The organism is Sphingomonas xinjiangensis (assembly GCF_014199255.1).
Classification (GTDB): Bacteria; Pseudomonadota; Alphaproteobacteria; order Sphingomonadales; family Sphingomonadaceae; genus Sphingomonas; species Sphingomonas xinjiangensis.
In genome coordinates this window covers 450,028-503,114 of the sequence record NZ_JACIJF010000001.1, presented here as the reverse complement: position 1 = coordinate 503,114, position 53,087 = coordinate 450,028, and the positions used below count along the sequence as shown (strand labels likewise).

Genomic DNA, 53,087 nt, shown 5'->3' with positions numbered 1-53,087 from the left:
ATTGCTCAGGTGGAGCAGCTCGCATGACCGGCACCAAGCGCCGCGCACTGGTCGAATACGACGACAAGCGGCTGCGCGACCGGCTGCACTGGACGGTGCGGACGTGGGGCCAAGGTGTCGGCGGATATGCCGCAGCAACCGGCAAGATCGCCAGCTGGAACGACAGCCAAGAGCGCGCTGAGGCAACGGCACAGGTCTGGATCGAGCGCGGGATCTACCCGGCGCACCAGACTGACGCCGACCGCGCAGCCGTGATGATGCGGAGGGCGGCATGAACCCGGTGCACATCCTGTTCGCCGTGGCGCTGGTCACTGCGATCTACGCGATGGTGAGCGAAATCCGTGCGGCCAACACCCGCCTCGCCACCACTGGCTCAAGTCCGTCCGCCCCGCGTGCGGAAGCGCATTTCAATGAGGAGATTGGTCGTGGGTGAGCATACCCCTGGGCCGTGGGTCCTGAACCCTTTCAGCGCGCAGGTGGACTGCGACAAGCCCTCCAAGCTGGGCGGGCTTCTGCCGATCGCGCAGATGCTTTGGCCGACCGACGAACGCAGCGAAGAAGAGACAGAAGCCAACGCCCAGCTGATCGCCGCCGCGCCTACGATGGCTGCTTTTATTCAGAAGCGGGCGGACGAGGGCGACCTAGACGCTATCCAGATCATGGAGGCGATCCATGGGAACGCCTAAAGGCACAAAGCCGTGGAATGCAGGCACTTCGCGAGGGTGGACCGACAAGCGCGGATACCGTTGGCTTTACGTTGAGGAAAACGGCCGGAAGGTCGCGCGCAGGGAACATCGCGTCGTTATGGAGCGGCACCTTGGCCGCAAGCTTGAGCCATGGGAGCTGGTCCATCACCTGAATGAGGACAAAGCGGACAACCGCATTGAGAACCTCGCGGTCCAGACTTTCGGCGAGCACACGGTTGAGCACCACACCGGAGGCAGGAAAAGCGAGGATGCCCGCCGTAGCATGGAAGCCTTTGCTTTGCTTCGTGAGGAGTTGAACCGCGAGCGTCTCGTAAAGGCGGAGTTGCTGGAAGCGCTGACGTGGGCGGTCGATCACTTCGACGGCAACACCCGCTGCAACGCTGAGCAGGAAACGAACTGTATCGAAATCTGCCGCGCCGCCATCGCCAAAGCGACAGGTGCAGCATGAGCCTAGGTTCATTCACCACCGAACTCTGCTGGGAAGATGCAGACGGCAACGAAGTCGAGGCGTCGGTTCGCGTGCTCTACAGCCGCCACAACGCCTATCCGGAAACCTTGGAAGATATCGGCTGTGAAGCTGCGGTCGAGATCATCAGCATCACGCCTGCTGATCCGACCATCCGCGTGCCTGAGCGCTTCGAAACCGACGACGACCTGATGGCCGAGTGCATGGCCGATTGGGCTGCCGAGAAGATCGACGCCGCTGAATGGCGCGCCCAGTGCCGCCGCGATGATCTGCTGATGGAGCGGTTCTGATGACCTACGACTTCGCCCACCCCTGGGATTCCGTCACGCCGCTCTCCTGCCGCGCTGTCAGCATGGACAACCGGCTGTTCCGCATCTTCGCCAAGCCTGACGACGAGTGGACGGCTGAGGACCGAGCTTATGTCGACGCCAAGGAGCGTGCGGCTGAGGGGGAGGGGCTGTGAACGCGCCCGCATCTTTCACCGACGCCCAGTTCCGCGCTTCTGTCGTCGGCGCCGGCGAGGTGTCCGCGCTGTTCGGCGTGAACCCCTGGCTGACCGAGTTCGAGCTTTGGCACCGCAAAACCGGCGACGTCGGCGTGCCCGAGTTCAACGCGCTGCGCCCTGATGGGACGCCAGAGAACGAGCGGATCTACTGCGGCGTCAAGCTCGAGCCCGTCATCATCGAAATGGCGAAGGAGCGCTGGGGCTACACCGCCCGCGAACAGGTCAAGCACCTCACCAACGGCAACGGCCTTGGCGGGCACCCTGATCGACGCGTGATCTGCCCCGACCGCGGCCCCGGCATCCTTGAGGTGAAGATGGTCGATTGGCTCGAGCGCAAGAAGTGGGGCGACGAGCCGCCGACGCACTACCTGATCCAGAACCAGACATACCAGGGGCTGGACGGCGTGAGCTGGGGTGACGTGATCGTGCTGGTGGGCGGTAACTCGCTCGAGCGTCACCAGTACGATTTCCGGCCGAAGCTTTACGCCGAGGTGCAGCGCCGCGTTGCCGATTTCTGGCAGTCGGTTCGCGACGGCAATGCGCCGAAGCCGGATTACAGCCGCGACGGTGACACGCTGGTCGAAGTGCTGGGCACGCCGACTGACGAGCTGGCGGACCTGCGCGACAACCTCGAGGCCGAGCAAGCCGCCATGGAGTGGACCGAAGCTCGAGCGCGCCGGTTCGCCGCTGAGGCTGACGAAGCCACCGCCAAAGCCCGCCTGATCGAGATGGTGGGCACCGCCGGCGCGGCGCTCCTGCCGTCGTTCCGGGTGTCCTGCAACATGACCAAGGGCTCGAGCGGGACCCTCATCACCGACGCCATGGTCGGCACCACGATCAACGCCCGCAAGGGCTACCGCCGCTTCGACATCAAAGAGAGGAACGCATAATGGCCACCCAGCTAGCCACCCGGGATAACAGCCCCGTCGCCGTCATCCGCCAGAACCTCAACGCGATGGCGCCATCGTTCAAAGCTGCCCTTCCGGCGCACATTACGGTCGAGAAGTTCACCCGCGTCGCCATGACTGCGGTTCAGAACAACCCTGACCTGCAGAATGCCGACCGCAACAGCCTATTCGGCGCGATCGTGCGCTTGGCACAGGATGGATTGCTGCCCGACGGGCGGGAAGCTGCGATCGTGATGTTCGGGAAACAGGCCCAAGCCATGCCGATGATCGCCGGCGTGCTGAAGAAGATCCGCCAGTCGGGTGACGTGGCGTATGTCTCAGCGCAGATCGTCTACAGCAACGATCGGTTCAAGTGGACCCTCGGCTTTGACGAGAACGTCGAGCATGAGCCGGCACCGCTCGATCAAGAGCCTGGCGAAGCTGTCGCCGCATATGCCGTCGCAGTGCTGAAGGACGGTAGCCGCTTGCTCGAGGTGATGCGCAAAAGCGAAATCGAGAAGGTCCGCAACGTCAGCCGCGCTAAGGGTAATGGCCCTTGGGTGCAGTGGTGGGGGGAGATGGCCCGCAAGACCGTCATGCGCCGCCTGTCCAAGCGCCTGCCAATGTCCACGGACATAGAGGACCAGTTTGAACGCGACGAAACCCTCAAGACCATCGGCCAAGATACCGGCCCTTCCGAGGTTCACGAGATCAAGCTCGCTAGCCGTCTCGACGCCATCGAAGCGCAGATCGAGGACGAACCCCAAACCGGCCGCGCCGAAGAGGACCACGGCGACCAGCACGACGGGGCCGAGCGCATCACGGACGACCTCTTGAGCCAGCACGAAGGGAAGTGAGCATGAAGCAGGAACAGATCGACGCCATCAACGAGCTCTGCACCGACGTCTTCAAGGGCAACGTCGAGGCGGGTTGGTACACCGACATCACCACAGGTCTCCCGCGCGACCGCAACATCGGTGAGCTGCTGATGCTGATCGTCAGCGAGATCGCCGAGGGCATGGAAGGCCATCGGAAGAATCTGCAGGACGACAAGCTGCCGCATCGCTCGATGCTGGAAGTCGAGCTCGCCGACGCCTGCATCCGCATCTTCGACCTGGCCGGCTACCGCGGCTTGGACCTTGGCGGCGCCATCGCTGAAAAGCGCGCCTTCAACGCGACCCGGGCCGACCACAAGATCGAGAACCGGCTTGCGGACGGCGGCAAGGCTTACTGAACAAGCCCGCTCACACCGAGCGAGGCCGGGGCGGGCGGTTCACTCCCTTGCTGCCCGCCGTCACCGCAACCCGAGGAAAAGACGAGAGACATGCAACCCGAGATCAAGAAGCAGCTTATGCACGCGCCGGAGCGTCTTTCGGACCTTCATGGGGACGATCGGCGCCGGGCACTGTTCGCGCGCGCTGACCAGGCAACCCGCAACTGGCTGGCTACCCGTCAGCCTCGGTCGCTGCTTAGCTGGCTGTTCGCAGCATGAGCGACACCGGAGCAATGGGCGAGCGGGAGCCGATCGAGCGCGTCATGCTCGCTGCATGGCTGGGCGTCGAACCGCATCAGCTTCCTGAGAACATGCGGGCGCACACCTGTGCCGACACCATGGAGCGCTGGAAGAAAGTGGGTGAGGCTGCTGTTGAGTTTGCCCGCCTCGCCCATTCCGACGAGACGGCGGGGATGGAGATTGGCGAGCCGGTTAGCGAGTTCATCGCTCGGGAAACGGAAAAGCTGGTGGAGGCTTTGCGCGAGATCGCGGAAGCGCACCTTGGCGATCAACCCGCTGCGTCAGGCGGCAGTGAATACGATTGGGCAGTACGTCACATAGCCCGCATTCGTGGGATCGCCCGCACCGCCCTCGCATCGGGAGCATCGAGCAATGTCGGCTGATCGCGAACGCCCTATGAACGAGCATCCCTGCTATGGGATATTTTCTACCTCACCGGACAAGCGGTCGCATCGGCACTGGTTTGAGAATGGCCGTCTTATGCCGACTTGCCAGCGGTGCGGCACTCCGATTGACGAGAAGCACAAGGAAGTTGGCCCGGTTTCGTGGGAGCCGCCGCGTCTTGTCGAACGCTTTACCAAACCCGCAATGTCGGGTGATCCGAAGGGGCTGCGGGAGGCGGCGATAGTCTGCGGCTATTGCCGGGCTGAGTTTCCCGACAACATCGCGTATCACATTCACGCTGTTTCGATGCACGACGCCCGCATTCCAGCGGATCGGCAGCGCAAGGTGATCCTGCACCTGACCAAAGACCTCACCCCCGCCACGACGCCAGCGGAGGGGGAAGAACCAACCGTAACGCTTCTACCGTCCGAGTTCAGTCGGATCATGACCGAGAACGCTGCTGCCCGCTCCACCCCCGGCGCGGGTATCAGCGAGGCGCGGGAGCGTATTGCGCGGGAGGTACTGGCGAAGATCGTAGAGGCCGACGACGCCGTCAGCGGTGCGCGACCGACTAGTCCGCTCGGCAAGACCACGGCCTATTACATCCGGGACGGCCAAGGGACGAGCGTCACGGCTTGGCAGGCCATCCGTGCCATGCTCGATTTCGCCACAACCCCCGCGCTGTCCGAGCCGGAGCAGAGGGGTGGGGACAGCAAAGCGCTGGCAGAAGCCCGCAAGCGCCTAGCGACGACACGAGCATGCCTCGACTGCAACGCCGATGACGTGCGGCGGTGGATGGATACCGTCGCCTTTCTGGAGGAGTTCGCCTGATGCTAGTTAAACTAGGCGCGCTGATCGTCGGCCATGCGCTTGCAGACTACCCGCTCCAAGGTGATTTCCTCGCCAAGGCGAAGAACCGCACCACGCCTATTCCCGGTGTGCCATGGTGGCAGGCTCTTGGGGCTCATGCGATCATTCATGGCGGCATCGTTGGCTATGTGACCAAGCGTCCGTTGCTCGGCGTCGCTGAAACGGTCGTGCACGCGGTCACGGATGATCTGAAGTGCCGGGGGAAGCTAACCTACAATCAGGATCAGGCGATCCACACGGCATGCAAGGTGCTGTGGGCCATGCTCGCCGCCAAGCCCGTTCCTGCTGAGGGAGGGGAGTAATGGCCACTGAACCGCGAGACGCGCTGGAGGCTGAGGCGCGGGAGGTGGCAAAGGGGCTCACCTCGCAATGCAAGGCCGCGCTGACATGGCCCAAACCGGGTGACGACGGAGGTGTGCGCATCCAGTGCCGAACTCTCTATCCCGCCACCATCAGCGCGCTTGAGCGTCGGAAACTGGTGCAGTTCAACTGCCTAACAAAGCTCGGTCTCGCAGTCCGTTCGCACCTGCTTGCCGCTCTCTCCGCCGCAGCGCCGGGGAAGGAGGGGTAGGATGGGAGCGCTTGAGAGGATCAGCGTGCTTCCCGATTGGCCGGCGCGCATGACGGCGCCGATCGCCGCGGCTTACATGGGGGTATCGGAAGGTACGTTCCTGGCCCGGTTTGGCGCGTTCGGCGTCAAAGAGGGCTCGAACAAGCTTTGGGCGAAGGCGCAGCTGGACCGGTTGATTGCCAAGCAGTTTGCACTTCCGCAGGCTCGCGGCGCGGCTGCCGAGAGGGATGATTCGTGGGACGATGTACGGTGAACAAGAAGCACGTCCAGCAGAAGGGGGCGTACTTCTATTTCCGCCGCAAGCTGGGCGGGAAGGACCAGTACATCCGCATCCCCGCGCCTTGGGAGCCTGAGTTCGATGCCGTTTACGAGCGGCTGTGCAGCGAGAGCGAACCGAAGTCGGCACCAAAGCCTGGGTCGATTGCCGCTCTGGTGCTGGCGTATCGCAAGAGCCCCGATTTCCTGACCGAGATTGGTGACAACACGCGCGGCAACCGAGTGCGGTACCTCGACTATCTGGTAGAGCACTACGGCGACAAGACGGTTTCCGGGCTCAAGACCTCGCACGTCTACCGCATCCGTGACATTCTCTCCGAAACCCCCGGCACTGCGAATGCGACGGTGTCGACACTGAAGATCCTCATGGACTTCGCCATCCGCCGGGATATGCGCGAGACCAACCCCGCGGCCGGCGTGAAGCGGCTCGACCTGGGAGAATATGAGCCATGGCCGGCTGATCTGCTTCGCGTCTGCATGGAGCAGGCAACGCCGATGACCCGCTTGGCGATCGCTACCGGGCTATGCTCGGGCCAGCGCGTCTCCGACTGCATCCGCATGCAATATGGCTGGATCAACGACGGGATCATGCAGCTCCGCAACAAGAAGATGAAGGCGGATGTGGCAATCCCGATGCACTCGTTCTGGCTGGACGAGCTCGCGCGGCTGCCGCGGCGATCGGTGACGCTGCTCTATGAGCGCACAGGAGCTCCGTTCAAAACGACTGGGGCCATACAGTCCCGCCTCCGTGCGCTGATGAAGCTACCAGCGGTTCGCGAGATACATGCCGACCTAGTGGCTCGCGAGCTGATCGAAGAGGACCAGCGGTTTAGTTTCCACGGGTTGCGCAAGAACGCATGCTGCTACCTTTTGGAGCTCGGGCTTTCCGACACCGAAGTCGGTTCGATCCTGGGCATGAGCACGGAAATGGTCCGCCACTATGGCAAGCGGACTCGGGCGCTGATGGTCGCGCGCGGTGCAGCCGAACGCGTGACAGGTGGGAAAATCATGCCGATGCCGGTGGGAAAACCGGTGCGGGCGTAGTATAAGAAATGGCGGATTTCTGCCGCTGGTGACCCCTACGAGAATCGAACTCGTGTTTTCGCCGTGAGAGGGCGACGTCCTAACCGCTAGACGAAGGGGCCATGTTGCATGGCGGAAGCGGGCCATTAAGCGGCTGCGGCGCTGGCGTCAACCCGTTGCGGCGTTTCGCCGCAAGCACAGCCAATCTCGCGTGGCGGTCCGCTTCTGCAGCACCAACCTTTCCGGCGCGAGCAGTTTCAATGCGGGTACGACCTCTGCGGCGCCTTCTGCTGGAGTCGGAGATGGCGACGTTCTTGTATACGCGGAAACGCTTGGTCGATCCTCGGGATGCGCCGCCGAGTTGCTGCAAGTCTACGCTAAAAATCAGTAATTTAGACGCAAGCCTCAGTTCGGCTTTTGAAGTTGCGTCAGCCGGTGACGGGGAGGCGTAGACTGCCGTCGGGTTCGTAGTTGAGTTCGCTATAGGCGAGCACGGTGTCGAGTGAGAGCGCGCCATAGAGGTGGGGGAATAAAGCACCACCGCGCGAGGGCTCCCACCTGACTGCTTCGACTTGCGCGTCGAGATCCACGGCGACCAGCCACAGGTCGGACTGGCCGGCGAAGTGCTTGGTGATCGTCTCATCCAGCTGCTCGGCAGTGGAGAGGTGAATATAGCCATCCTGGAGATCGACCGGCGCGCCCTGGAAGACGCGTTCGTGTTCAAGCGTGATCATCTGATCGGCGGTGAGCACCTTGTAGGCGATCTTGTCGGGCATCGGCATTCCCATCGTGTCCGCCACCCCCGCTTTCGCGGGGATGGCAGCGTTATGTGCTTACTGGCCGTCCGCCGGGCCTTCAGCCACGTCGTCCGCGGTGTTGGCGTCGGGCGTGGGCTCGGCGGCGACAGCGCCATCGGCCAGGTTAACTTCGGCCTCCTCCTCGCTCTCCTCAATCCGGGCGGCCGAGACGACATGTTCGTCCTTGGCGACGCGGAAGAGGATCACGCCCTGGGTGTTGCGCCCGGTGACGCGCACCGATCCCACGGTGGTACGGATCAGCTTTGCTTGGTCGGTGACCAGCATCAGCTGCTCACCATTATGCGCCGGGAAGCTCGCCACCACCGGACCGTTACGGTCGGAGCTGACGATGTTGGTGATACCCTGGCCACCCCGATTGGTGCGGCGATATTCGTAGGCCGAGGTGCGCTTGCCATAGCCGTTCGCAGTGACGGTGAGGACGAATTCCTCCGCCGCTTCGAATTCGGCCATGCGCTCTGGGCTGAGCGTCATCTCGCGCTCGCCTTCCTTCCAGGGCGCGGCCTTTAAGTAATCCTCACGCTCCTGCGGGGTGGCAGCGAAGCCGCGCAGCACCGACAGCGAAATCACCTCGTCGCCCTCAGCAAGGCGCGCGCCGCGCACACCGGTCGAATCGCGGCTCTGGAACTCACGCACGTCAGTCGCGGCGAAGCGAATCGCCTTGCCCTGCTTGGTCGCGAGCAGCACGTCATTGTCCTCGGTCAGCAGCGATACGCCGATCAGGCGGTCGTCCGATCCTTCTTCGAACTTCATCGCGATCTTGCCCGAGCTGCGGATGTTCGCGAACGAATCCATTGAGTTGCGGCGGACATTGCCTTTCGCGGTGGCGAACATGACGTGGAGATCCCCCCAGGTCGCTTCATCCTCCGGCAGCGGCAGCACGGTCGAGATCACTTCGCCATTGGCGAGCGGCAGCAGGTTGACCATCGGCCGGCCGCGGGTGGCGGGCCCGCCTTCCGGCAGGCGCCAGACCTTCATGCGATAGACTTTGCCGTGGTTCGAGAAGAACAGCACCGGCGTATGGGTGGAGGTGACGAACAGGTTCGTGACCGCGTCGGCGTCCTTGGTCGCCATGCCGGCACGGCCCTTGCCGCCCTTGGCCTGCGCGCGGAAGGTATCGAGCGGGGTACGCTTGATATAGCCCTCCATGGTCACCGTGACGACCATGTCCTCGCGCTCGATCAGGTCCTCGTCCTCGATCCCGTCGGCGGCGCCCGCGATCTCGGTTCGCCGCGGCGTCGCATAGGCATCTCGAACGGCGGTGAGTTCCTCGACGATGACTTCGTAAAGCTTGGCGCGATTGGCCAGAATCTCGAGCAGTTCGGCAATCGTCTCGGCCAGCTTGGCGAGCTCTTCGCCGATCTCGTCGCGGCCCAGCGCGGTGAGGCGGTGGAGGCGGAGGTCCAGGATCGCGCGGACCTGCACGTCGGACAGGCGATAGCTGTCACCGGTAACCTCCGTGTCGATCGCTTCGACCAGGCGGATATAAGGGGCGATCTCTGCGATCGGCCAATCGCGGGTGAGCAGCCGGTCGCGGGCGACGGCTGGGCTCGGTGACGAGCGGATGATTTTCACCACTTCGTCGAGGTTGGTGACGGCGATCACCAAGCCCAGCAAGATGTGCGCGCGGTCGCGGGCCTTGGCCAGCTCGAACTTCGAGCGGCGGGTGATGACCTCCTCGCGGAACTTGACGAAGGCCTCGATGATCTCGCGCAGATTGAGCAGTTCGGGTCGGCCGCCGCGGATTGCGAGCATGTTGGCGGGGAAGCTGGATTGCGCTGGCGTGTTGCGCCACAGCTGGTTGAGCACAACTTCGGGCGTGGCGTCGCGCTTCAGGTCGATGACGATGCGCACGCCCTCGCGCGAGGATTCGTCGCGGATGTCGCTGACCCCCTCGATCCGCTTCTCCTTGGCGGCCTCGGCGATCTTCTCGACCAGGGCGTTCTTGCCCTGCTGGTACGGGATCTCGGTCAGCACGATCGAGCGACGTTCGCCCCGCTGCTCGGTCGTGTGGCGGCTGCGCACAATGATGGAGCCGCGGCCGGTCTGATAGGCCGAGCGGCAGCCCGCGCGGCCCAGGATGATCGCGCCAGTGGGGAAATCGGGGCCGGGAACGATCTCGATCAGTTCCTCGGTCGTGATCGCGCCATTGGCGATGTACGCCAGGCATGCGTCGATCACTTCGCCCAAATTGTGCGGCGGGATGTTCGTCGCCATGCCGACCGCGATGCCGCCGGCGCCATTGACCAGCAGATTGGGATAGCGTGCGGGGAGGACCGTCGGCTCGCTTTCGGAGCCGTCATAATTGTCCTGGAAGTCGACCGTATCCTTGTCGATATCGTCGAGCAGCGCGGATGCGACCCGGGCGAGCCGCGCCTCAGTGTAGCGCATCGCCGCGGGCGGATCGGGATCCATGGATCCGAAGTTGCCCTGACCATCGATCAGCGGCACCCGCATCGCCCAATCCTGAGCCATGCGCGCCATCGCGTCGTAGATCGAGCTGTCGCCGTGCGGGTGATACTTACCCATCACGTCGCCGACCAGGCGGGCCGACTTGCGATAGGCGCGGCCGGCTACATAGCCGCCTTCCTGCGCGGCGTAGAGGATGCGGCGGTGCACCGGCTTCAGGCCGTCGCGGACGTCGGGAAGCGCACGCGCCACGATGACGCTCATCGCGTAATCGAGGTACGAGGTCTTCATCTCGTCGACGATCGAAATGGGCGTGATGTCGGAAGGGTCGGCGAGCACAGTCGCGTCGGTCAAAGGATGGTGCTTTCGGGTTTTTGTTACGTCTGAGTTGCTCTAGCCGCCCCGATACCTCCTGCCAACCCTGCGCGCCCGCGCGTGCGCGCGCGGAAGAGTGGAGCAAGGATGCGGGCCGATTGAACCAACGCGTTCAAAGGCTGTTCATGCTGCGATTGTCATCTCGCGATGCATGTGCGTCGCTTGAACGGGGTCGAACGGTTAACTAGAGACCATGTCGAACCCGTCCGCGTTCCCCCACGAGGAGAGTATTACATGACGTTCGTTTCGAAGCTCGCGATGGCCGCCGCGCTGACGCTGGGCACTTCCGCACTGGGCGTGTCGCCCGCTCTTGCGCAGAAGAAGAACGACAAGCAGCCCGCGATCAAGGTCAGCGACGAATTCCGCACCCCCGCCGCTGCCGCACAGGCCGCCGTGGACGCCAAGAATTTCGCCGCCGCCGAGCCGAGCATCGTGGCCGCCGAAGCCGCGGCCAAGAGCGATACCGAAAAGTATTTCGCCGCCGTGCTGCGGCTTCAGCTGGAGACCTCGCGCAACAACGTGAACGGCCAGATCGCGGCGCTTCAGGTGCTGTCGAGCAACCCAACCACGCCGGCGGAGAATGCCAAGCTTTATCAGCAGCGCTTCTATTACCTTCAGGGCGCAGCGGCTGCGAACAGCAAGAAGAACGCCGAAGCGATCCAGTATCTTACCAAGGCGCGTGAGGCCGGATCGAAGGCGGAGGATATCTCCATCCTGCTCGCCAATGCCTATGGCGCCACCGGCAAGAATGCCGAAGCGGTTGCCGAAGTTGAAAAGGCGATGGCCGCGAGCAAGGCAGCCGGACGCAAGCCGCCGGTGGAGTGGTACCGCTTCGCGATCCCCAAGGTGAACGCGCTGGGTGACCGCGCACAGACCGCGCAGTGGATGACGCGCTACATCCAGGAATATCCCACGGTGCAGAACTGGCGTTGGGTAGTCCAGGTGACTCGCCAGGGCACGCCCGCCGCCAACGACAAGGTCGAGAAGCTCGACCTGTATCGCCTGATGCGCTCCACCAATGCGCTGGCTGATCGCGGTGACTATGCCGATTACGCCTATCAGGCACAGACCAGCGGCCTGCCCTGGGAAGCCGTGGCGGTGATCGATGAGGGCCGTAAGAACGGGAAGATTCCGGCGGGCGATTCCGACACGGGCCGGATCTACACCGCGTCTCAAGCTGCCGCGAAGGCGGAAGGTTCGCTCGACCGCCAGATCGCGACTGCCAAGACCGGCACGCAGACGGCCAATCTGGCCGACGCATTCCTGGCTTCGGGCAACAATGCCAAGGCGCTGGAGCTGTATGACCAAGCGCTGCAGCGCGGCGGCGCCAAGGCCGACGAAGTGAACCTGCATCGCGGTATCGCGCTGCAGCGGCTGGGCCGTAAGGACGAGGCGCGTACGGCCTTCCAGGCTGTCCCGGCAACCGGATCCTATGGCAATCTGGCGCTGCTCTGGGCGACCTCGGTCGATTTCCCGCCGCTTGGTGCGTAAGCGGTAGCGGCGAACAACAGGAAGGGGCGGCGTCGAAAGACGCCGCCTTTTTCGTTTACATTTCGGGGACGGGAACGCCGGGTAGCGACTTGGCGGTGCGGATCGTCAGCGACGTCTTCACATGCTCGACATTGGGGGCCGTGGTCAGCTGCGTCGTCAGGATCTGCTGAAAGCTTTGAAGGTCGGGCGCGACGATCTTCAGGATGAAATCGATCTCGCCATTCAGCATATGGCATTCGCGTACTTCGGGAATTTCAGCAACGCGTTGCTCAAAGGCGCGCAGATCGGTGTCGGCCTGGCTCTTGAGGCTGACCATCGCGAACACCGTCAGGTTGTATCCCAGGGCCGCTGGGTCTAAGGCGGCGTGGTATCCGCTGATCGCACCTTGCTGTTCCAATGCCCGCACTCGGCGCAGGCAGGGCGGCGCCGTGAGGCCCACGCGCTCGGCCAATTCGACGTTCGTCATCCGGCCATTCTCCTGTAGAAGGGCCAAAATTCGAACGTCGATGTCGTCAAATCGCATTGTAGTGCAACTCCGGATCAAATATTTGCTTTCGCCGCCACTTAGCTATAAGAATATTACAAATCAACGCAATTGTCCCACAATGCGACGTCCCGATTTGATCTGTTTGATGCCGGAGCTATGCCGGTTAACAAGTCGTTAGTGCGTTGTTCCTGGCGCCAGCGAAGGTAGAAGCGAAGCGTGCGTTTCGACGACACTCTTGAAACAGTGCTTGCCTCTGACTTGCAGTCCTCAGTGGGTGTGCAGTCGGCGTGGCGGCAACTCGTCGATCTGGTGGGTCGCCGCAGGGTGGCGCCCGCGCCGCGAGTGATGTCCGCGCTTCGCGAGCTTCAGAGCCGTGTTCCCGCGTCGGTCCGTGCCGCGAGCGCCCGCGCACTCGAATTCGCCGATCCTCCCGCGCCGCTCGTGCGCCTGTTCGCGCTGGACGGCGGGCAAGCGGCCGCGCCCATGCTGCGTTCGGCCCGACTGGAAGCCGATGCTTGGATTCAGCTACTGCCCGAACTCACTCCCGCCGGGCGCGCCATTCTACGCAATCGCCGCGATCTGAGCGCCGCAGTAGTCCGCGCGCTGGAAAGCTTCGGCTCGGTCGACTTTGTGCTGCCCGACAACAGCCTGCCCATGGAGGCGGCAACCGTATCGGCGCTGGACCAACCTGCGCGCGAGGGGGTGGCGGGGGCATCGGACCTGGAGCCTGGCACTTTTGAGATCGCCGAAGTCGTCGCGCGTATCGATGCCTTTTGGCGGCATCGCGAAGCCGAGCCCGCAGCGCCGATACCGGCGCAGCGCGTGGAGGCGTTCCGCTTCGAAACCGATGCGAAGGGCATCATCCGCTGGGTTGATGGCGTAAATCGCGGCGCGGTGATCGGCATCAGCCTGGATCCCGGCGCGGCGACGGGCGGGCTGCGCGTTGATGGCGTGGCGAGCGGCGCCTTTCGGCACCGCACGGCATTTTCGCATGCGCGGCTCAAGATCGAAGGTGAATCCGACGCCGCGGGTGACTGGCTGATCTCGGGCGTGCCGGTGTTCGACCAGAGCAGTGGGCGCTTCAATGGCTATCGCGGCACCGCGCGGCGGCCTCGCATGGACGAGCGCGCGGAACAGCCGCAGCCGGTCGCCGCGAACGCATCGGCGGACTCGCTGCGCCAGCTCGTGCATGAGCTGCGGACACCGACCAACGCTATTGCCGGCTTTGCCGAAATGATCGAGACGCAGATGTTGGGGCCCGTTTCCAGCGTGTATCGCGAGCGTGCGCATACGATCCGCACCCAGGCACGCGAACTGCTCGGCGCGATCGACGATCTCGACCTGGCGGCGCGCATCGACAGTGCGGCCCTCGCGCTTGTTCCCGGGCGGGTCGGGTTGCGGCCGATGCTAGAGTCGATCGCCGACGATCTTGCGCCACTGGCCGAGCTGCGCGGCGCGATGATCGCGCTACCGATTGACGATGCATCGGTAGTGGGCGACCGCCGTGCCGTTGAGCGTTTGTTGTCGCGGCTGCTGGCCACCTTGGTCTCCGCCAGCGCCAAAGGCGAGCGCATCGGCGTGTATGTGACGCGCGAGCATGAGGATCGCGTGGCGATCTCCATGGATCGTCCCCGCGCGCTGGCCGATTACCCGGGCGACTCGGTGCTCGGCATCGACGACGAACGCGACGACGCCACGCTGCTGGGCACGGGCTTTGCGCTTCGGCTCGCCCGCAATCTGGCGCGCGAACTTGGTGGATCGCTGGCGATCGGCAGCGACCGCTTGACACTGCGGCTCCCGCTTTCCGTGAATAGTCCCGTTAGCCAAGCGCATCTGAACTGACCGTGGAGGGGCGGGAGCTCCCACGCTACCGCGTGCCCGCGCCCGCAGCCGACGCCTTGCTGCGGTGGCCCGATGCGTTCGGCAGCCGATTCGCAGTGTTCGTGGATACCGAGGAAGAGTTCGACTGGGGCAGGCCGTTCAGCCGCGAGGCGAGGGCGACCACCCATGTTCGCGCGCTTCCCGAGGCGCATGCCTGGTTCGCGGGGCGTGGCGTGCCGTTAACCTATTTGGCCGATCATCCCGTCGCGACGTGCCCCCGGGCGGTGGAGACACTGCTTGCCCTGTTGCAAGACGGGCGCTCGGCGATCGGCACGCAGCTTCACCCCTGGGTCAACCCGCCCTTCAAAGAGACGGTGAACGGCTATAACAGCTTTGCCGGCAACCTCGCCGTCGAACTCGAAGCAGCCAAGTTGCGCACGCTGACCGACACGATCACGCACGCCTTTGGGGTGCGGCCGCGCATCTATCGCGCCGGCCGCTACGGCTTCGGCCCGAACTGCGCGGGGATCTTGTCGGGGCTGGGGTACCGCATCGATAGCTCGATGCGCTCCGGTTACGATTACAGTGGGGAAGGCGGCGCCGATTTTACGCAGGTGGGCAATCAGCCCTTCCGGCTTGCTCCCGGGCTGACCGAGCTGCCGCTCACCACCGTCTATACAGGGCGGCTACGCCGGGGCGGGGCAAGGCTGTACCAGCGCCTCGGCACGCTGCACCGGGGACGCGGCATCGCCTCGCGGCTGGGATTGCTGTCGCGGGTCGCGTTGACGCCGGAGGACATGCCAGTCGCCGAGGCCCTGGAGGCGATCCGCACGGCGGCGGGGGAGGGGCTGCGCTTCCTCCACTTCAGTTTCCACTCGCCCTCGCTCGAACCGGGGCACACCCCCTATGTGCGCGACGCGGCGGACCTGAAGCGCTTCTACCGCTGGTGGGGCGAGGTGCTGTCGGCGCTCGACCGCATCGGGGTGCGGCCGGCATCGCTGAGCGAAATCATCGAAGCGCTCGACATGGCTTGCGATCCGCGTGGCATCTCCGCTATCGCGCATGGCGCTGGGGGCCTGTAGCTCAACGGTTAGAGCTGGCCGCTCATAACGGCTAGGTTGCGGGTTCGAGTCCTGCCGGGCCCACCAGCGGCTTCAGAATTGGCGACTGTCGGGCAGTCAGTCGAAGAAGCGGGCTATCGTTGATGACGCGCGCGTCTTGGCAGGCCTGGCCTTACTTGGCTGCCGAGCAGTCGAGCTTGGCGCGCAGCACATCGGTTCCACTATCGTCAACAGCTTTGCAGCCGGTGGCTTGCACCACGGCGTCGAGCTGCTCGCTTCGAACGACCTGGTTCCAAACGACGAGCGGCTTTGGCGTTCTCACCTCGACCTTGTCGCCATTGACGATGACGCGGTATTCGGAGCCGCGCACTTCGACCGAGTGAACCGCCTTCTTGTCGCTACCGGCGGTCGCGATCAGCGCGATGCTGGCAAGACTTGCTGTGGATAGTCCGAACGCCATCATCATCTCCTGCCCGCAGCAGCGCCCGGCATGATTGGAGCTTCAGAGAACGCCCAAACGCAGAAGCGTAACCATGCCGATGCAATTGAGGTCGCTTCGGACCAGCGCTTGCGAGAGCTGGTCGGGGAGACAGGATTCGAACCTGCGACATCCTGCTCCCAAAGCAGGCGCGCTACCAGACTGCGCCACTCCCCGACGCCCGGTGCGCTTAGGCGCTCTTGCCCCGGGGCACAAGCCGTCATGCGCGTGCAAAAACGTGCACTCGCAGCGTTCTCATCCCCATCCCCCGCGCGCACAACGAAAAAGGGCGCCCCGTACGGGGCGCCCTTCCACGATCATCATTCCGGCCCAAAGGCCAGAAGCGATTACTGAGCGTTCGCCTCGAGCGCATCAGCCGAGTTCTCTTCGACGTCAGCTGCGTTCTCAAGAACGTTCTCGACAGTCGCGTTCGCGGTGTTGTCGGCGGCTTCTTCGTAGATCGCTGCGTTTGCTTCGTGGTTCTCGATCGCCGCTTCGGTTGCGGTGTTCTCGGTGCCGCCGCTGCAGGCTGCCAGCGACATCAAGCCGGCGGTTGCGGCGACGAGGAGGATCTTCTTCATAGGGTGCGTCCCTTCGACTAAAACGTTTCGCCCCCGGCTCAAACGTCGGTGCGAAGCCCGTCAAATAGCGGTTGCGCCTGCTCAGTCAATCGCAAATGAGACACACTCAGCCTCAACTCGCCGCATTTTCGCCTGGATTAAGGCGAGAATGCGGCGAGTTTTGGTGGCCCTCAGTTCAGTGATTTACAGCGGCGACCGGTCCGATATCCTCGGGCGCGTTCGCCACGACCGCCAGCATCGCGGTCCAGGCTGCCACATTCTGCCGCAGTTGCGCGGGATCGATCTTGTCCAGCGTGTCATCTGGCGTGTGGTGGTAGTCGAAGTAGCGCAAGCCCGATTGTTCCAGATCGATGGCAGGCACCCCGAGCGCGAGAACGGGTCCGACATCAGTGCCGCCATGCGCCTTTTCGCTGCCTTGCGAGATGCCGAGCGGAGCAAGGGCCGCCGCCAGCCGGCCGCTGATCGACTCCGCGCCTGCCGGCAGGTTGGTGGTGAACTTCCACACCCGGTCCGCGCCGAAATCGGATTCGGTGGCGAGCACATGGCGCTCACGGGCATGCGCCTTGGCATAGGCCTCGCCGCCGAAGCCTCCCACTTCCTCGGCTCCGAACCAGACGACGCGGATCGTCCGCCGCGGCTGCCCGGCGTCCATGATCCGCTTGGCCGCGGCGGCGGTGATCGCCACGCCGGACGCGTCGTCGATCGCGCCGGTACCCAGGTCCCAGCTATCGAGATGGCCGCCGATCAGCACCACGCCGGCCGACGGGTCGCTGCCCGGCACATCGGCGATGACATTGCCCGATTCGGCCTCACCCTTGAACTGCGGGGTCACGAGCAGGCGCAGCTTGACCGGGCCGCGCTTCAGCAACCGCTCTAGCTGTTCAGCATCGGGCACGGAGAGCGCGGCCGCAGCGACCGGCTTAACATCCTTGGGCCAGCTGGTGACGCCGGTATGCGGATTGCGGTGATAGTCGGTGCCGATCGAGCGGATCAGCACCGCGGCTGCGCCCTTGCTCGCGGCGAGCGATGGCCCCTGGCGGCGGACGATGCCGCTTGATCCATATTGTGAGCCGTCCTGCGTCGCGGTCATCGCGTGACTGATAAAGGCGATCTTCCCCTTAAGGCTGCCGTTCGGTGCCGCCTGGAGATCGGCAAAGGTCGGGAAATAGACGACCTCGGCTTCCACGCCGCGCGGGCCGGTCGAGCCCGAATTGCCCAATGCTGTCACCGCCAGCTTCTGGGCCGATGCGCCGACCACTTCGGCGGTCTCATCGCCGCGCACCCACACGGGCATGCGGAAGGTCTCGACATGGACGTTCTTGAAGCCAAGCGCAGTCAGGCGCTCCACCGACCAGTCTCGCGCGCGTTTCTCGGCTTCGGTGGCGGCCAGGCGCTGGCCCACTTCGGTAGTCAGCCCTTCGGTCAGGTCCCAGGCCAGCGTGTCGTTCTTGAGCGCATCGTCGCGCAGCGCGGCGACCTGCTCGGCGGTTTGCGCCAGCGTGGGGAAGGGAAGGGCGAGGGCGGCGGCTGCCGCAAGCAGGATGCGCTTGGTCATGCCGCGATTGCTAACCGGCTCTGGAACAATTGCAATGGGCCGGAGCGCACCGCCAAGCGCTCGCGTTGCCAAGGCGGCGGGGGATCGCTACATCGCATCTGAATTTCCCGCATCCAGAACTTCCCAACGGAGACCGCATCGTGGCCGCCCAATACGCCTTCGTCATGAAGGACATGACCAAGACCTTCCCCGGCGCCCCCAAGCCGGTGCTGAGCAACATCAACCTGCAATTCTATCAGGGCGCAAAGATCGGCATCGTCGGCCCCAACGGCGCCGGCAAGTCGACGCTGATGAAGATCATGGCGGGCGTCGACAAGGATTTCACCGGCGAGGCATGGCCGGGCGAGAACATCACCGTCGGCTATCTGGAGCAGGAGCCCCAGCTCGATCCGACCAAGACGGTGCTGGAGAATGTGAAGGACGGCGCCCGGGAGACTGCCGATCTGGTGGAACGCTTCAACGCGATCTCCGCCGAAATGGGTGATCCGAAGGACGACACGGATTTCGACGCGCTCATGGAGGAAATGGGCGAGCTTCAGGGAAAGATCGACGCGGTCGATGGCTGGACGCTCGACAATCAGCTCGAAGTGGCAATGGAAGCACTGCGCTGCCCGCCGAGTGACTGGGCGGTCGAGAATTTGTCGGGCGGTGAGAAGCGCCGCGTCGCGCTCACCCGGCTGCTGATCCAGAAGCCCTCGATCCTGCTGCTCGACGAACCGACCAACCATCTGGACGCCGAAAGCGTCAAGTGGCTGGAGAACCACCTGAAGGAATATGCTGGCGCGGTGCTGATGATCACCCACGACCGCTACTTCCTCGACAATGTGGTCGGCTGGATCCTGGAAATCGATCGCGGCAAGTATTTCCCGTACGAGGGCAATTACTCGACCTATCTCGAGAAGAAGTCCAAGCGCCTCGAGCAGGAGGATCGCGAGGAATCCGGCCGCAAGGCGGCGATCCGCAACGAGCTGGAATGGATCCGGCAGGGCGCCAAGGCGCGCCAGACCAAGTCCAAGGCGCGTATCGCAAAGTTCGAGCAGCTGGTCGAAGCGCAGAAGAACCGCAGCCCCGGCAAGGCCCAGATCGTCATTCAGGTGCCAGAGCGCCTGGGCGGCAAGGTGATCGAAGTGGAGAACGTCTCCAAGGCCTATGGCGACAAGCTGCTGTTCGAGAATCTCAGCTTCACGCTGCCGGCCGGCGGCATCGTCGGCGTGATCGGTCCGAATGGTGCGGGCAAGTCGACGCTGTTCAAGCTGATCACCGGTCAGGAAACCCCCGACACCGGCACGATCGACATGGGTTCGACCGTGCGCCTGGGCTATGTCGACCAGAGCCGCGACCATCTGGACGACAAGAAGAACGTCTGGGAGGAAATCTCCGACGGGCTGGATTACATGAAGATCAACGGCCACGACCAGTCGACCCGTGCCTATGTCGGCGCCTTCAACTTCAAGGGCGCGGACCAGCAAAAGAATGTCGGCAAGCTGTCGGGCGGTGAGCGCAACCGCGTCAACATCGCCAAGATGCTAAAGCGGGGCGGCAACGTGCTGCTGCTCGACGAACCGACCAACGATCTCGACGTCGAGACGCTGGGCGCTCTGGAGGAAGCGATCGAGAACTTCGCGGGCTGCGCGGTGGTGATCAGCCACGATCGCTTCTTCCTGGATCGTCTTGCGACGCATATCCTCGCCTTTGAAGGCAACAGCCATGTCGAATGGTTTGAGGGCAATTTCGACGCATACGAGGAAGACAAGCGCCGCCGCCTGGGCGACGCCGCCGATCGTCCGACCGCGTTGGCATACAAGAAGCTGACGCGCTGAACGCTGCCGGCGCTTCGGCGCCGTAGCTACCCGCTGGATTGCGCCAGCATGTTCCGGTTGGGGCATGCTGGCGTTGTCATTTGGGAAACTCCGCCTCACCTTTCGGCGAGCGGAGGACCGTACCGGCTATCCCGCGCTCACGAAGCTATCCATCACCCGCTTGCGGCCCGCCTGCTCGAAGTCGATCTCCAGCTTGTTGCCTTCGATCTCGGCGATCACGCCATAGCCGAACTTCTGGTGGAACACGCGCTGGCCGAGCGTCAGGTCGGCGCGAGGCTTGGCGCCGAAGCTGACCGCAGACGCGCGGCTTTCCAGCACGCGTGGAGCTTCGCGGGTAAAGGTGCGGCTCTGGAAGCTGCCGCCGGGATTCTTGGCGTCTACGCCCGCCGCGCGCTGCCAGCCGGGGCCGCGGCCGGTGCCGCGCGCGACATCGGCAAAGGGATCGGCGCGTTCGGACCAATTGGCGCGCCACAGGCTTTCGCCGCCGGACATAGTCGTTTCGCTCTCGACATGCTCGGGCGGCAGTTCCGCGACGAAGCGGCTGGGCAGGCTGCTGGTCCACTGGCCGTAGATGCGGCGGTTGGCGGCGTGGAGGATGATCGCCCTTCGCCGGGCGCGGGTGATCGCGACATAAGCGAGGCGGCGTTCCTCCTCGAGGGAGGACTGCCCGCCTTCGTCTAGGGCGCGCTGTGAAGGGAAGATTCCCTCCTCCCAGCCGACCAGGAACGCGGTGTCGAACTCCAGCCCCTTGGCGGCGTGGATGGTCATGATCGTGACCTTGGGCTCCTCGGCATTGCCCTCATTGTCCATCACCAGGCTGACATGCTCTAGGAACGCGCCGAGGGACTCATACTCCTCCATCGCGCGGACCAGTTCGTTCAAATTCTCCAGCCGGCCGGCGGCTTCAGCGGTGCGGTCCGCCTGCCACATCGCCGTGTAGCCGCTTTCGTCTAGGATGATGCGGGCGAGTTCGGGATGGGTGAGCTGGTCGCCCATGGAGCGCCAGCGGGCGATGTCGCCGACCAGATTGCCGAGCGCGCGGCGCGCCTGCGGGGTCAGTTCATCGGTGTCGAGGATGCGGGCCGAGGCGGTGGTGAGGGCAAGCCCGGTCGAGCGGGCGAACTGGTGGACCTTGGCCAGCGCCTTGTCGCCCAGGCCGCGCTTGGGCGTGTTGACGATGCGTTCGAAGGCGAGGTCGTCGGCAGGCTGGGCGACGACGCGCAGATATGCGAGCGCGTCGCGGATTTCTTGGCGTTCGTAGAAGCGGAAGCCGCCGATGATCTTGTACGGCATGCCGATTGCGATGAAGCGGTCTTCAAACTCGCGGGTCTGGTGCTGGGCGCGGACGAGGATCGCCACCTCATCAAGGCTTTTGCCGGCGCGCTGGCAGGATTCGATTTCCTCGCCGACGCGGCGCGCCTCCTCAGGGCCGTCCCAGATGCCGAGTACCTTGACCTTTTCGCCCGCGTCGAACTCGGTCCACAGCGTCTTGCCCAGGCGCCCGCTATTGTTGGCGATCACGCCGGAGGCGGCGCCGAGGATGTGCGGGGTGGAGCGGTAATTCTGTTCCAGGCGGATTACCTTGGCGCCGGGAAAGTCCTTCTCGAACTTCAGGATGTTCTCCACCTGCGCGCCGCGCCACGAATAGATCGACTGGTCGTCGTCGCCGACGCAGCAGATGTTCTTGCGCTCTTGGGCGAGGAGGCGAAGCCAGAGATACTGGACGCTGTTGGTGTCCTGATACTCGTCCACCATGATGTAGCGGAAGCGCTCTTGATAGAGCGCAAGCACCTCGCGATGTGTCTTCAGGATGGTGAGCATGTGGAGCAGCAGGTCGCCGAAATCGCAGGCGTTGAGCGTCTTCAGCCGATCCTGATAGGCCGCGTACATCGCCTGGCCACGGCCATTGGCGTAGAGTTCGGACTCGCCGGCGTCGAGATCGGCGGGGACCAGCCCCTTGTTCTTCCAGCCGTCGATCAGGCCGGCGAGGCTGCGCGCTGGCCAGCGCTTCTCGTCAAGGTCGGCGGCTGTGATGAGCTGCTTGAGCAGGCGCAACTGGTCGTCGGTGTCGAGGATCGTAAAGTTGGATTGGAGGCCGACCAGCTCGGCGTGGCGGCGCAGCATCTTCGCGCCGATCGCGTGAAAGGTGCCAAGCCAGGGCATGCCCTCGACTGCGTCGCCAACCAGCCGCCCGACCCGCTCGCGCATCTCGCGCGCGGCCTTGTTGGTGAAGGTGACCGACAGGATCTCGGACGGATATGCCTTCCGCGTGTAGAGCAGGTGGGCGAGACGGGCGGTGAGCGCTGCGGTTTTGCCTGTGCCGGCGCCTGCCAGCACCAGCACCGGACCCTCGGTGGTGAACACCGCGTCGCGCTGCGGATCGTTCAGGCTCCGGATATAAGGGGCGTCGGCGGGAGAAGGCGCAGGAAGACTCATGGCGAACAGGTAGGGAACGGCGGGCGAGGGGGCAAGTTGCTTGGCACGCCCGCCGCGGTTAGGAGCCCCATCGGGAGGAAGCGATGCGCAGGGTGAACAGGAAGACGCGGCTGGCGATCATATTGGCGATCGCCGTGGTGGCGGCCGTGGTGGCGTGGCGCACCAGCGAACGCGGCGCGGCGCCGGTCTGCACGGAAGATCGCGTCGTCGAGAAGGACGACAGCGGCAAAGTGACGAAGATCACGCGAACGCACTGCCTGTCACGCTGACTACGCGCTAGAGGGCGCGGATGCGCTTCATTCTCCTCGCGCCGCTGCTGTTGGCAGCGGTGCCAGCCGCTGCTCAAGTCGAGTTGCTCGATCAGATCGCTCCCGAGGCCGGTAGAGGCCAGGTACAGGTCACCACTGCGCCGGGGGGTGAGAGCGTCCAGCTGATGAGCGGGGTGTCCGACCTGCTCGCGCTGGGCGGTTCGCTCGAATTCGAGGACGGCGTGCTGGAAGAAGCGAGCGCATCGGCAATGTTCCGCTTCAGCGAGCCCGATGAGGGTCCGCTTGGCGTCGCGGTGGAGCTGACCGGCTCGCTGGCGCGCGGCGGATCGCTGCGCAACCTGGAAGCGCGCCTGATCCTGGAGCGGCAGAGCGACACGTGGTGGGTCCAGGGTACGGGTATCGTGCGGAACAGCCGCGAGGGTGATGAACGGGGTACGGGCCTCGCTTATGTCGGCTCGCTTCAGCGAAAGCTGGCCGGCGCCTGGCTGGGGGTCGAAACATCGGGCCGCTTCGCGCGGCTGTCCGGATCGGGTGAGGTGTTCGGCACCGGGCAATATTATGCCGGGCCAAGCCTGACGCTGGAGCAGGGACTGGGAGAAAAGGACCTGGAGGTCGGGCTTTCCTGGCAGCAGCGGCTGAAGGGGAAGGGCGCCAGATCGGGACCGCGCATCTATGCGCAGTTTACGTTCTGATCTCGGCCGCGACGGCACTCGGTCCGTCGCTCTGTAACCTTGCTGTCATCACTTTGTCACGATCTACGGCCAGTGGCTCAGCATCATGGCCACGCTCGCAATGGACCAGGCCCCCGCAGCTACGCTGCCGAGGGGCCCTCGACTCGATTATCAAACCCACGCTCTAGCCAAGCTTTTGTTCGCCGCGATCATCGTGGGTGGACTGGCTTTCGCTTTGTTCAGCGTGCTGACCGATACGCGGGGGGTTGGCGAGGAGCTTGCGCTGGGGGCGTTCGCGTTCTTAGGGCTCGCGCTACTGATCGCGCTCGGCTTCGAATTCGTGAACGGCTTCCACGACACCGCGAACGCCGTCGCGACCGTGATCTACACCCATTCGATGCCGGCACATTTCGCGGTGGTGTGGTCGGGCTTCTTCAATTTCCTGGGCGTCATGGTGTCGTCAGGCGCAGTCGCCTACTCGATCATCACGCTGCTGCCCGTCGATCTGCTGCTCAACGTCGGGTCGTCGGCAGGCTTTGCGATGATCTTCGCGCTGCTGCTGGCGGCGGTGCTGTGGAATCTCGGCACCTGGTATGTCGGTCTTCCCAACTCTTCGTCGCACACGCTGATCGGATCGGTGCTGGGCGTCGGCTTGGCCAACCAGCTGATCCAGGCGGGATCGCGCGGCGGCACTGCCGGGGTTGATTGGAGCCAGGCGCAGAAGGTGCTTACCGGGCTGTGGATGGCGCCGCTGATCGGCTTCTTCGCGGCGCTGCTGCTGCTCTTTGTGATGCGCATGGTGCTGCGCAATCCCGAGCTTTACAAGGCGCCCGAAAGCGATGCACCGCCGCCCAAGGGCATTCGCGCGCTGCTGATCTTCACCTGCACGGCCGTTTCGTTCAGCCACGGCTCGAACGATGGACAAAAGGGCATGGGGCTGATCATGCTGATCCTGATCGGCTGCGCTCCGACCGCCTACGCGCTCAACCGCACCCTGCCGGCCAGCGCGACGCCTGCCTTTGTGCAGACCGCCAACATCGCCTCGGCAAGCTTCGACGCCCGCAGCGGCGGCATTGAAATACCTGCCGATCGTGCCCGCGGCGTGCTGACCCATGCGCTTCAGCAGCGCGAGGCTGAGGGGCCGCAGGTATTCGCCGCGCTGGAAAGCCTGTCGCGCGACCTCACTGCACGGGTCGAGGGCTATGGCTCGCTCAGCAAGGTGCCTGCCGAAGCGACCTCCAACGTCCGCAACGACATGTATCTGGTGCTCGACACCACCAAGCTCGCCACCAAGAAACCCGAAGGCTTCCACGAAGCCGAGTTGAAGGCGCTGAAGGACTATCAGGCCAATCTGGAAGCCGGCACACGCTTCATCCCGCTATGGGTGAAGATCGTCGTCGCGCTGGCACTCGGTCTCGGCACCATGATCGGCTGGAAGCGGATCGTCGTGACGGTGGGCGAAAAGATCGGCAAGCAGCACATGACCTATGGCATGGGCGCCTCGGCCGAGCTTGTGGCGGCGGCGACGATCCTGGCTGCCGACCGCTTCGGTCTGCCGGTGTCGACCACGCACATCCTGTCCTCGGGCGTGGCTGGCGCCTCGGTTGCCAGCGGTTCGGGGCTTCAGGCGCGTACCGTGCGCAACCTGGCGCTCGCCTGGCTGCTGACGCTGCCCGCGGCGATGCTGCTGTCGGGCGGGCTGTACTGGCTGATGCTCAACGCCGTGCGGGTGTTCGGCCTCTGACACGGAAATGGCGGGCCGTCCCCAAGGATGACCCGCCACATCACATCCGATCCGCGCGACTTACAGCGCCAGGTCGGGCTCGCCCGGCGCCTTGACCCGCGTCGCTGCCGGACGCGGCGTCGTCGCCACCTGCAGCGCGGGTGAAGGGATCGCCAGCTGGAGCGTTTCCGCAGTCGCCGCCCATTCCTGCGCCAGCAGTTCGGGATTTCCATTCAGCGCGGTGCCATAGCTCGGCACGATCTCGCGCAGCTTGCTTTGCCAGGCCGGGGTCTTCAGCTGCTCGGGAAACACCTTGGCGAGCAGCCCCAGCATGATCGATGGGGCGGTCGACGCGCCGGGCGATGCGCCAAGCAGCGCGGCGATGGACCCGTCCTTTGATGCGACGATCTCGGTGCCCAGCTTCAGCACGCCGCCCTTTTGCGGATCGCGCTTGATGATCTGCACGCGCTGCCCGGCCTGCCACAGCCGCCAATCGGCATCCTTGGCACCAGGAAAATATTCGCGCAGCGCGTTCATGCGGTCTTCCTGCGACATCATCAGCTGCCCGGCGAGATATTCGACCAGATCGAAATTGTCCCAGCCCACGTTTATCATCGGGCGGAAATTATCGAGTGTCACCGACGCGGGCAGATCGAAATACGACCCTTCCTTCAGGAACTTGGTCGAGAAGGTCGCGAACGGCCCGAACAGCAACACCTGCTTGCCGTTCAGGTAGCGCGTGTCGAGATGCGGGACCGACATCGGCGGCGAGCCGACCCCAGCCTTGCCATAGACCTTCGCCAGGTGACGATGTGCAATCTCAGGCTTGTCGGTCACGAGGAACGATCCGCCGCCCGGGAAACCGGCATAGTCGCCGGCTTCGGGAATGCCGGACTCCTGGAGGATCGGCAGCGCCCCGCCACCCGCACCGCCGAACACGAAGCGTGCGTTGATGACGTGCCTGGCATCGGTCTTGCGATCGCGCGCAGTGACGCGCCAGCTGCCATCGGCATTGCGCTCCAGTGCCTGGACCTCATGCCCGGTGCGCAGCGTCACGCCCTGCTGGCCACGCAGCGCCTTGATGTACTGGCGCGTCACTTCGCCCCAGTCGCAATCGGTGCCGAGCGGCGAGCGAGTCGCCGCCAGCTTCATCTTGGGGTCGCGGCCTTCCATCATCAGCGGCACCCACTGCGCGATCTTGCGTGGATCGGTGGTGATCTCCATGCCGGAAAAGAGCGGGCTCGCCTGAAGCGCTGCCACGCGGCGCTGCAGGTAAGCGACATTCTCGTCGCCCCAGACCAGGTTCATATGCGGCGTCGAGTTGATGAAGGAGCGCGGATTGCCGAGCACGCCGGCCTTTACTTGATGGCTCAGGAACTGACGGGTGATCTGCCATTGCTCGTTGATCTCGATGGCCTTCGCAATCTCGACCCGCCCGTCCTTCGCCACCGGCGTGTAGTTGAGCTCGCACAGCGCGGAATGACCGGTGCCGGCGTTGTTCCACCCGTTGGAGCTTTCCTCCGCCACCTGGTCCAGCCGCTCGACCATCTCGATCGTCCAGCTCGGTTCGAGCTGGCGTAGCAGGATGCCAAGCGTCGCACTCATGATGCCCGCGCCGATCAGCAGGACGTCGACCGAACGCTCGCTCGCCGGCGGACCGCTGGCGCAGGCTGACAGCGACGCCGTGGCACTCGCCGCCAGCGCGGAACCGAGCAGCCCGCGGCGAGTAACGCCAGTCGCCGCCGCCGGGCGGTCTTCCACATCGATACGCACATCATGCCTTTCTTGGGATCAGAAACGGAAACTCAGCCAACCGGCGAGGAAGTCGGAGCTGCGATAGCCCGCCTTGGCTAGCGACGGCCCGGCCATCAAATGCTCGTAGCGGCCGGTGAAGCTGACCCGGGGCGAGATCGTCCAGACGATCTGGGCGCGCGCGGTTTCGGCGATCTTGCGGTCGGCGACGTTCTGCGTGCCGGCAAAAGCGGTGCCGTTGGCGCGATAGACCGCGTCATGGACGCTGTCGCGCCACGAGAACTGGTATTCCAGGGTCGCGCGGACCTTTGGCACGGCCTGGAAGCTGACGTTCGGCGCGAAGGCGATCAGGTTGGTCGGCGTCGCGAACAGCTGGTAGCTGTAATAGACATTGTTGCCGAAGGGGGCGAGCGCGGTGCGTAGCTTGCCGGTGCCGTAGGCGCCGCCGCCCGTCGCATAATCGAAGTGGAAGCCGACCCGCGGCGCGCTGCGGTCCTTGCCCAAGCGATAGCTCTGCGCGAGCAGGAGCTGCCAGGCGTCGATGTCACGGCCGTTGAAATCGCCGCCCTGATGGTTGACCGACCAGTCGATGTTGACCGGGCCGGCATCGCCCCAGAAGTGCACGCCATAATATTTGCGCAGCTCGCGCGCATTCACGCCACCCCAGCTCGCGTCGTCGTCGCGCAGCCGCCAGATAAACGGATCGAGATACAGCTTGGACCCGCCGAACAGCGTCTCTGGCAACACGAAGCCGGCGGAGATGCCCGAGAAGCGGCGCTCGTCCTCGATGCGGTCGTCGCCCAGCCCCTCACGGCCATATTCGGTCGGCTTGAAGTCGAAGACGTCGGCGCGGACATTCTTGCCCTGCGCCCAGGCACGCACGCCATTGTAGGTGAAATATAAGGTGTTGTTGTCGCGCGGCACCACCAGCAGGTTTGGTCCGTCGGCAAAGGTCTGACGCCCATAGCGAACGCCGAGATTGACGCCACCAACATCGCCGGTCACGTCAACGAACGACTGTTGAAGGGCAAGGTCGTTCGACAGGTTCGGCAGCTTGTTGCCCAGGTTCAGGCCCGACAATCCGCCATGCGCCAGCTCGCCATAAAAGCGGACATGGTCGCCCAAATGGAGGTCGCCGCCCAGGAACACGCGGTTGATGTCCTGCCGCTGCGCTTCGCCTTCTCGCAAATTCGGATTGGTGGTGTGGTTGACGCGCAGCCGCAGTTCGCCGGACAAGGTGAGGTACACGTCGCCATCGCCCGCCAGCGGGATGTACTTCAGCCGGTCCACGGGATCGTCGATCTTGGCGGGATCGCGAAAGCGCGTCCAATCCTCGGCCCAGCGCGACTGGTTGTAGCCGCCGGTGGTGACGCCGTCCCCCGCCGCGGCGGCGGGGTAGGACTCGGCTGCGGGAGAGGCGGCGGTGGGGTTGGCGCGCTCCTGCGTCCCCGGGTCACGCGACGGAGCGGCGGCAGGGGCGGTCTGCGCCGACGCTGCGGTGGAGGCGAGCAGCGCGAAGGGCAGGGCGACGGCGCCAAGCGTGCGGGCGGTCGGATGCTGGATCATGGTCTTCACTCCGCCGGAACCGCATCGGCGGCCATCTGGTCGACGCGGGGGCTGTTGCCCGACAGCGCCATGCGGAACTGCGCCTCGTCCAAGCGGCCTTCCCAGCGCGACACCACCACGGTGGCGACTGCGTTGCCGATGAAGTTGGTCAGGCTGCGGCATTCGGACATGAAGCGGTCGACACCCAGGATCAGCGCCATGCCGGCGACCGGCACGCTCGGGACGATCGACAGCGTCGCGGCCAGGGTGATGAACCCCGCGCCGGTCACGCCCGCCGCGCCCTTGGACGATAGCATTGCCACGCCGAGCAGCAGCAACTGCTGGCCGAGCGTCAGGTCCACATTGCACGCCTGGGCGATGAACAAAGCCGCTAGTGTCATGTAGATGTTGGTGCCGTCCAGGTTGAACGAATAGCCGGTCGGCACGACCAGGCCGACGACCGACTTGGCGCAGCCGGCGCGCTCCATCTTTTCCATAAGGCTGGGGAGGGCGCTTTCCGAGCTCGATGTGCCAAGCACCAGCAGCAGCTCGGCCTTCAGGTAGCCGATCAGGCGGAAGATCGAGAACCCGGCCCACCAGGAAACGGCACCCAGCACCACGATCACGAAGATCAGTGACGTGAGATAGAAGGTGCCGACCAGCATCGCGAGATTGGCGAGGGTCCCGACGCCATACGCGCCGATGGTGAACGCCATTGCCCCGAACGCGCCGATCGGCGCCGCCTTCATCAGGATCGCAACGACCTTGAACACGGCCAGCGACAGGTCCTCCAGCGCGTCGACAATGCGCTGGCCGCGGTCGCCGATCAGCGCCAGGCCGATGCCGAACAGGATGGCGATGAACAGGGTCTGGAGGATGTTGCCTTCGGTCAGCGCCGAAAGAAAGCTGTCCGGGATGATGGCCAACAGGAACTTGATGAGCGAAGTTTCATGCGCCTTTTCGGCATAAGTCGCGACCTTGGACGTATCCAGCGTCGCGGGATCGATGTTCAGCCCCGCGCCGGGCTGGACGACATTGGCGACGATCAGGCCGACGATCAGCGCAAGCGTCGAGAAAAACAGGAAATAGCCAAAGGCCTTGCCCGCCACGCGTCCGACCGAAGCCAGGTCGCGCATCCCGGCGATGCCCGTGACGATGGTCAGGAAGATCACCGGTGTGATGATCATCTTCACCAGCTTGATGAACGCGTCTCCCACCGGCTTCAGCGATTCGCCGACCGCTGGCCAGAAGTGGCCGAGCAGCACGCCGGCGGCGATGGCGATCAGTACCTGGACATAAAGGTGTCGGTACCAGGGGCGCCGCGTGGGCGGTACCGCTCCGGCTTCGGCTTGATAGGGAATAACTGTCATGGCCTTATCCTCTCGTCATGCCCGACCGCCTTCTGGGGAGCGGGAAAGGCAGATTGGAATTCTGCCCGAAAGTAATCTGCGGGCGCATCAGCTATCGCCATCGCTGAACAATATCGTTGCGTAGCAGCTAGATAGCTGTTGTCTCAGATACATTTTGCGAATAGCCATGTGCAACTATAGGAACGGCGCGCCGACCCCAAGTGCCGAAACTTGCACAAGGTTCCAGAGTTGCTACGAATGCGACATGCGTCTCGATTGGCGATCCCGCATGCTACGCTGGGTACTCGGCACGATGTTGTTGAGTGCGCTGGCCGTGATGATCGCCGGCAGCGTCGCCGAGAAGCGGGTGCTTGCCGATCTGCGCGAACAAGCCGTCACTGACGCACGCTTGCGCGCCGCGCTGCTCGACAGCGAACTCGCACGCTTTCGTCTGTTGCCGCTGACCTTGGCCGACGACCGCGATGTCATCGCGGCGGTGAACGGCGTGCCCGCCGCCCGCGAGGCACTCGACCGAAAGCTTGAGCTGCTGGCCGGCGTAACGCGCGCCGCCGCGATCTATGTCATCGCACCCGATGGGACGGCGGTCTCCGCGAGCAACTGGCGCTCGCCGGAGAGCTTCAAGGGTATGGATTACCGTTTCCGCCCCTATTTCCAGGAAGCGAAGGCGCGGGGCGAGGCGAGCCAATATGCCTTGGGCACCGTCAGCCACCGCCCCGGCCTGTATCTCGCGCGGCGCAGCGCGGGGCAGGGGGTGATCGTCGTCAAGCTGGAGTTCGACCGCATCGAGCAGGAATGGGCGCGCGCCGGCGGCATCACTTTCGTGCGTAATCCGCTGGGGGTCGTGCTGGTGACCAGCCGGCCGGACTGGCGCTTTGCGGCAAGCCAGAGGCTGACCCCGGCGACGGCGGCGCGCTTCCGTCGGGAGACGCGGGTGCCGATCGACGCGTTGCGCCCGCTGCCGATCAGGCGCGGGGCGCGCGATGTCCGTGTCCTGGATGGCGGCGGGCGCTTCGTGGCGCGGGAAGTGGCGGTGGCGCAGTCTGGCTGGCAGCTGACGCTGATGCAGCCGGTAAACGCCGCGGTTCGTACGGCGCAGCGCGCGGCGGCGCTTAGCGCAGCGCTGGCGGCGGTCATGCTGTCGGTGCTTGGCTGGACGCTGACTCAGCGGGTCACCCTGGCTCGGCGGCGCACCGCCGAGCTCGAGGATGCCGTGGCGCAGCGCACTGCTGATCTGCGCCGCGAAATGGACGAGCGCGCCGAAAGCGAAGCGCGGGCCGCCGAACTGCGCGATGCACTGCGCCAGGCCAATCGGCTCGCCTCGCTGGGGCAGATCACCGCCAGCGTCGCACACGAAACGGCGCAGCCCGTCGCCGCGATCCGCACCTATGCGCAGACCAGCGGCACCTTGCTTGATCGCGGCGCGCTGGAGGATGTCCGCGCCAATCTGGGCACGATCGCCCGTCTCGCCGACCGCATCGGATCGGTGACGGCGCATCTGCGCGGCTTTTCGCGGCGCCAGTCTGGCGAGGTGCGGCCTGTGCTGGTGAGCGACGTGGTCGACGGCGCGTTGCTGATCCTCAAGGAGCAATTGCGCAGTGCCGCGATCGATTTGCCCGCCATCCCGCCCGCACTCGCGGTGCTCGGCGGCAAGGTTCGGCTGGAGCAGGTTCTGGTGAACCTGATCCAGAACGCGCTGGAGGCGATGGCCGGCATGCCCGAGCGGCGCATCACGCTCGCGCTGTCGCATGACGCGACGCATGTCCGGTTGACCGTCGCCGATGGCGGCCCCGGCGTCGCGGACGACGTGGTCGGCCGGCTGTTCACCCCTTTCGTCACCAGCCGCGATAAGGGGCTGGGGCTTGGGCTCGTCATCTCGCAGGATATCATGGTCGAACTCGGCGGTTGGCTCAAGCTGCTGCCGTCTGCAGGGGGTGCCCGTTTCGAAGTCGGGATGCGCCGGGCATGAATGTGGACGCGCCACTGCCGCTCGTCGCGTTGGTCGATGATGACGACGATCTGCGCACCGCGACCACACAGCTGCTGACGCTGAACGGCTTCGAAGTGCGCCCGTTCGCCGAACCCGCAAGCGCGCTTGCGGCGATCGGCAGCGACTTTGCCGGGGTGGTCGTCACCGACGTGCGGATGCCGGGAATGTCGGGGATTGAGCTCTTCGCCGCGCTGCACGCCCGCGATCCCGAACTGCCCGTGGTGCTCATCACCGGGCATGGCGATGTCGAAATGGCGGTCAACGCGATCAAGGCGGGCGCCTGGGACTTCCTGACCAAGCCCTTTGATCCCGACACGCTGTTGGCCGCGGTCACTCGCGCCGCCCGCGCACGTACGCTTTCGCTCGACAATCGCCAGCTCCGCGCCCTCGCGCAAGCCCAGGCCGACGATGCCCTGATCGGCGACACCCCGGCGATCCGCCGCCTGCGCGCAATGATCCCGATGCTCGCCAATGCCGCGCTGGACTTGGTGATCGAAGGCGCGGTGGGGGTGGGGAAGGAGCATTATGCCCGCTTGGTGCACCGCGCCGGGCGCCGGTCGCGGCACCGTTTCCTCAAGATAGACTGCGCCACCGTGCCTGCCGAACTCGTCGAGCGTGAGCTGTTCGCGCGCAATGGCGTGATCCAGCGGGCGCATCGCGGCACGCTGTTTCTCGATAATCTCGGCCGCGCCGAGCCCGATCTCCAGAATCGGCTTGCGCGGCTGGCGGAGACCCGGGCCCTGGCACTGGAAAGCCGCGACCCCGATCCTGTCGACCTGCGGATCGTCGCCTCGATCGAAGAGGGCAGCCGCGACCAAGTGTTGCCGGCACTGTTCCATTTGCTCGCCGGGGTGCCGCTGCGGATGCCGCCGCTCTCGGAGCGGACCGCCGACATCCCGCTGCTGTTCGCGCATTTCGTGGCGGCGGCGGCAAAGTCGCATGGCTGCCCGCTGCCGCCGCTCGCCGACCATGCTCATCGTCTGGTCGCACGCAGCTGGCCCGGCAATGTGTTGGAGCTGGAAAAGACCGCCGAGCGGATCTGCCTGGGTCTGGAGGAGAGCGACGCCGGCCAAGCAGCGCAGGCCTCGCTGCCGGAACGGCTCGACGCGTTCGAACGCGCCGCGATCGTCGACGCCGTCACCAACGCCAATGGAGAGATCGCCGCGGCGATTGACGCGCTTCAACTGCCACGCAAGACTTTCTATTACCGCGTAAAACGGCTCGGCATCGACTTGCGGGCGCTGCGCCGGCGGCCATAGCCGTTGACCGCTCCTTCATCCTCCGCGAAGAACGGGCCATGAATGCAACCGTGGCGCATCCGGCTTCGCACCGGCGCATCCTGTTCGCCAGCCTGGTGGGCACGTCCGTCGAATTCTACGATTTCTACATCTATGCGACGGCCGCAGCGCTCGTGTTCCCGTCGCTGTTCTTTCCGGCACAGGACCCGGCGGTGCGCCAGCTGCTGTCCTATGCCAGCTTCAGCGTCGCCTTCTTCGCGCGCCCGCTCGGCGGCCTCGTCTTCGGCCATTTCGGCGACCGCTTGGGCCGTAAGTCCACGCTTGTCGCGTCGCTGATGCTGATGGGCATCTCCACAATGCTGATCGCCTTCCTGCCGACCTATGCGATGATCGGCTGGGTCGCGCCGGCTCTGCTCTGCCTGATGCGCTTTGGGCAGGGGCTGGGACTGGGCGGCGAGTGGGGCGGCGCCTCGCTGCTGGCGGTCGAGAACGCACCGCCGGGCTGGGCCAACCGCTATGGCAGCTTTCCGCCGCTCGGCGCGCCGGTGGGGTTCATCTTCGCCAACGGCTTTTTCCTCGTGCTCGGCGCGGTGATGCCTGACGACCAGTTCCGCGACTGGGGCTGGCGCTTGCCGTTCCTCGCCAGCGGGCTGCTGGTCGGGCTCGGTCTTTGGGTACGCCTCCGCCTCACCGAAACGCCGGCCTTTGTGGAAGCCGCCGAGGCCGGCCCGCCGCCGCGCGTGCCGATCGGCGAGTTGCTGCGCACCCAGTTGCTGCCGACGCTCGCCGGCACGATCGGCACGGTCGCTTGCTTCGCCTTGTTCTACATCGCGACGGTGTTCGTCATCGGCTACGGGACCAAGGATCTGGGCTATAACCGCGAGACGTTCCTGGGCGCGGAGATGGTCGCCATCCTGTTCATGGCCGCGGGCATCCTGACCGCCGGGGCGTGGGCCGACCGGACCAGCGCGACTGCGATCCTGATGCGCGGCTGCCTCCTCACCGTGCCGGTCGCGGCGGCGATGGCGTGGATGGTCACGGCCGACGCGCTGCCGATGCTGTTCGTGTGGCTGGCGGCCGCGCTGTTCGTGATGGGGCTGGTCTATGGCCCGCTCGGCGCCTGGCTGCCCAGCCTCTTCCCGGCGCGGGTGCGCTACACCGGCGTGTCGGTCACGTTCAACATCGGCGGAATCATCGGCGGCGGGCTCACGCCACTGATCGCAGAAACGCTGGTGAAGCGCGGCGGGCTGCTCTGGGTCGGGGGCTATCTTGCCGCCGCCGCGCTGCTCAGCTTCGCCGGACTCTGGTTCGTCAGGCGGCGCGCAGCAGCGTGAGCCGCGCCTTGCCGTGGACGCGCGACACGTCGACGGTGAAGCCGCCCACCTCGATCTGCTCGTTCTTGGCGGTTTCGATGCTGATCCAGGTCGCGGGTCCCGCCCAGCCGAGCCGCCCGAGCTTGTCGAGCGCGACCAGCCCCGCGCCGGTGCCATAAGGCGGATCCATCAGGATCAGGTCGAGCGGCTTGGGCGCGGGCCCCAGCGCCATGACCGAACCTGCGCGCACCTGCGCGCCCGTCGCACCCAGCTTGGCGATGTTGGCCTTGAGCGCGTCCAGCGCCGGCTTGTCCTGCTCCACGAACAGGCACGAGGCGGCACCGCGAGACAAAGCTTCCAGCCCCAGCGCACCCGATCCCGCAAACAGGTCCGCCACCGCCAGTTCCTCGAACCCACCGAGCCGGCTGGTCAGCATCGAGAACAGCGCCTCGCGCGTTCGGTCGGCGGTGGGCCGTGTCGTCTCGCCCTTGGGCGCGACAAGCGGCCGCCCGCGCCAGCTACCTGCGATCACCCGCATTATTTGCCACCCCGCGGTGGCCGGCCAGGCTTGCGGCCCGGCTTCACCGACGGCTTGCCCCGCCCACCGGCAGGCCCCTTGCCCGGACGCGCGCTTTGCGGCTTGATGGTGATGTCACCCCGGCGCGGCTCCAGCGTGTCGCGATGCGCCCGCGCGCGTGCGGCGCGGGCCGGCTTGGCCACGCCGCGCGGGTCCTCGCGCTCCGGCCGCTCGTTTCTCGGGGGCGTGGCACGCGGCGTGAACCGCGCCTCACGGGCGTGCGGCTGCTCGGCGTCAGCCTCCCGCCGGCGGGCACCCGGAGCAGCGCGCTCGGGCCGCTGCGCAGCGCCACGCGCCGCGAAGCGCGAGGGCGCCGCGGCATCGTCGGGCCGCCCGCGTACCGGTCTGCCGGCGCCGCGATCCCCGTCCCGAACCGGACGCTCGGCGCGCTCCGGGCCACGTAGCGGCCGCACTGGCGCGCCCTTGCGTACCGGACGCGCTGCCTGCGGCGTCACGCGCGGCGTGAAGCGCGTGCTCGGCCGTTCCGGCTCCACCGCGCCGCGCCGCGCCCGGGCGGGTGCCTCCACCGGCTCGGGCCTGGGCGCTGCCTCCACCCGCGCACGCACCGCGAATTGCAGGTTCGATGCCGCCTTGCCGCCACCAGGCTTCGACAGCACGGTGCGGAAGGTCTGGAGGTCGGCCGGTCGGATCTCGTCGACGTCGCCGCCGGGAAGGTCGCCCAGATAGAAGGGGCCATAGCGGGTGCGGATCAGCCGGCTGACCTGCAGCCCCAGATGCTCCAGCACTCGGCGCACCTCGCGATTCTTTCCTTCGGTCAGCGTCATTTCGATCCACAGATTGGCGCCGGTGCGCCGCTCGATATTCGCGTTGATCGAGCCATAGCGGATGCCCTCGATCTCGATCCCCAGCATCAGTTCCTCGAGCTGCGCCTGCGTGACCTGGCCATAGGCGCGCGCGCGATAGCTGCGCTCCACACCGGTCGCGGGCAGCTCCAGCTCGCGCTTCAGCTCGCCGTCATTGGTGAGCAGCAGCAGCCCTTCGGTGTTCAAGTCGAGCCGTCCGACCGGCATTACCCGCGGCAGCCCGCCTGGCAGGCGGTCATAGATGGTCGGGCGCCCCGCCGGATCGAATTCGGCGGTCAGCAAGCCGCTGGTCTTGTGATAGCGGAACAGCCGTGCCGGCGCCGGGGCTTCCACCGGATCGCCATCGACCGTGACACCCTCCAGCGAGGCCAGCAGCGTCGCGGGTGTATCGATGGTCACGCCGTTCAGCGCGATGCGCCCTTCGGCGATCATGCGTTCGACCTCGCGGCGCGACGCGATTCCGGCACGGGCTAGCAGCTTGGCAATGCGCTGCGTTTCTTTGGTATTGGACGGGGACACTGCGGCGATATAGCGATTAAACGGATTGGCGCAAAAATTATCGCGGCGCGAATACCGGTTTCGCGCGTTCGGGAACAAGGCGGGACGAAGAGTCCGCCGCGTGTGGGGCGTTTCGATGTTGTTCGGTAAGAAGAAGCGAGTGATCGAGCGGGTTCTGATCGTCGAGGACGAGCCGCTAGTCGCGTTCGACACCGAACATTTCCTGACCAGCGAAGCGTTCGAGATCGTAGCGACGGTGGATTCGGTGGCAGACGCACTCGCCGCGATCGAAGGCGATGAAACACTGGATCTGGTGCTGGTCGACGTCGATCTGGCCGATGGCAGCGGCGTGGAAGTGGCGCGGGCCGCGCGGGGGCGCGGCGTGCAGGTGCTCTTCGTGACCGGGCATTGCCCGGGTGAGGCGCGGTCGCTGGCAGCAGGGTGGCTGTCGAAACCCTATCCGCAGCGCGATCTGCTCGCGGCGATCGCCGCGATCGAGGCCGTGGTCGAGGGGCAGAAGCCCAAGCGGCTCCCCCACAGTTTCAGCCTGTTCAAATCGGCGGCTTAGAGCGTCCGCAGGAACAGCACCGCAAAGATCAGCGCCCAGCCTAGGCCCGACACCGCAAGCACGAGCAGCAACGTCAAAACCGGGTGAATGCGCGCTTCGTGATCTTCAGCGAGTTCGGGCGGAATAGGGAACGAGGGCATGACGAGCTCCTGTGCTGGCTTGAGCGTCCAACTGGCGTGAGCATTCGAATAGCGCGGGACTCGGTGCAGCGGCATCCGGTCGGCCACGCATGCGGGTTTGTCCGGAGAGGCCACGTTAAGCAAACCTCCCCGTTTGCGAAGATTCACCGGGCCAATCCCTCCCCTGCAGGGGACGATCGCCAAGTATCTCAGGCGCGCGGATAACCGCCTAGTCTTCTGCGCCCGGCACGCTAGTGTCCGGCCAGGCGGTTAACGAGGGTGCAGGGTTGAGCGAGAAACTGAAGGGCTGGGCACTGGTCCGCGCGGCGATGCGCGACCGGAAGACCGCGGCGATGCTGGTGCTGGGCTTTGCGTCGGGCCTCCCTTTCGTGCTGCTGATCGGCACGCTCAACGCTTGGCTGGGTGAGCTGAAGGTCAGCCTGGCGACGATCGGCGTGCTGTCGTGGATCGGCTTGGCCTATGCCTTTAAATTTCTGTGGTCGCCCGTGGTCGATCGCGTCCGCCTGCCGCTTCTGGGGTCGCTGGGGCGTCGCCGATCCTGGCTGGTGCTCTGCCAGGGCGGATTGGCGGTGCTGTTGTGGATGCTCGCCGCGACTGATCCGTTAGCCGCGATCGGCAGCTTCGCCATGCTGGCGGTGCTGGCCGCCTTCCTGTCGGCGACACAGGATGTCGTCATCGACGCCTGGCGCATCGAAGTTGCCGATGAGACCGCCACCGTGGAGCTGCTCTCGGCCATCTATCAGCTCGGCAATCGCTTCGCGGCGCTGGCCGGCGGCGCGCTCGCCTTGGTGCTGGCGGCGCGGATCAGCTGGCCGGCGGTGTATGTCGGCTTCGGCTTCGTCATGCTGGCGGCGATCGCGATGACCCTGTTCACCCCCGAAGCCCAGCGCGATCCTGCCGAGCGGCTATCGCCGCTCGCCGGCCATGCCGTGCCCGAACCTTCCAAGCGGGCAGTGGCGCTCGGCATCGTCGCGATCTGCTGGGCATGGGCGATCTTCCTGCTGGGCAGCTTCATGGTCGAGGCGCTACGGCCAGTAGCCCCGGGTGCGACCGCGCCGTCTTCGGGGGTCTTTACCCAGACTTGGGGACCATGGATCATCGTCGCGACGGTGATCGTCCCTGCGCTGATCGCGGCATGGACCAACCGCCTTCCGCATCATGCGGGAGAAAGCGAGCCGTCGCCGCGTGGCGCACACGCCTTCGCCAATCACACTTATCGCGCGCTCATCCTGCCGCTTGCCGAGATCGTCGGACGGCTGCGCTGGGGCGCGCTGCTCGTGTTGTCCCTCATCCTGCTCTATCGCATCGCCGATTCGATCTGGGCGCCGTTCGCCTTTCCCTTCTATCTGGGCGAACTTCAGTACACGAACGACGAAGTCGCGTTCGCGTCCAAGCTGTTCGGCGTGGTCATGACGATCGCCGGCGTCGGGATCGGCGGGTTGCTGCTGGCCACGCTGGGGCGCATGCCGACCTTGCTCGCCGGCGGCATCGTCGCGGCGGTCTCGAACCTCCTCTATGCCGATCTCGCATTGGGCGGCGCCAATATCGACGCCTTCTCGCACCTGTTCTTCCTCGACCGCATTGGCGTCGAGCCGCGCATGATGCGGCTGATGGTCGCGATCTCGGGAGAGAACATCGCCGGCGGCCTCGCCGGCACGGCCTTTGTAGCCTATATCTCATCGATCACGTCGCGCGAATACAGTGCCGTTCAGTACGCGCTGCTGTCTTCGATGACCTTCCTGGTTGGTGCGCTTGGCCGCGCGGCGACGGGTGAGGCGATTGAGCGCTATGGCTATGCCGATATCTTCTTCCTGACCGCGGGCCTCGGCGCCGTGGCGGTGGTGCTGGTGCTCGCCGAATGGTGGCGCTCCGCCTGGGCCGAGCGGCGACTGTCAGGCGGGCAGCGCGTCCCGGCCTGACGCTTCGGGGCAGGGGGTGATCTACCTACGCGTAGTGGCAGTCACCCCGAATTCCCGGTATCGTATCGATATGGGCGTTCAGGGAAGCTGCCACTGCGGGAAGGTACGCATAGAGGTGCCAACCCAACCGGAATGGGTGGCGGACTGTAACTGCTCGCTCTGCCGCCGGCTGGCGTGGCGCGTCGCCTATTTCCCGCCCGAGCAAGTGCAGATCGCAGGCCAGACGACCGCTTACGTCTGGGGTGATCGGATGATCGGTATTCACCACTGCCCGGTCTGCGGCTGCGGTACGCATTGGCAGACTTTGGAGCAGGATTTCGGCAGGATGGGTGTCAACGCCCGCTTGCTCGACAACTTCGACGAAAATGCCGTCGAAGTGCGGAAGTTCGACAATGCACAATAGGAGCGCCCCGGCGGGACCGCGGGAGCGTCGTGAACGGATCCCCGCGTTCTACAGCGGCAGCGCCATATCGGCGAATGCCTCCGACAGGGCGTGCGCAGTCGACAACACGCCATAAGCGTCGCGGGTGCCGAGCAGGTCGGCCAGCAGCGTGTGCGCACCCTGCGGATTGTGCCGGACACGCCCGAGGATATCCAGCAGCACCGCTTCGGACCCGGTCATGCGCGGGCAGCACCACGGCGCGATCTGGATCGGCCCGCTGGCCGCTGCGGAGATCTCCGCCATCAGCGCGCGCAGCAGCACCAGCGGGCGCTGGAACGTCAGGCCGAACGCCGTGACAAAGGCATGCGCCACTGACGCGTCATGAATGCCGTTGGTGCCCATCTGGCGTACCCCGAACAGCAGCAGGCGGGCACCCGCATCTTCGGGCTGTAGGGCGGGGAGCGTGGCGGCCAGGATGTTGGCGGCGGACATAAGCGACTCCTGCAACGATGACCGGAACAGTCATTGCCGCTTCGCTATTGCAAGTCAATCGCAACAAACGCGTTAGTCGGGCAGTTCGTCGTTCTGCTCGAGAACCAGCCCGGCAAGGTAGAGCGAGCCCAGGATCAGCACCAGCGGTGCCTGTGCGGCCCGCAGCGCAATGATCCCCAAGGCCTCAGCGACACTCCCTGCGGCTCGCGCAGCCAGTCCGCGGGCCCGCGCCGCCTCCGCCAGCTCTGCGGGCGCGTGATGCGCATGTCCTGGCACCGGTACCGCCGCCAGCGACTCGGCAATCGGTGCGAACCGGTCGAGCATTGCACCCGCGTCCTTGTTGGCCAGCATTCCCAGCACCAGGTGAACCGGTCGGTCTTCGGCGACTTGCGCCATTGCGGCGCTCACGGCCTCGGCGGCGTTGGCATTATGCCCCCCGTCGAGCCAGATGTCCGCACCGTCCGGCAGCATTTCGGTCAATGGTCCTGGCTTCAACCGCTGCATCCGCGCTGGCCAGCGCACGGTCCATGCCGCGTCGTGCATCGCCTCTGCCGGGACTTGCAACTGCTGCTGATGGCGCAGCATGGCGATGGCCAGTGCAAGATTGGCGGGCTGGTGCGAACCCGCCAGCGCGGGCAGGGGAGTCGTCACGTCGCCCGCGGCATCGTGGTACCGCAGTGCGTGCCCGGCAATCTCGAAATCCCAGGCTTGCCCTTGCGCGAACACCGAAGCGCCAGCCGGCCTCGCCGTCTCGCGAACCACACCGTCGATCTCGGGCACATAGCGCATCGTCACCAGTGGCACGCCGCGCTTGGCGATCCCCGCTTTCTCACCGGCGATCGCCCGCAGCGTGTCGCCCAGGAATGCCTCATGATCGATGCCCAGCTGCGCGATGCCGGTAACCGCCGGCTGCGGGATGACGTTGGTGGCGTCCAGCCGTCCGCCTAATCCCACTTCGACGATGCAGGCATCGGCCGGGCTACGGGCAAAAGCCAGGAACGCGGCAGCAGTGGTGACTTCGAAAAAGCTGGCGCCGATATCGCCGCCCTGGTCGAGCACTTCCTCGAGCAGCGGCGCAAGCGCCGCGTCGGTAATCAGCGTGCCGCCCAACCGGATCCGCTCGTTGAAGCGTACCAGGTGCGGGCTCGAATAGACATGCGCCCGCATCCCCGCCGCCTCAATCGCGGCGCGAAGGAAGGCGCAGGTTGAACCCTTGCCGTTGGTGCCCGCGACATGCAGCACCGGCGGCAACCGCAGCTGCGGATTGCCGACCCGTTCAAGCAGCCGCGTGATGCGCTCCAGGCCTAGGACATCCGCGCCGGGCGACAGCGCTCCGAGGCGGTCCAGCTGGCGCTGCACCGCCGGGTCGGCGGAGCTGGCAAAGTCCGCCATGCCTCAGCAGCTCACGCCGCCGCTTTTTCCGCGCACAACAGGCCGATCAACTGGCCCAGCGTCTCCCGCAGCTCCTTGCGGTGGGTGACCATGTCGACAAGCCCGTGCTCGCGATAATATTCCGACGTCTGGAAATCGTCGGGCAGCTTCTCGCGGATCGTATTCTCGATGACGCGCCGTCCGGTGAACGCCAGCGTGGCGCGCGGCTCGGCGATCTGCACGTCGCCCAGCATCGCATAGGCCGCCATCACCCCGCCCGAGGTCGGATCGGTCAGCACGACGATATAGGGCAGGCCGGCATCGTGCAGCATCTCGATCGCCACGGTGGTGCGCGGCATCTGCATCAGGCTCAGGATACCCTCCTGCATGCGCGCGCCGCCTGAGGCTGTGAACACGATGTACGGCGCGTGTGCTCCGATCGCGGCTTCGACGCCGGCAATGAACGCTTCGCCCACCGCCTGACCCATCGATCCGCCCATGAAGGCGAAGTCCTGCACCCCGATCACAGCCTTGCGGCCCAGGATCGTTCCGGATGCGTTCAGAAACGCGTCCTGCTCGCCCGTGGCCGTCCGTGCGGCCTTCAGCCGTGCCGGATAAGCCTTTTGGTCCCGGAACTTAAGCGGATCTTCGGCCACTTTTGAGCTCGGCAGGACCGTGTAGCTTTCCGCGTCGAACAGATAGTCGAATCGCAGCTTGGGTCCGATCCGCTCATGATGCTCGCAATGCGGGCAGACATACAGATTCTGCTCCAGCTCCTTGGTGAACACCATCGTCCCGCAACCCTTGCACTTGTGCCAAAGATTGTCGGTCGTTTCGTCCGTGCGAGTGGTGACGTTGGCGAGCGCGTTGCGAACGCGGCTGATCCAGCTCATGCAACTTCCTTGGCAGCGGCCAATGCCGCCGATAGCGATAGAATATAGGTTCTGACCGGTTCGGGCGCAGCAGCGCCATGCTGCCCCACCAGATCCACGATCGCCGATCCGACCACCACGCCGTCGGCAACGCGGCCGATCGCTGCGGCCTGCTCGGGCGTGCGTACACCGAAGCCGACCACGATCGGCAAGTCGGTAGCCGCCTTGAGCTGCGCCACGGCCGTGTCGATCGACGCTTGCGCGGCCTGCTGCAATCCGGTGATCCCCGCCACCGACACATAATAGACGAAGCCCGAGGCGCCGTTCAGCACCGCGGGAAGCCGTCTGGCGTCGGTCGTCGGTGTGGCGAGCCGGATCACGTCCAGGCCGTGCGCAGCGAATGGCGCAAGCGTGTCGGCTTCTTCGGGCGGGATATCGACGCAGATGATGCCGTCCGCACCCGCTTCGTCCGCCATCGCTGCAAAGCGTGCGGGGTCGGGCCGAGTCATTGTGTTGGCATAGCCCATGAGCACGAGCGGCACGTCAGGGTGCTTCGCCCGAAAGGCACGGACGATCGCAAGCACATCGGCGGTACGCGTCCCGGCCCCCAGGCTGCGCAGATTGGCCGCCTGGATCGCCGGACCGTCGGCCATGGGATCGGTGAAGGGCATGCCCAGTTCGATCACGTCGGCGCCGCCCTCGACCAACGCGTCGAGCACGGCATTGGTCGCTGCCGGCGTCGGGTCGCCCGCCGTCACGAAGGTGACCAGCGCGGCGCGGCCCTCCGCCCGCGTGCCAGCAAAGGCAGCCGTCAGCCGCGTCACAGCTCGAATCCCAGCGCGTCTGCGACGGTGAAGATGTCCTTGTCGCCCCGACCGCACAGATTGGCTAGGATCACCTTGTTGCGCGGCATGTCCCGCGCGGCCTTGGCGACTGCTGCGATGGCATGGCTCGGCTCCAGCGCGGGGATGATGCCTTCGGTGCGGCACAGCAGCTGGAACGCGTCCAGCGCCTCGGTGTCGGTCACGCTGGTATATTCGACCCGCCCGATGTCGCGCAGCCAGGCATGCTCCGGGCCGATGCCGGGATAATCGAGTCCGGCCGAGATCGAATGCGCCTCGGTGATCTGTCCGTCCCCGTCCTGGAGCAGATAAGTCCGATTGCCATGCAGGATCCCCGGCTCGCCACCGGCGAGACTTGCGGCGTGGCGCTTGTCAAGCCCTTCGCCCGCAGCCTCCACCCCAAGCATCGCCACGTCGGCATCGTCCAGGAACGGGTGGAACAGCCCGATCGCATTGGAGCCCCCGCCAATTGCCGCGACCAGCAGGTCCGGCAGCTTGCCGGTCCGCGCGAGCATCTGCGCGCGCGCTTCCTTGCCGATCACGGACTGGAAGTCGCGGACCAACTCGGGATAGGGGTGCGGCCCGGCGGCGGTACCGATGATGTAGAAGGTGTCATGGACGTTCGCGACCCAGTCGCGCAGCCCTTCGTTCATCGCGTCCTTTAGCGTCGCCGCTCCGGACGTCACCGGCACCACTTCGGCGCCGAGCAGTTTCATGCGGAACACGTTGGGCTGCTGCCGCGCCACGTCGGTTGCGCCCATATAGATGACGCAGGGAAGGCCGAAGCGCGCGCAGACCGTGGCGGTCGCGACGCCATGCTGGCCCGCGCCGGTTTCCGCGATGATGCGTGTCTTGCCCATGCGCATCGCCAGCAGGATCTGGCCAATGCAGTTGTTGATCTTGTGCGCGCCGGTGTGGTTCAGCTCGTCGCGTTTGAACCAGATTTCGGCACCCATGCCCTCGGGCGCGGACTCGCGCAACGCGTCGGTCAGCCGTTCGGCATAGTATAGCGGGCTCGGCCGGCCGACATAATGCTCGAGCAAGTCGTCGAACTGCGCCTGAAAGGCGGGGTCGGCCTGCGCCGCGCGATATTCGCGCTCCAGGTCGAGGACCAGCGGCATCAAAGTCTCGGCGACGAAGCGGCCGCCGAACTGGCCGAAATGCCCGCGATCGTCGGGCTGGGCGCGCAAGGTGTTCGTTACGTTCATAGGGAGGTCACGGCTTTAAGGAATGCGGCGATCTTGTCCACATCCTTGACGCCGGGCGCGCTTTCGACGCCCGAGGATACATCGACGGAGGTGGCGCCGGTCGTGCGGATCGCCGCATCGACGTTGCCGGGATCGAGCCCGCCGGACAAGCTCCAGGGCAGGGCATGGCGATGCCCCTGGAGCAGCCGCCAGTCAAAGCGCAGCCCCATGCCACCGGGCAGAGCGGAGCCTTCCGGCGTCTTCGCATCGTACAGGACGCGATCGGCGGCACTCGCAAAGGCCGCGGCACCGGCTAGGTCCGCCGCTGTCTTCACGGCCACCGCCACCCAGATCGGCAGGCGGAGGCGAGAGCGGATCGCGGCGGCACGCTGCGGCGCCGTCTTGTGGAGTTGAATCGCCTCCAGGCGTCCAGCCGCCACGGCGGTGTCGAGCAGCGCGTCGTCGGGATCGACAAAGACTCCGACCCGATCGACATGTCCCGGCACCCGCTCTGCTAGCCCGCGAGCCTGATCGAACGTCAAGTTCCGGGGGGAAGGCGGAAAAAACACGAAGCCGACCTGCGCCGCACCGCGTGCGACGGCCGCATCAAGCGTTTCGGGCGTGGATAGGCCGCAGATCTTGGCAAGAACAGGCATGGCCCGCCTCTACGCCGGTGACCGGGGCGCTGTCACCCCGATGGCGTATATCTTACAGCGTGGCGGCGATGTTCCGCGCGGCCTGGTCCGGATCCTCGGCCTGGGTGATCGGGCGGCCGATCACCAGGATCGAGGCGCCGCCGTCCAGCGCGGCCCTGGGTGTTACGACTCGCTTCTGGTCACCGGCCGGGCCGCTGGCCGGGCGTACCCCGGGCACCACGAAAAAGCCCTCGGGCCAAGCCGCTCTGACTGCGGCGATTTCCTCCCCCGAACACACGATGCCGTCCACGCCCGATGCGCGCGCGAGATCGGCAAGCCGCATCACCTGGGCATGGGGATCGGGGGCAACGCCGATAGAGGACAGATCCCGATCGTCCAGGCTGGTCAGCATGGTGACCGCCACTACCCTGGTGCCGGCCGGCGCCGCGGCCTTCGCGTCTTCCAACATCGCGCGCCCACCGGCGGCATGCACTGTCAAGATCGCCGGTTCGAGCGGGCGGAGCGCCTGGATCGCTTTTGCCACTGTGTTGGGGATGTCGTGGAGCTTCAGGTCAAGGAAGACGGGTAAGCCGATCGCAGCCATTTCCTGCACGCCATGGCTGCCATTGGCCATGAAGAACTCGAGCCCCAGCTTGATCCCGCCCACATGGTTGCGGACCCGCTGGGCGATCGCCTTCGCACGCTCAAGTTCGGGCGTGTCGAGCGCCACATAGATCGGAGAGGTCACGCCCGCAGCTCCGGCGCGGGCAGCTCGGCAACCGGCTCGACGATCGGGGAGGGTGCCACAGCCCGCAGATCCGCCAGCGCGCGCTCCAATCCTGCGATCCGCTGCCGCGTCCGCCACCGCATCGCCTGATAGGCGAGGGTTGAGGGAAGCAGGCCGAGCAGGAACACCAGGATGAGCAGCAACGGCAGGCTGAAATCCGCGACAAGGCTGGTCGACAAGCGGATCGTCACCGTCTCGTCGCCATTGTAGATGACGAACGCTGCGACCAGGCCGCCCAGCAACAGCCAGAACAGCACCTTCAAAAATCGCATCCCGCCTCCCTTCGTGTCGTAACGCCGGTGACCTTAGGACGCGCGCGTGCGCTTTGCCAGTGCTGCGCTCAGGCCGCGCCGATCTCGTCGCGCAACTGCCGGAACAAGCCCGGGACGGCGGTAAGCCGCGCTTCCTCTTCGTCCAGGATCGCGTGAAAGGCGCGCCGCTTCAATGCGGTCACGCGCTCCGCGGGCAACTGATCCTCCACGGACAGGGTCGACAAGACGATGTCGATCAGCCGGTCTGCGCCGTGCAGGCGCCCCCAAAGATAGTCATTTTCCCGGTAGGCACGGCTGAAGAATGCGCCGAAGCTGTTGAACTGGATCCCCTTGAGCGTCGCTTCCGCACCACCCTGGCGGATCGCCGTCGCGTCGTCGGGTGAGATGCGGTCCACGCGGATGGGGTCGAACTCGTCCATGCCTTCGCCTTGCAGCAGCGGCAGCGTCGCAATGTCGAAAAAGGGGAAGCCCAGATGCGCGAGCAGCATCGGCCGCCGCAGCTCTTTCGACAGCGCGCTGAACCCGTCGGACAACCGCGCGTCGGTCGCCGTATCCAGTGCTCGCAACGCCATCCGTTCGCCCAAGGCATCAAGTACCGCGCCTGCATCCTCGGTGACGGCGTTCATCGCACCGCGCAGATCGGCAAAGGGTTCGGACCGTTTGAGCTCGATATAGCTGGCAAGCGATTCGTAGATGGCGGTACGGATCGGCAGCAATTCCGCCTCGGCGCCTGATCGCTCGATCTCGCTCAGTCGCCGGGCGAGCAGGCGCAACCGGCGTGTCCGGAAACCCAGATCATGGCTGCGCAGGAAGTCGAGCGTCGGTGGACTGGCGCCATTCGACACCATCGCGCCGAAGCGGTCGGCGCCACGGTCGCGCACCGCCGTGGCGACCGCGCCGCGGATCTCGCGAAGGCGCTCCGGCTCATGCCGCTCGCCCAGCGTGTAGATGAGGCGGGCGATGCGGTCGATCGTCCCATCGACCTTCAAGAGCCCATAAGCGGTGTGACCATATCCCGCTCTGGCGGCAGCGGCGACCTGGGCGCGGCGACGCCAAGTGGCCAGCCGCTTGGGCGTGGGAAAATCGAGCCACAGCGTATAGCCGAACAGCGCCTCGACCTGCGTCTCCACTTCGGCGCGGATTTCGGTGACGATCGACAGCATCCGCTCGATCTTTTCCGACCGTGCGGAGATCGCTTCCAGATTGTCGCGGATCGGCTGCTCGCGGGGCAGCTCGGACAACGATCCGATCAGCGTCTGAAAGAAACCCGGCTTGGCGTCCTGCTCCCCATAGAAGTCAAAGCGGAAATTGGGGAAGGGATCGATGAATACAAAGCGGCGGTCGACCTGGCGGCGCGACGGCCGCTCCCGCAATGCCTCGATCGCGGGGCGGAAAGGGGCGTTGGCCAACACCGAACCGTCGATCAGCACCGCCTTTTCGGCCCGGCTGGCTTCCCATTGCTGGGGAAGCATGCGCCGAAGGAATGCGTCACGGCCCGGCCACGCATCGCCGCGTTCCGCAAGCAGCGTGTCGATCTCCTCGACACCGAAGGGCGGAAACGCCCCTGGAAAGCTGGACGTGGCCCGTGCGGCGAAGGCCAGTTCCGCAGGGTCGGCGAAGCCGGCGTCGCTCCTGCCGTGATCGGAGAACGGAAAGACCAGTCGGTGCTCGGTTTCCACCACTTCGGCGGGCGTGTTGAGCCGCAGCGTCTCGGGATGCCCGCGAAAATCGGTAACCGTGACGAACAGGTCGAGCGGCTGGCCCGCCGGCAACAGCCGGCGTGAGGTGGGCCCGCTCGCCATGGCCTTGAAGGCATCCAGCAGCATGGTCAGCAGCCGGGTTCCGCCAAAGGGTGGTTCGAACCAGCGCGAACGCACGAAGCGTTCCAGCTTCAGGCGCACTTCGTCGCGCACCTCCGGGTCGACGGTGGCATCGATCGCCTTGCTGCGATTGGCGACGATCCAGGCGATCGGCGCCGCCCAGATTTTGGCAAAGCGGTGCGAGGGTGCCTGCCGCGGCTCGATCAATGCCTCGACATCGGCGTGGGTCAGCCACAATTCGGTGAGCGGCTCGAGCGATTGGCCGCTGGTGATCGCCTGCGCCAGAAAGATGGCGTTGATCCCGCCGGCACTCGCCCCTGACAGGATGTCAACCAGCACCCGCAGATCTACGCCCGAACTGGTGCGGATCTCTTCAAGCAGTTCACGATAGATGCCGCTGCCATCCTCGCCCGCCTGCGCCGAGCAGCTGGCGTGCGCCAGCCGCCAGATCTCCTTGGTGATGCCGTGCATGTAGACGGCCAAGCTGATCCCGCCATAGCAGACCAGCGCAAGCCGCAATTCCCTGTCGCGTGGCTGCGTCATCAAGCCGGTTGCAGCTCCGCCCAGATCGGCAGGTGATCGGACGCGGTGCGGGCCTGCAGGCTTTCATGCACGCCGCAGGCCTGGATGCTCAGGTCTGGGGTGACCATGATTCGGTCGAGCCGCGCCATCGGCCGGCGCGCGTGGAAGCTCTTGCCGGTGGGCGCAAAGGTAAAATGCTGGGCGAAGTCGTGCAAACAGCCGTTCTGCGCGCTCCAATCGTTCAGGTCGCCCATCAGCACGGTAGCCTGCCGGGGGCTGCTCGCCTCCAGATGGGCGATAACGGCGCGTGCCTGGCGGCGGCGCCACAGTCCCGACAAGTCCAGATGCATGCCGACCACCCGGATCGTTTGTCCCTTGATCCGAATATCGGCCATGATCGCGCCGCGCGGTTCCAGCGCGGGCAAGTGAATGGCCTGGCAGCCAAGGATCTCGGCGTCGCGCCGCACCAGCATGGCGTTGCCGTGCCATCCCATTGATCGGGCGCGCATTCCGAACATCACTGGCTTCCAGTCCCCATGCTCGGCGAGCAGATGGCTGGTCAGCACGGCCTCGCGCGCGCCGAAGCGGCGGTCCGCTTCCTGTAATGCGATGATGTCGGCATCGACCTCGCAAAGCACCTGCAGCGTCCGCTCGGGCTGCCGCCGTCGATCGGTGCCGATCGACTTGCGCATGTTGTAGCTGGCGACCTTGATCATTTGCGCCTTATCGGGTGCCTCGCGAGCAAAGGGCAAGAGGTCAGCTCGGATGCCCTTCGGCGCCGAGTTGATCGCTCGCCTGTTCCGCCGCGGCGATCAGGCTCTCCGCAGTGGCGACTGCGGCTTCGGGCGACATCGCCACGGCGACTCCGTCCGGGCCGTCGAGCATCACCTGACCCTCTTCCGCCGTTGCGGTCCCGCCATGGGTTTCGGGTTCGTGGTGTGAGGCCGTGTCAGTCATTGCAGAACTCCCTTGGTACGCAGGGCCCGCTTCGGGACATTGTCGCGATCCAACTCGGCAGTTCGGGAAAATATCCAAGATTAGGAAAACGGTATGCCGTCAGACCAACCCCGCAGCCACCGTGCGACGGTCTCGGGATAGAGGCGATGCTCCTGTTCCAGCACCCGCGCCGACAGGGTATCGGCGGTGTCGTCCGGCAGCACTGGCACCTCGGCCTGTCCCAACAGCTCGCCGGCGTCCAGTTCTTCGGTAACCAGATGCACCGAACAACCTGCCACCGCGTCGCCGGCCGCCAGCGCGCGGGCGTGGGTGTCCAGCCCCTTGTACTTGGGCAGCAGTGATGGGTGAATGTTGACGATCCGCCCGCGCCACCGCGCGACGAACCCGTCGGACAGCAGCCGCATATACCCCGCCAAGGCTATCGCCTCGGCACCTGCTTCGCGCAGCGCGGCGTTGATCGCCGCTTCATACTCGGCCTTGGGCAAGCCCTTGGGGCTCTGCGCAAAGGTGGCGATCCCGTGGTCGGCGGCCCAGGCCAGCCCCGCGGCAGCCGGCTTGTCGCTGGCGACCAGCACGACTTCATAGGGGCAGTCGACCGCACTCGACGCTTCCACCAGCGCGGCCATGTTTGAACCGCGGCCCGAGATCAGAATAGCCAGCCGGCGCTTAGCCATTGTGGGTGGCGGACCAGGGCTGGCGCGCGCTCCAGATTTCCTCGGCCCCGAACACGGTGCAGCCCCGCGTGCCCTCCTCGACCACGCCGATCGTGAACACCGTCTCGCCAGCTTCGGTCAATTCGCGTGCCACTGCCTCGGCCTGATCGGCTGCCACCGCAGCCACCATGCCGACGCCACAGTTGAACGTACGCGCCATCTCTTCGGGCTCGATATTCCCCTGCGCCTGAAGGAACGCCATCAGCCGCGGCAGCGGCCACGCGCCGGCGTCGATGCGGGCATGGCAATCCTGCGGCAGGACTCGCGGCACATTCTCGAGCAATCCGCCGCCGGTGATATGCGCCAGGCCATGGATCGTGCCCTTGCGCAGTTGCGGCAACAAGCTCGCGACATAGATGCGCGTCGGCGCCATCAGCGCGTCGATCAGCAGCCGGTCCTGATCGAACAGCGACGGGCGGTCGAGCTTCCAACCTTTATCCGCGGCAAGCCGGCGCACCAGCGAAAAGCCGTTGGAATGTACGCCGGTGGAGGCGAGGCCCAGCAGCACGTCGCCCGGACGGATCTTGCTACCGTCCAGCAGGTTTTTGCGCTCCACCGCCCCGACGCAGAAGCCCGCCAGGTCGTAATCGCCATCGGCATACATCCCCGGCATCTCGGCGGTTTCGCCGCCGATCAGCGCGCATCCGGCCTGCCGACAGCCATCGGCGATGCTCGCGATCACCCGCTCGGCAACCCCCGCGTCCAGCTTCCCGCTGGCATAGTAATCCAGGAAGAACAGCGGCTCGGCACCCTGCACGATCAGGTCGTTGGCGCACATCGCGACCAGGTCGACGCCCACGCCGTCATGCGCATCGTGCTCGATGGCAAGCTTCAGCTTGGTGCCCACGCCGTCATTGGCCGCGACCAGCAGCGGATCCTCGAAGCCGGCTGCCTTCAAATCGAACAGCCCGCCGAAACCGCCCAGATCGGCGTCGGCCCCCGGGCGCCGCGTCGAGCGCGCAAGCGGGGCGATGGCTCGGACAAGGGCATTGCCCGCCGCGATGGAGACGCCCGCCTGGGCGTAGGTATAGGCTTGCTGGTCGCTCATGCGCCAAGCGCTTAGCGCCGCCCGCGCCAAATCGAAACTCCCCATGCGAAGATCATTACGCGCTTGGCTTCGCGGCACGTGTCGGCCAAAAGAGCGCCCGCATGCAGGTTTCGCGTTTTTCCATCATCATCGGCGTCGCTGGCGCGCTTGCTGTGGCGGGCGTCGGAACCATGGTGGTGGCGCAAGGCGGCGGTGCCGCAGCCGTCGCGGTGGACGCCTCGGGCAGTTTCGAAGTGTCCGGCGTTACTGTCGACGTGAAAGGCAAGGACGCCGACTCCGCACGGCAGGGGGGCTGGCGGCTCGCCCAGCGCAAGGCGTGGGAAACACTGTCGCAGCGGCTGACCGGCAAGAAGTCGAGCCTGCCCGACAGTACCCTCGACGCGCTTTCCACCGGCATCGTGGTCGAGCGGGAGCAGATCGGCCCCGACCGCTACATCGCCAGGCTTGGCGTGCTGTTCGACCGTTCGCGCGCCGGCGCCATTCTGGGCGTGTCGACGCAAGTCACTCGCTCGCCGCCGATGTTGCTCGTACCGCTTGAATTTTCCGGCGGTGTGGGTCGCGTGTTCGAACGCGAAACCGCCTGGGCGCGCGCGTGGAACCGATTCCGTAGCGGCACCAGCACCATCGACTATGTGCGCTTGGCCGGTACCGGACCGGACGCGCTGCTCGTCAACGCCGGACAAACGCTGCGCCGCGGCCGCAACTGGTGGCGCACGGTGCTCGACCAATATGGCGCGTCCGACGTGCTCGTCGCCGAAGTGCAGCTGCGCCGCGAGTTTCCCGGCGGTCCGGTGATCGGCATCTTCGCTGCCAATTTCGGTCCGGATCGCAAGCCGATCACCAGCTTCGCGCTGCGAGTCGACAATGGTGACGCGCTCGACTCTCTGCTCGATGCCGGCATCCAGCGGATCGACAAGGCGTATCAGCAAGCCCTGGCCGACGGCCTGCTGCGCCCCGATCCCGTACTCGCGATGCGCCCGCCGCACGTGAAAACGGAAGCCGAGAAAAAGGCCGAAGCCGAAGCCGAGGCCGCCGCAGCCGCCGCTCAAGCCGCGGCCGCAGCAGCGGAGACGCCGACTCCGCTGCCCAGCAGCGTCTCCACCGCCACTTATACGGTTCAGGTCGACACGCCCAACGTCTCGGCGCTCAACGCCTCCGAATCGGCCGTGCGCGGCGTTCCAGGCGTCCGTTCCGCCGCCACCACCAGCCTGGCGCTGGGCGGCGTGTCCGTCATACGCGTGTCGTATGACGGCTCTATCGCCGGCCTGCGTGCGGCATTGGAGGCGCGGGGGTGGCAAGTTCAGGAAGGCGCGGGCGTGCTCCGCATCCGCCGGGCAGGCCCCGCACCGGCTGCGGCAGCGCCCACCGCGCCCGCGAACCCGAGCGCCGCAACCGGCGAATGACGCAACTGCGCCTGCCGCTCGGCCTGCCCGACGCGCGTGAGACGGAATTCCTGATCAGCGACTGCAACGTCCGCGCCGTGCAGCAGCTCGAACGCTGGGCGACCTGGCCGGTGATGGCCGCACTTCTGGTCGGCCCGCGCAAGTCCGGGCGCAGCGTGCTCGCGCGCATCTTCGCGGCCAAGAGCGGCGGCCACATCTTCGACGATGCCGACCGGGCGAGCGAGACCGACGTCTTCCACGCCTGGAACCTGGCCCAGCAGCAGCGCCGCCCGCTGCTGATGGTCGCCGAGGCATCGCTCCCCGACTGGCAGGTCAAGCTCCCCGACCTGCGCTCGCGCCTCGCGGCCTCGCCGCTGCTGGAGATAGGCCCGCCCGACGACGCCCTGATCCCCCAGCTTATCGAACGCGCGTTCGAGCGGCACCTGTTGCATGCGAAGCCCGATGTGGTCGCCTGGCTGTCGCGCCGGATCGAGCGCAGCCATATCGCAATCCTGCGCGTTGCCGATGTGCTGGAAACCGAGGCGGAACAACGCCTGACCATTCCCATGGTGCGCCAGGTGCTCGGTGCCGCCGGGCTCCTGAGCAAGCCCGAAGAAGACGAGGAACGATGACCAACGTGCGGCCCAAGGCGATCGAGGAACCGGAAACCGGCACCGGGAGTGACCGCTATTTCAACCGGGAGATGAGCTGGCTGGCCTTTAACCGCCGGGTCATGGATGAAGCCTGCAACCCCGCGCATCCCCTCCTGGAACGCCTGCGCTTCCTGTCCATCTCGGGGTCGAATTTCGACGAGTTCTTCATGGTCCGCGTCGCTGGCCTGCTCGGTCAGGAGCTCCAGCAGGTCGAGGCGCGCTCCGCG

General features: G+C 65.7%; 58 protein-coding genes and 3 tRNA genes (2 of these 61 only partly in view). 32 read left to right on the top strand and 29 right to left on the bottom strand.

Features of this window, described 5'->3' with window-relative positions:
- The 16 genes from FHT02_RS02565 to FHT02_RS02490 all read left to right on the top strand — a co-directional run.
- Window positions 1–27: the 3' portion of a hypothetical protein gene (locus FHT02_RS02565; protein ID WP_184083884.1), read on the top strand. 273 nt of this gene lie to the left of the window's left edge; only the last 27 of its 300 coding nucleotides appear in the window; its start codon lies off the left edge, out of view; the stop codon is at window positions 25–27.
- A complete protein-coding gene (locus FHT02_RS02560) occupies window positions 24–275 on the top strand; it encodes a hypothetical protein (protein ID WP_184083882.1) in 252 nt (83 codons plus the stop codon). Before FHT02_RS02565 ends, FHT02_RS02560 begins: the two co-directional genes overlap by 4 nt.
- On the top strand, window positions 272–433 hold the full coding sequence (locus FHT02_RS02555; protein WP_184083880.1) for a hypothetical protein: 162 nt from the start codon (window positions 272–274) through the stop codon (window positions 431–433). Before FHT02_RS02560 ends, FHT02_RS02555 begins: the two co-directional genes overlap by 4 nt.
- Window positions 426–686 carry a hypothetical protein gene (locus tag FHT02_RS02550; RefSeq protein ID WP_184083878.1) on the top strand — a complete coding sequence of 87 codons (261 nt, stop codon included), beginning with the start codon at window positions 426–428 and terminating at the stop codon, window positions 684–686. Before FHT02_RS02555 ends, FHT02_RS02550 begins: the two co-directional genes overlap by 8 nt.
- Window positions 673–1,155 (top strand): HNH endonuclease, encoded by a 483-nt coding sequence (locus FHT02_RS02545; protein ID WP_184083876.1) that lies wholly within the window; start codon window positions 673–675, stop codon window positions 1,153–1,155. Before FHT02_RS02550 ends, FHT02_RS02545 begins: the two co-directional genes overlap by 14 nt.
- Entirely contained in the window at window positions 1,152–1,463 is a 312-nt protein-coding gene (locus FHT02_RS02540) for a hypothetical protein (RefSeq protein WP_184083874.1), read from the top strand. The genes FHT02_RS02545 and FHT02_RS02540 overlap by 4 nt, the downstream gene beginning before the upstream one ends.
- Window positions 1,463–1,636, top strand: a complete 174-nt coding sequence (locus FHT02_RS02535; RefSeq protein ID WP_184083872.1) for a hypothetical protein — start codon at window positions 1,463–1,465, stop codon at window positions 1,634–1,636. Before FHT02_RS02540 ends, FHT02_RS02535 begins: the two co-directional genes overlap by 1 nt.
- Complete coding sequence (locus FHT02_RS02530) at window positions 1,633–2,568, top strand: YqaJ viral recombinase family protein (protein WP_184083870.1); 936 nt, start codon at window positions 1,633–1,635, stop codon at window positions 2,566–2,568. The genes FHT02_RS02535 and FHT02_RS02530 overlap by 4 nt, the downstream gene beginning before the upstream one ends.
- Window positions 2,568–3,422, top strand: a complete 855-nt coding sequence (locus FHT02_RS02525; RefSeq protein WP_184083868.1) for a recombinase RecT — start codon at window positions 2,568–2,570, stop codon at window positions 3,420–3,422. The genes FHT02_RS02530 and FHT02_RS02525 overlap by 1 nt, the downstream gene beginning before the upstream one ends.
- Window positions 3,423–3,424: 2 nt before the next feature.
- Window positions 3,425–3,799, top strand: a complete 375-nt coding sequence (locus FHT02_RS02520) for a nucleoside triphosphate pyrophosphohydrolase family protein (protein ID WP_184083866.1) — start codon at window positions 3,425–3,427, stop codon at window positions 3,797–3,799.
- A gap of 254 nt (window positions 3,800–4,053) precedes the next feature.
- Entirely contained in the window at window positions 4,054–4,461 is a 408-nt protein-coding gene (locus tag FHT02_RS02515) for a hypothetical protein (protein ID WP_184083864.1), read from the top strand.
- A gap of 13 nt (window positions 4,462–4,474) precedes the next feature.
- Window positions 4,475–5,293, top strand: a complete 819-nt coding sequence (locus FHT02_RS02510; RefSeq protein WP_184083862.1) for a hypothetical protein — start codon at window positions 4,475–4,477, stop codon at window positions 5,291–5,293.
- Window positions 5,293–5,634, top strand: a complete 342-nt coding sequence (locus FHT02_RS02505; protein WP_184083860.1) for a DUF3307 domain-containing protein — start codon at window positions 5,293–5,295, stop codon at window positions 5,632–5,634. The genes FHT02_RS02510 and FHT02_RS02505 overlap by 1 nt, the downstream gene beginning before the upstream one ends.
- A complete protein-coding gene (locus FHT02_RS02500; RefSeq protein WP_184083858.1) occupies window positions 5,634–5,903 on the top strand; it encodes a hypothetical protein in 270 nt (89 codons plus the stop codon). Before FHT02_RS02505 ends, FHT02_RS02500 begins: the two co-directional genes overlap by 1 nt.
- 49 nt (window positions 5,904–5,952) lie before the next feature.
- Window positions 5,953–6,156, top strand: a complete 204-nt coding sequence (locus tag FHT02_RS02495; RefSeq protein ID WP_184083856.1) for a hypothetical protein — start codon at window positions 5,953–5,955, stop codon at window positions 6,154–6,156.
- Window positions 6,153–7,223: a tyrosine-type recombinase/integrase gene (locus FHT02_RS02490; RefSeq protein WP_184083854.1), complete on the top strand. Its 1,071-nt coding sequence runs from the start codon at window positions 6,153–6,155 to the stop codon at window positions 7,221–7,223. Before FHT02_RS02495 ends, FHT02_RS02490 begins: the two co-directional genes overlap by 4 nt.
- Before the next feature lie 26 nt (window positions 7,224–7,249).
- On the opposite strand, the gene FHT02_RS02485 is transcribed toward FHT02_RS02490, so the two are convergent.
- From FHT02_RS02485 to gyrA, 3 genes are all read right to left on the bottom strand, one after another.
- A tRNA-Glu gene (locus tag FHT02_RS02485) sits at window positions 7,250–7,324 on the bottom strand.
- Between the two features lie 306 nt (window positions 7,325–7,630).
- Entirely contained in the window at window positions 7,631–7,978 is a 348-nt protein-coding gene (locus tag FHT02_RS02480; protein ID WP_184083852.1) for a DUF952 domain-containing protein, read from the bottom strand.
- A 57-nt stretch (window positions 7,979–8,035) separates the two neighbouring features.
- Window positions 8,036–10,780, bottom strand: coding sequence for a DNA gyrase subunit A (gene gyrA, locus FHT02_RS02475; RefSeq protein ID WP_184083850.1), 2,745 nt, complete (start codon window positions 10,778–10,780; stop codon window positions 8,036–8,038).
- Between the two features lie 255 nt (window positions 10,781–11,035).
- Between gyrA and FHT02_RS02470 the strand changes: the two genes are divergently transcribed.
- On the top strand, window positions 11,036–12,292 hold the full coding sequence (locus FHT02_RS02470) for a tetratricopeptide repeat protein (RefSeq protein ID WP_184083848.1): 1,257 nt from the start codon (window positions 11,036–11,038) through the stop codon (window positions 12,290–12,292).
- Between the two features lie 55 nt (window positions 12,293–12,347).
- On the opposite strand, the gene FHT02_RS02465 is transcribed toward FHT02_RS02470, so the two are convergent.
- The gene (locus FHT02_RS02465) at window positions 12,348–12,815 is read right to left on the bottom strand and encodes an Lrp/AsnC family transcriptional regulator (protein ID WP_184083846.1); all 468 of its coding nucleotides are present in this window, start codon (window positions 12,813–12,815) and stop codon (window positions 12,348–12,350) included.
- A gap of 234 nt (window positions 12,816–13,049) precedes the next feature.
- Here FHT02_RS02465 and FHT02_RS02460 point away from each other — a divergent pair, with 234 nt between their 5' ends.
- The 3 genes from FHT02_RS02460 (at window position 13,050) to FHT02_RS02450 (ending at window position 15,748) form a co-directional block, all read left to right on the top strand.
- Window positions 13,050–14,621 carry a histidine kinase dimerization/phospho-acceptor domain-containing protein gene (locus tag FHT02_RS02460; RefSeq protein WP_184083844.1) on the top strand — a complete coding sequence of 524 codons (1,572 nt, stop codon included), beginning with the start codon at window positions 13,050–13,052 and terminating at the stop codon, window positions 14,619–14,621.
- A gap of 32 nt (window positions 14,622–14,653) precedes the next feature.
- Window positions 14,654–15,682, top strand: a complete 1,029-nt coding sequence (locus FHT02_RS02455; RefSeq protein WP_343056802.1) for a polysaccharide deacetylase family protein — start codon at window positions 14,654–14,656, stop codon at window positions 15,680–15,682.
- Window positions 15,673–15,748 (top strand) — tRNA-Ile (locus FHT02_RS02450). Before FHT02_RS02455 ends, FHT02_RS02450 begins: the two co-directional genes overlap by 10 nt.
- A gap of 85 nt (window positions 15,749–15,833) precedes the next feature.
- On the opposite strand, the gene FHT02_RS02445 is transcribed toward FHT02_RS02450, so the two are convergent.
- From FHT02_RS02445 to FHT02_RS02430, 4 genes are all read right to left on the bottom strand, one after another.
- Complete coding sequence (locus tag FHT02_RS02445) at window positions 15,834–16,121, bottom strand: hypothetical protein (RefSeq protein ID WP_184083841.1); 288 nt, start codon at window positions 16,119–16,121, stop codon at window positions 15,834–15,836.
- 118 nt (window positions 16,122–16,239) lie between these two features.
- A tRNA-Pro gene (locus tag FHT02_RS02440) sits at window positions 16,240–16,316 on the bottom strand.
- A gap of 170 nt (window positions 16,317–16,486) precedes the next feature.
- Entirely contained in the window at window positions 16,487–16,720 is a 234-nt protein-coding gene (locus tag FHT02_RS02435; protein ID WP_184083839.1) for a hypothetical protein, read from the bottom strand.
- Between the two features lie 175 nt (window positions 16,721–16,895).
- Window positions 16,896–18,275 (bottom strand): M20/M25/M40 family metallo-hydrolase, encoded by a 1,380-nt coding sequence (locus tag FHT02_RS02430; RefSeq protein WP_184083837.1) that lies wholly within the window; start codon window positions 18,273–18,275, stop codon window positions 16,896–16,898.
- A 140-nt stretch (window positions 18,276–18,415) separates the two neighbouring features.
- Between FHT02_RS02430 and ettA the strand changes: the two genes are divergently transcribed.
- A complete protein-coding gene (gene ettA, locus FHT02_RS02425) occupies window positions 18,416–20,095 on the top strand; it encodes an energy-dependent translational throttle protein EttA (RefSeq protein ID WP_184083835.1) in 1,680 nt (559 codons plus the stop codon).
- A gap of 126 nt (window positions 20,096–20,221) precedes the next feature.
- Here the strand turns inward: ettA and FHT02_RS02420 are convergent, their stop codons facing one another.
- Together FHT02_RS02420 and FHT02_RS02415 are read right to left on the bottom strand one after the other, a co-directional pair.
- A complete protein-coding gene (locus FHT02_RS02420; RefSeq protein WP_184083833.1) occupies window positions 20,222–22,531 on the bottom strand; it encodes an ATP-dependent helicase in 2,310 nt (769 codons plus the stop codon).
- A 58-nt stretch (window positions 22,532–22,589) separates the two neighbouring features.
- Window positions 22,590–22,775 (bottom strand): hypothetical protein, encoded by a 186-nt coding sequence (locus FHT02_RS02415; RefSeq protein ID WP_184083831.1) that lies wholly within the window; start codon window positions 22,773–22,775, stop codon window positions 22,590–22,592.
- A 45-nt stretch (window positions 22,776–22,820) separates the two neighbouring features.
- Here FHT02_RS02415 and FHT02_RS02410 point away from each other — a divergent pair, with 45 nt between their 5' ends.
- Together FHT02_RS02410 and FHT02_RS02405 are read left to right on the top strand one after the other, a co-directional pair.
- Complete coding sequence (locus FHT02_RS02410) at window positions 22,821–23,492, top strand: hypothetical protein (protein ID WP_184083829.1); 672 nt, start codon at window positions 22,821–22,823, stop codon at window positions 23,490–23,492.
- Window positions 23,493–23,577: 85 nt separating this feature from the next.
- On the top strand, window positions 23,578–25,215 hold the full coding sequence (locus FHT02_RS02405; RefSeq protein ID WP_184083827.1) for an inorganic phosphate transporter: 1,638 nt from the start codon (window positions 23,578–23,580) through the stop codon (window positions 25,213–25,215).
- Window positions 25,216–25,275: 60 nt separating this feature from the next.
- On the opposite strand, the gene mqo is transcribed toward FHT02_RS02405, so the two are convergent.
- The 3 genes from mqo to FHT02_RS02390 are packed head-to-tail and all read right to left on the bottom strand — an operon-like array spanning window position 25,276 to window position 29,861.
- Window positions 25,276–26,967: a malate dehydrogenase (quinone) gene (mqo, locus tag FHT02_RS02400; RefSeq protein ID WP_184083825.1), complete on the bottom strand. Its 1,692-nt coding sequence runs from the start codon at window positions 26,965–26,967 to the stop codon at window positions 25,276–25,278.
- A gap of 18 nt (window positions 26,968–26,985) precedes the next feature.
- The gene (locus tag FHT02_RS02395) at window positions 26,986–28,512 is read right to left on the bottom strand and encodes an alginate export family protein (RefSeq protein WP_184083823.1); all 1,527 of its coding nucleotides are present in this window, start codon (window positions 28,510–28,512) and stop codon (window positions 26,986–26,988) included.
- 5 nt (window positions 28,513–28,517) lie between these two features.
- Window positions 28,518–29,861 (bottom strand): dicarboxylate/amino acid:cation symporter, encoded by a 1,344-nt coding sequence (locus FHT02_RS02390; RefSeq protein WP_184083821.1) that lies wholly within the window; start codon window positions 29,859–29,861, stop codon window positions 28,518–28,520.
- Window positions 29,862–30,129: 268 nt separating this feature from the next.
- Here FHT02_RS02390 and FHT02_RS02385 point away from each other — a divergent pair, with 268 nt between their 5' ends.
- From FHT02_RS02385 to FHT02_RS02375, 3 genes are read left to right on the top strand one after another with little or no spacing between them, the layout of a single operon-like run.
- Window positions 30,130–31,827 (top strand): sensor histidine kinase, encoded by a 1,698-nt coding sequence (locus tag FHT02_RS02385; RefSeq protein WP_246352133.1) that lies wholly within the window; start codon window positions 30,130–30,132, stop codon window positions 31,825–31,827.
- Window positions 31,824–33,107, top strand: coding sequence for a sigma-54-dependent transcriptional regulator (locus FHT02_RS02380; protein WP_184083817.1), 1,284 nt, complete (start codon window positions 31,824–31,826; stop codon window positions 33,105–33,107). The genes FHT02_RS02385 and FHT02_RS02380 overlap by 4 nt, the downstream gene beginning before the upstream one ends.
- A gap of 38 nt (window positions 33,108–33,145) precedes the next feature.
- The gene (locus FHT02_RS02375; RefSeq protein ID WP_184083815.1) at window positions 33,146–34,420 is read left to right on the top strand and encodes an MFS transporter; all 1,275 of its coding nucleotides are present in this window, start codon (window positions 33,146–33,148) and stop codon (window positions 34,418–34,420) included.
- On the opposite strand, the gene rsmD is transcribed toward FHT02_RS02375, so the two are convergent.
- Window positions 34,398–34,937 carry a 16S rRNA (guanine(966)-N(2))-methyltransferase RsmD gene (gene rsmD, locus FHT02_RS02370; protein WP_184083813.1) on the bottom strand — a complete coding sequence of 180 codons (540 nt, stop codon included), beginning with the start codon at window positions 34,935–34,937 and terminating at the stop codon, window positions 34,398–34,400. The two genes, FHT02_RS02375 and rsmD, sit on opposite strands and share 23 nt — an antisense overlap.
- Window positions 34,937–36,319, bottom strand: a complete 1,383-nt coding sequence (locus FHT02_RS02365) for a pseudouridine synthase (protein WP_343056801.1) — start codon at window positions 36,317–36,319, stop codon at window positions 34,937–34,939. Before FHT02_RS02365 ends, rsmD begins: the two co-directional genes overlap by 1 nt.
- Window positions 36,320–36,434: 115 nt before the next feature.
- On the opposite strand from FHT02_RS02365, the gene FHT02_RS02360 reads away from it, so the two are divergent.
- Window positions 36,435–36,866 (top strand): response regulator, encoded by a 432-nt coding sequence (locus FHT02_RS02360; protein ID WP_184083809.1) that lies wholly within the window; start codon window positions 36,435–36,437, stop codon window positions 36,864–36,866.
- On the opposite strand, the gene FHT02_RS02355 is transcribed toward FHT02_RS02360, so the two are convergent.
- Window positions 36,863–37,006: a hypothetical protein gene (locus FHT02_RS02355; RefSeq protein WP_184083807.1), complete on the bottom strand. Its 144-nt coding sequence runs from the start codon at window positions 37,004–37,006 to the stop codon at window positions 36,863–36,865. The genes FHT02_RS02360 and FHT02_RS02355 overlap by 4 nt on opposite strands.
- 266 nt (window positions 37,007–37,272) lie before the next feature.
- Between FHT02_RS02355 and FHT02_RS02350 the strand changes: the two genes are divergently transcribed.
- Both FHT02_RS02350 and FHT02_RS02345 read left to right on the top strand, forming a co-directional pair.
- On the top strand, window positions 37,273–38,925 hold the full coding sequence (locus FHT02_RS02350; RefSeq protein WP_246352132.1) for an AmpG family muropeptide MFS transporter: 1,653 nt from the start codon (window positions 37,273–37,275) through the stop codon (window positions 38,923–38,925).
- Between the two features lie 70 nt (window positions 38,926–38,995).
- The gene (locus tag FHT02_RS02345) at window positions 38,996–39,328 is read left to right on the top strand and encodes a GFA family protein (RefSeq protein WP_184084247.1); all 333 of its coding nucleotides are present in this window, start codon (window positions 38,996–38,998) and stop codon (window positions 39,326–39,328) included.
- A 48-nt stretch (window positions 39,329–39,376) separates the two neighbouring features.
- On the opposite strand, the gene FHT02_RS02340 is transcribed toward FHT02_RS02345, so the two are convergent.
- The 13 genes from FHT02_RS02340 to purM all read right to left on the bottom strand — a co-directional run bounded on the left by FHT02_RS02340 (window position 39,377) and on the right by purM (window position 50,825).
- Window positions 39,377–39,799 (bottom strand): DUF6628 family protein, encoded by a 423-nt coding sequence (locus FHT02_RS02340; protein ID WP_184083805.1) that lies wholly within the window; start codon window positions 39,797–39,799, stop codon window positions 39,377–39,379.
- 72 nt (window positions 39,800–39,871) lie between these two features.
- A complete protein-coding gene (locus tag FHT02_RS02335) occupies window positions 39,872–41,191 on the bottom strand; it encodes a bifunctional folylpolyglutamate synthase/dihydrofolate synthase (RefSeq protein ID WP_184083804.1) in 1,320 nt (439 codons plus the stop codon).
- A gap of 11 nt (window positions 41,192–41,202) precedes the next feature.
- Window positions 41,203–42,063 (bottom strand): acetyl-CoA carboxylase, carboxyltransferase subunit beta, encoded by an 861-nt coding sequence (gene accD / locus FHT02_RS02330; protein ID WP_184083802.1) that lies wholly within the window; start codon window positions 42,061–42,063, stop codon window positions 41,203–41,205.
- Window positions 42,060–42,866 (bottom strand): tryptophan synthase subunit alpha, encoded by an 807-nt coding sequence (gene trpA, locus FHT02_RS02325; protein WP_184083800.1) that lies wholly within the window; start codon window positions 42,864–42,866, stop codon window positions 42,060–42,062. Before trpA ends, accD begins: the two co-directional genes overlap by 4 nt.
- On the bottom strand, window positions 42,863–44,092 hold the full coding sequence (gene trpB / locus FHT02_RS02320) for a tryptophan synthase subunit beta (protein ID WP_184083798.1): 1,230 nt from the start codon (window positions 44,090–44,092) through the stop codon (window positions 42,863–42,865). The genes trpA and trpB overlap by 4 nt, the downstream gene beginning before the upstream one ends.
- Window positions 44,089–44,727 (bottom strand): phosphoribosylanthranilate isomerase, encoded by a 639-nt coding sequence (locus FHT02_RS02315; RefSeq protein WP_184083796.1) that lies wholly within the window; start codon window positions 44,725–44,727, stop codon window positions 44,089–44,091. The genes trpB and FHT02_RS02315 overlap by 4 nt, the downstream gene beginning before the upstream one ends.
- A 52-nt stretch (window positions 44,728–44,779) precedes the next feature.
- Window positions 44,780–45,454, bottom strand: a complete 675-nt coding sequence (gene pyrF / locus FHT02_RS02310; protein ID WP_184083794.1) for an orotidine-5'-phosphate decarboxylase — start codon at window positions 45,452–45,454, stop codon at window positions 44,780–44,782.
- A complete protein-coding gene (locus tag FHT02_RS02305) occupies window positions 45,451–45,765 on the bottom strand; it encodes a lipopolysaccharide assembly protein LapA domain-containing protein (RefSeq protein ID WP_184083792.1) in 315 nt (104 codons plus the stop codon). Before FHT02_RS02305 ends, pyrF begins: the two co-directional genes overlap by 4 nt.
- A 68-nt stretch (window positions 45,766–45,833) precedes the next feature.
- Window positions 45,834–48,128 carry a patatin-like protein gene (locus FHT02_RS02300; RefSeq protein WP_184083790.1) on the bottom strand — a complete coding sequence of 765 codons (2,295 nt, stop codon included), beginning with the start codon at window positions 48,126–48,128 and terminating at the stop codon, window positions 45,834–45,836.
- Window positions 48,128–48,823: an endonuclease/exonuclease/phosphatase family protein gene (locus FHT02_RS02295; RefSeq protein ID WP_184083788.1), complete on the bottom strand. Its 696-nt coding sequence runs from the start codon at window positions 48,821–48,823 to the stop codon at window positions 48,128–48,130. The genes FHT02_RS02300 and FHT02_RS02295 overlap by 1 nt, the downstream gene beginning before the upstream one ends.
- Before the next feature lie 40 nt (window positions 48,824–48,863).
- Window positions 48,864–49,064 (bottom strand): hypothetical protein, encoded by a 201-nt coding sequence (locus FHT02_RS02290; RefSeq protein ID WP_184083786.1) that lies wholly within the window; start codon window positions 49,062–49,064, stop codon window positions 48,864–48,866.
- Window positions 49,065–49,144: 80 nt separating this feature from the next.
- On the bottom strand, window positions 49,145–49,738 hold the full coding sequence (gene purN, locus FHT02_RS02285) for a phosphoribosylglycinamide formyltransferase (protein ID WP_184083783.1): 594 nt from the start codon (window positions 49,736–49,738) through the stop codon (window positions 49,145–49,147).
- Window positions 49,731–50,825 (bottom strand): phosphoribosylformylglycinamidine cyclo-ligase, encoded by a 1,095-nt coding sequence (gene purM, locus FHT02_RS02280; protein ID WP_184083781.1) that lies wholly within the window; start codon window positions 50,823–50,825, stop codon window positions 49,731–49,733. The genes purN and purM overlap by 8 nt, the downstream gene beginning before the upstream one ends.
- Window positions 50,826–50,926: 101 nt before the next feature.
- Between purM and FHT02_RS02275 the strand changes: the two genes are divergently transcribed.
- The 3 genes in view from FHT02_RS02275 to FHT02_RS02265 are tightly spaced (each overlapping or abutting the next) and all read left to right on the top strand, a layout consistent with a single transcriptional unit that may run on beyond the window.
- Entirely contained in the window at window positions 50,927–52,228 is a 1,302-nt protein-coding gene (locus FHT02_RS02275) for a heavy-metal-associated domain-containing protein (protein WP_184083780.1), read from the top strand.
- Complete coding sequence (locus FHT02_RS02270; RefSeq protein WP_184083778.1) at window positions 52,225–52,839, top strand: P-loop NTPase family protein; 615 nt, start codon at window positions 52,225–52,227, stop codon at window positions 52,837–52,839. Before FHT02_RS02275 ends, FHT02_RS02270 begins: the two co-directional genes overlap by 4 nt.
- On the top strand, window positions 52,836–53,087 hold the 5' portion of the coding sequence (locus FHT02_RS02265) for an RNA degradosome polyphosphate kinase (protein ID WP_184083776.1). Its footprint extends 1,917 nt past the window's final position; 252 of the gene's 2,169 nt are visible here — the first part of the coding sequence; the start codon lies at window positions 52,836–52,838; the stop codon falls past the right edge of the window. The genes FHT02_RS02270 and FHT02_RS02265 overlap by 4 nt, the downstream gene beginning before the upstream one ends.

What these genes read in the sequence shown, in the direction of transcription:
- FHT02_RS02470 (WP_184083848.1), top strand. Translation starts at nt 11,036, where the DNA reads ATGACGTTCGTTTCGAAGCTCGCGATGGCCGCCGCGCTGACGCTGGGC.
- FHT02_RS02300 (WP_184083790.1), bottom strand. Translation starts at nt 48,128, where the DNA reads ATGACGCAGCCACGCGACAGGGAATTGCGGCTTGCGCTGGTCTGCTAT.
- FHT02_RS02270 (WP_184083778.1), top strand. Translation starts at nt 52,225, where the DNA reads ATGACGCAACTGCGCCTGCCGCTCGGCCTGCCCGACGCGCGTGAGACG.
- FHT02_RS02540 (WP_184083874.1), top strand. Translation starts at nt 1,152, where the DNA reads ATGAGCCTAGGTTCATTCACCACCGAACTCTGCTGGGAAGATGCAGAC.
- FHT02_RS02375 (WP_184083815.1), top strand. Translation starts at nt 33,146, where the DNA reads ATGAATGCAACCGTGGCGCATCCGGCTTCGCACCGGCGCATCCTGTTC.
- FHT02_RS02420 (WP_184083833.1), bottom strand. Translation starts at nt 22,531, where the DNA reads ATGAGTCTTCCTGCGCCTTCTCCCGCCGACGCCCCTTATATCCGGAGC.
- FHT02_RS02380 (WP_184083817.1), top strand. Translation starts at nt 31,824, where the DNA reads ATGAATGTGGACGCGCCACTGCCGCTCGTCGCGTTGGTCGATGATGAC.
- FHT02_RS02500 (WP_184083858.1), top strand. Translation starts at nt 5,634, where the DNA reads ATGGCCACTGAACCGCGAGACGCGCTGGAGGCTGAGGCGCGGGAGGTG.
- FHT02_RS02355 (WP_184083807.1), bottom strand. Translation starts at nt 37,006, where the DNA reads ATGCCCTCGTTCCCTATTCCGCCCGAACTCGCTGAAGATCACGAAGCG.
- FHT02_RS02395 (WP_184083823.1), bottom strand. Translation starts at nt 28,512, where the DNA reads ATGATCCAGCATCCGACCGCCCGCACGCTTGGCGCCGTCGCCCTGCCC.
- FHT02_RS02315 (WP_184083796.1), bottom strand. Translation starts at nt 44,727, where the DNA reads ATGCCTGTTCTTGCCAAGATCTGCGGCCTATCCACGCCCGAAACGCTT.
- FHT02_RS02515 (WP_184083864.1), top strand. Translation starts at nt 4,054, where the DNA reads ATGAGCGACACCGGAGCAATGGGCGAGCGGGAGCCGATCGAGCGCGTC.
- FHT02_RS02410 (WP_184083829.1), top strand. Translation starts at nt 22,821, where the DNA reads ATGCGCTTCATTCTCCTCGCGCCGCTGCTGTTGGCAGCGGTGCCAGCC.
- FHT02_RS02505 (WP_184083860.1), top strand. Translation starts at nt 5,293, where the DNA reads ATGCTAGTTAAACTAGGCGCGCTGATCGTCGGCCATGCGCTTGCAGAC.
- FHT02_RS02390 (WP_184083821.1), bottom strand. Translation starts at nt 29,861, where the DNA reads ATGACAGTTATTCCCTATCAAGCCGAAGCCGGAGCGGTACCGCCCACG.
- purN (WP_184083783.1), bottom strand. Translation starts at nt 49,738, where the DNA reads ATGGCTAAGCGCCGGCTGGCTATTCTGATCTCGGGCCGCGGTTCAAAC.
- rsmD (WP_184083813.1), bottom strand. Translation starts at nt 34,937, where the DNA reads ATGCGGGTGATCGCAGGTAGCTGGCGCGGGCGGCCGCTTGTCGCGCCC.
- FHT02_RS02345 (WP_184084247.1), top strand. Translation starts at nt 38,996, where the DNA reads ATGGGCGTTCAGGGAAGCTGCCACTGCGGGAAGGTACGCATAGAGGTG.
- FHT02_RS02435 (WP_184083839.1), bottom strand. Translation starts at nt 16,720, where the DNA reads ATGAAGAAGATCCTCCTCGTCGCCGCAACCGCCGGCTTGATGTCGCTG.
- FHT02_RS02335 (WP_184083804.1), bottom strand. Translation starts at nt 41,191, where the DNA reads ATGGCGGACTTTGCCAGCTCCGCCGACCCGGCGGTGCAGCGCCAGCTG.
- FHT02_RS02465 (WP_184083846.1), bottom strand. Translation starts at nt 12,815, where the DNA reads ATGCGATTTGACGACATCGACGTTCGAATTTTGGCCCTTCTACAGGAG.
- FHT02_RS02275 (WP_184083780.1), top strand. Translation starts at nt 50,927, where the DNA reads ATGCAGGTTTCGCGTTTTTCCATCATCATCGGCGTCGCTGGCGCGCTT.
- trpB (WP_184083798.1), bottom strand. Translation starts at nt 44,092, where the DNA reads ATGAACGTAACGAACACCTTGCGCGCCCAGCCCGACGATCGCGGGCAT.
- FHT02_RS02405 (WP_184083827.1), top strand. Translation starts at nt 23,578, where the DNA reads ATGGCCACGCTCGCAATGGACCAGGCCCCCGCAGCTACGCTGCCGAGG.
- purM (WP_184083781.1), bottom strand. Translation starts at nt 50,825, where the DNA reads ATGAGCGACCAGCAAGCCTATACCTACGCCCAGGCGGGCGTCTCCATC.
- FHT02_RS02305 (WP_184083792.1), bottom strand. Translation starts at nt 45,765, where the DNA reads ATGCGATTTTTGAAGGTGCTGTTCTGGCTGTTGCTGGGCGGCCTGGTC.
- FHT02_RS02360 (WP_184083809.1), top strand. Translation starts at nt 36,435, where the DNA reads ATGTTGTTCGGTAAGAAGAAGCGAGTGATCGAGCGGGTTCTGATCGTC.
- FHT02_RS02295 (WP_184083788.1), bottom strand. Translation starts at nt 48,823, where the DNA reads ATGATCAAGGTCGCCAGCTACAACATGCGCAAGTCGATCGGCACCGAT.
- FHT02_RS02340 (WP_184083805.1), bottom strand. Translation starts at nt 39,799, where the DNA reads ATGTCCGCCGCCAACATCCTGGCCGCCACGCTCCCCGCCCTACAGCCC.
- FHT02_RS02525 (WP_184083868.1), top strand. Translation starts at nt 2,568, where the DNA reads ATGGCCACCCAGCTAGCCACCCGGGATAACAGCCCCGTCGCCGTCATC.
- FHT02_RS02430 (WP_184083837.1), bottom strand. Translation starts at nt 18,275, where the DNA reads ATGACCAAGCGCATCCTGCTTGCGGCAGCCGCCGCCCTCGCCCTTCCC.
- FHT02_RS02290 (WP_184083786.1), bottom strand. Translation starts at nt 49,064, where the DNA reads ATGACTGACACGGCCTCACACCACGAACCCGAAACCCATGGCGGGACC.
- FHT02_RS02545 (WP_184083876.1), top strand. Translation starts at nt 673, where the DNA reads ATGGGAACGCCTAAAGGCACAAAGCCGTGGAATGCAGGCACTTCGCGA.
- accD (WP_184083802.1), bottom strand. Translation starts at nt 42,063, where the DNA reads ATGAGCTGGATCAGCCGCGTTCGCAACGCGCTCGCCAACGTCACCACT.
- FHT02_RS02480 (WP_184083852.1), bottom strand. Translation starts at nt 7,978, where the DNA reads ATGCCCGACAAGATCGCCTACAAGGTGCTCACCGCCGATCAGATGATC.
- FHT02_RS02560 (WP_184083882.1), top strand. Translation starts at nt 24, where the DNA reads ATGACCGGCACCAAGCGCCGCGCACTGGTCGAATACGACGACAAGCGG.
- FHT02_RS02555 (WP_184083880.1), top strand. Translation starts at nt 272, where the DNA reads ATGAACCCGGTGCACATCCTGTTCGCCGTGGCGCTGGTCACTGCGATC.
- FHT02_RS02495 (WP_184083856.1), top strand. Translation starts at nt 5,953, where the DNA reads ATGACGGCGCCGATCGCCGCGGCTTACATGGGGGTATCGGAAGGTACG.
- FHT02_RS02510 (WP_184083862.1), top strand. Translation starts at nt 4,475, where the DNA reads ATGAACGAGCATCCCTGCTATGGGATATTTTCTACCTCACCGGACAAG.
- FHT02_RS02445 (WP_184083841.1), bottom strand. Translation starts at nt 16,121, where the DNA reads ATGGCGTTCGGACTATCCACAGCAAGTCTTGCCAGCATCGCGCTGATC.
- FHT02_RS02535 (WP_184083872.1), top strand. Translation starts at nt 1,463, where the DNA reads ATGACCTACGACTTCGCCCACCCCTGGGATTCCGTCACGCCGCTCTCC.
- FHT02_RS02385 (WP_246352133.1), top strand. Translation starts at nt 30,130, where the DNA reads ATGCTACGCTGGGTACTCGGCACGATGTTGTTGAGTGCGCTGGCCGTG.
- FHT02_RS02520 (WP_184083866.1), top strand. Translation starts at nt 3,425, where the DNA reads ATGAAGCAGGAACAGATCGACGCCATCAACGAGCTCTGCACCGACGTC.